Raw genomic sequence first — 53,825 nt, 5'->3', positions numbered from 1 at the left:
GACGACCTTTCCCGCGCGCATCCTGCACGTCGGCATCGACCGCGAGTGGCGGGCGGTGGCGGACTTCGTGATGGACCCCGCCAACATGCCCAGGTGGGCGGCGGGTCTTGGATCCGGCCTGACGCGCGACGGCGACGACTGGATCGCCGACGGCGGGCCGATCGGACAGGTCCGCGTGCGCTTCACGCCGCCGAACGATCTGGGCGTGGCGGATCACGTGGTGACGATGGAGAGCGGGCTGATCGTCCACAACGCGCTCCGCGTCACGCCCAACGGCGACGGCGCCGAGGTGGCCTTCGTCCTGCTGCACCGCCCCGACATGGACGCCGCCGCCTTCGAGGCCGACGCGGCGCACGTGGAGAGCGATCTGGCGACCCTGAAGGCGGTATTGGAGGGCGGCCTCTAGGAGCGCGTGCGAGCTCGTGGCAGGTTTCCGGAGTTGGAGGGAACCTATGAAGATTGTTCTGGCCGCTACTTTGGCTTGGGCCTTGGCCGCAGCCGCACAAGCGCAGGAGTGGGTCTTAGGAGGAATAACTGCTGAAAGCGCTCAAGCAGTCGACCTCGCATCAGTGCGAGCGTCAGGCGATCTTCGTTCCGGGTGGGTTCTGCTTGTTTTCGCTGAGACTGACCTGAGCGGCGCCGAGCCTGTCGACTACATGATGATGAGGACGACGTTCGATTGCTTCAACAGCCGGCTCAGAATGGTGTCGATGTCCCTCTATCGCATGGGTTCTGACGAGCCGTCCGACTCGTTCGAGGCCGAAGGGGAGTGGGTGTATCTGGAGCCGGGAGCCTCTGGCGAAGACACATGGAACGTCGTCTGCACCAATGACCGAACAAACGCATTCAACATCAAGTCCGCGGCCGATCTGGCACCGGTGATGCGTGCGGCGTTGATTGAAGTCTACGGCAACTAGTGCCGAACCGCGCTCCTGCCGGTCGCGGGTTGCAGCGGGGTTGACTGACTCCTCCCCCGGTTCGACAAGACCGCATCGAGACTGAAGGCGGTCCCGGCGCAGGCGCGTTCGGGGCCGCGTCGCTTTTCCGGGAGGATACCGCCGTGTCGACCGAGCACCTGATGGGCGTCTACAACCGCGCGCCGCTGGAGGTCGATCGCGGTCAGGGCGCGCGCCTGTGGTCCACGGACGGCACGGAATACCTGGACTGCGTCATGGGCATTTCGACCAATGCGCTCGGCCACGCCAACAGGGTGCTGGTCGAGGCGGTGAAGGCCCAGGCCGAGAAGCTGTGGCACGTCTCCAACATCTTCCGCATTCCCGATCAGGAGGCGCTGGCCGACGACCTGTGCGGCAAGTCGTTCGCCGACGTCGTCTTCTTCACCAACTCGGGCACCGAGGCCGTCGAGTGCGCGCTGAAGACCGCGCGCAAGTTCCACGTGGCGAACGGCCAGCCGGAGCGGATCGACGTCTACGGCTTCGACGGCAGCTTCCACGGCCGGACCTACGGGGCGATCAACGCGGCGGCCAACCCCAGCTACACCGAGGGCTTCGGTCCGAAAATGGAAGGCTTCCACCAGCTGAAGTGGGGCGACCACGACGCCATCAAGGCGGCGGTCGCGTCGCCGACCTGCGCGGCGATCATCGTCGAACCGGTGCAGGGCGAGGGCGGCTGTCGCGCCATGCCGGAGCAATGCCTGCGCGGCCTGCGCGAGCTGTGCGACCAGCACGGCGTGCTGATCATCTTCGATGAGGTCCAGTGCGGCATGGGCCGGACCGGCAAGCTGTGGGCGCATGAGTGGGCCGGCATGACGCCGGACGTCATGGCCGTGGCCAAGGCGCTGGGCGGCGGCTTCCCCGTCGGCGCCTGTCTGGCGACCGAGCGGGCGGCCAAGGGCATGACCGTGGGCGTCCACGGCTCCACCTTCGGCGGCAACCCTCTGGCCATGGCGGTCGGCCGCGCCGCCTTCGGCGAGATCTCGAAGCCGGAAACCCTCGCGCACGTGAACGAGGTCGCCGGCTATCTGAAGCAGCAGCTGGTCGGTCTTAAGGACCGCTATCCCGACGTCATCGTCGACGTGCGCGGCAAGGGTCTGCTGATCGGGGTCAAGCTGGTCCCCAACAACCGCGAGTTCATGGGGTGGGCCCGCGACGGCCAGCGCCTGCTGGTCGCCGGCGGGGGCGACAACTGCGTGCGCATCCTGCCGCCGCTGAACCTGACGCTGGAAGAGGCGCGGGAGGCGGTGGCCCGTTTCGAGGCCACCTGCGAGGCGGCCCGCGGAAAGATAGCGGCGTGACCCGCCACTTCCTCGACATCCACCGGCTGGACGCGACGACGCTTCGCGCCATCCTGGACGACGCCCACGCCCGCAAGGCGGCGCGCAAGGGCAAGCCGCGGGGCTGGGTCGACGCCGACGCGCCGGCGAAGGACCGGGTGCTGGCCATGGTGTTCGAGAAGAACTCGACCCGCACCCGCTTCAGCTTCGACGCGGCGATGCGCCAGCTCGGCGGGGCGTCGATCATCGTCAACGCCGGCGACATGCAGCTGGGCCGCGGCGAGCCGGTGGAGGACACCGCGCGCGTGCTGTCGCGCATGGTCGACGCGGTGATGATCCGCGCCGACCGGCATGAGGACGTCGAGAACTTCGCCCGCGTCGCGACGGTGCCCGTGGTCAACGGCCTGACCGACCGCAGCCACCCGTGCCAGATCCTGGCCGACCTGATGACGATCGAGGAGCACCGTGGTCCCGTCGCCGGGAAGACCATCGCCTGGGTGGGCGACGGCAACAACGTCTGCCACAGCTTCATGCACGCCGCGCCGCTGTTCGGCTTCCGGTTCCGCGTGGCGTGCCCGGCCGAATATCACCCGGACCTGCACGACCTGGCCAAGGGCGGGGACCACGTCTTCCTGACCAGCGACCCGGCAGAAGCGGTGCAGGGCGCCGACGTGGTCGTCACCGACACCTGGGTGTCGATGGGCGACCAGGATTACGAGGAACGGCTTGAGGCCTTCGAGGGCTACGGCGTCGACGACGCCCTGATGGACGCCGCCGCGCCGGACGCGGTGTTCCTGCACTGCCTGCCCGCGCACAGGGGCGAAGAGGTCACCGACGCCGTCATCGACGGCCCCCGCTCGCTGGTCTGGGACGAGGCCGAGAACCGCATCCACGCCCAGAAGGCGGTTCTCGCCTGGTGCTTCGGCGGCTGATCAGTTCAGACGCACGTCCGCCACGCCGCCGGCGTCCGGGAGGGTCTTCGTGACGTTCGCCTTGGCGATCTCGTAGGCGAATTTGAAGAAGCCGCCCTCGTTGACCCAGACGCGGCCGTCCCCGGCGTCGAAGCGCAGGATGGTGAGGTGCGGGTCGTCCTTGCCTTCCGGGTACCAGGCGGCCAGCACCGGGTTCCAGTAGCGGTCGACGATCTCGGGATCCCGTCCCTGCGCCGAGAGCGTGCCGGCGATGCAGGCCCAGACGTTCTGGTCTTTCGAGCCGTAGTGGAACATCGCGTCCTGCGCGCCCGAGGCGACCTCCGTGGCCATGTCGGTGTCGTCGCGGGTGAAGAACCAGATCGTGCCGGTCTCCTCCTCGCGGAAGGCCGTCATGGGCTGGGCGTGGGCGCCGGGCCGATCCAGACCCAGCATCCCGGTATTGGATTTCTTCAGCGAGTCCCAGAAGGCGTCTTCGGCTTTCTGCGGCGTCAGGTCGTCGGACATGGGGGAGGCTCCTGTTAAATCCCCCGCTCAATGCGCCGCCGCCCCGTGCCGTTCCGCTTCAGCCGGCGCCTGCGGCGACTCGCGCCAGGTGGATCAGCAGCATGAACGACAGGGCCGCGCCCACCAGCATGACGAACCGCCACGGCACCATGCGCGGGCCCTTGACCACGTTCGGCGCCTGCGCGCCCCGCCATCCGGCGAACGCGGTCAGCGGCACGGCGACGGCCAGAAGGATCAGGGTCAGGGTCAGGCTCATGGTCGGGCGCAGATGGCGGACCGCCGCGCCGGGCGCAAGCGCGGGGTAAGGCAAAGCTTACGGACTCCTTAATCTTAAGGCCGCGTTAACCGGCGCGCGGCGAGATGGCGACGGGCCCGGAAGGCCATCCACAGGAACCTCCCGGCGCCCCCACATCTTGGGGTTAACGCCGCGTTTACACCCCTGATCTGGACAAGTAGCGTCTGCGTATGGGTCGGGAGGCGAATCAGGTGAGCGCAGCCGCGCCGTGGAGCGTCAAAGGGATCGATCCGAAGGCGCGCGAGATCGCCAAGGATCTGGCCCGTCGGTCCGGAATGACCCTCGGGGAATGGCTCAACTCCATGATCATGGAGGACGAGGACGACGGCGTCGTGCCGCTGGGCCGCCGTCCGCATGCCGCCGACAGCTTCGAGCGCCGCGGCCGCAGCCGCCGTCTGGACGACGCCTATCAGATGGAGGAGCGCGGCTGGGACCGCATCGGCGCCTCCGTCGACGCGATCGCCGCGCGTCTGGAGGCGGCCGAGCGCCGCTCGACCACAGCCATCCAGGGCGTCGATCAGGCCGTGACCGGCCTGCTGCGCCGGCTTGAGGAGCAGGACAAGACCGCCGCGGCGCTCAATCGCCGCGTGGACGACGTCGCGGAGGAACTGCGCGAGGGTCATCGCCGCCTGCGCCGCTTCGAGCAGGAGACCGGACCGTCGACGCAGGAGGCGTTCGGCAAGGTCGAGAAAGGCCTGCAGGCCATCACGGGACGACTGCTGGAGGTCGAGGATCGTCAGGGTCGGACCGCCGAGGACCTGCGCCGCCGCATCGAGGCGGTGGAGAAGACCGCGCCGGGCGCCGGGGCCGAGGTGCTGGGCGAAGTCGGCCGTCGTCTGGACGCGGCCCAGAACCAGACCGCGGACGCCCTGCGCCGGCTGGAAGCCAGCTTCGCCCAGCTGGACCGCCGTCTGCACGCCACGGAGAGCCGCGTCGAGCCGGAGGGCGCGCGCGAGGCCGCCCGCTTCGAGAAGCTGGCCGAGACCCTCAGCCGTCAGGTCGAGGCGAACCGCGCCGAGATGATGCGCCGCATGGACGCCGCCGAGGCCGAAGGGCGCATGGACCGCATCGAGCGCGCCGTGCTGGCCATCGGCGATCAGGTGAAGTCGTCCGAGCAGAAGTCCGCCCAGGGCATCGAGGCCATGGGCCGCGAGGTGCTGCGCATCGGCCAGAACCTGCACGGCCGCATGCAAGTCGTCGAGCAGCAGGGCGCCCGTCAGGCCCAGGCGCTGGAGCAGCGTCAGGCCGCCGCCGAGGACCGCCACGCCCTGGCGCTGGAGAAGCTGGGCGTCGAGATCACCCGCATCTCGGACCGCCTGACCGATCGCATCGCCCAGTCGGAACGCAAGTCGGCGCAGGCCATCGAGGAGATCGGCAAGAGGCTGGCCGAGGGCGCGGGCCGCATCGAGCAGCGCACCGACCGCGCCTCCGGCGAGCTGGCCGAGCGCCTGCGTCAGTCCGAGGAACGTACCGCCCGGCTCTTGGCCGAGGCGCGCGAGGCGATGGAGGTGCGCACCGCCGCGGCGCCCGCGTCGAAGCCCGCGCCCGTCGCCGAGCCGGCCGCCCGGCCCGAGGCCGTGTTCGCCCCCATCCCCGAGGCGCCGCTCGAGGCCCCGCCGGTGCAGGCCGACTGGCGGGCCGCCGCCTTCCCGGACGTCGACCTGGGGCTGGACGATCCCTTCACCGCACCGGGAGAGCCGGCGTTCGAGCCCGCGCCGGAAGCGGCCGCCCGGCCGTTCGCCGCGCCGCTGGAGCCGGTGGCCGCCGCGTCGTTCGCGGCGCCTGAGCCGCCCTTCGCTCCGGTCGACGTGCCGTCGGCGCCCGACCTTGCCCCCGGACCGTTCGGCCGCGCCTCTTCGGCCGGCTTCGGCGGCGCCGACGTCGCGGACGCCCTCGCCGCGACGGCGCCGGATCTGGGTCATGACGAGTTCGCCGCGGAGACCGACTTCGTCGATCCGCGCGCCCTGCGCGCCGCCGCGCAGGCCGGCCGCGCCTCGTCCACGCGCGCCGCCATCGATCAGGCGCGGGCCGCCATGGCCGCGCCGGCCGTGGAGGAAGCTCCTGCGCGCGGCGCCTTCGGTCTGAAGAAGGGCGGCAAGTCGCGGCTGCAGGAGCGGCTGGATCGGCAGGCGCAGGGTTCGACCGTGCGCAAGGCGCTGGGCGCCTCGGCCATCGCCGTGGCCCTGACCGGCGGTCTCTACGGCTTCGCCCGGGTGCAGGGCGTCGACGCCCCATGGGCCGCGCTGACCGGCGCGGGCGGGCCTTCCGCCGCCCCCACCACCCTCGCGCTCGCCGCCACCGACGCGGTCCCGGCCGCCACCCCGGAGCAGCTGGCCGAGGGCGCGCGCCTGTTCGACGAGGCGGTGACCGCGCTGGACGCCGACGACCTCAGGGGCGTCGACACCCTGCGCCGCGCCGCGGAGCTGGGTCATGCGCCGGCTCAGCTGATGATGGCGGGCCTCTACGAGACGGGCGACGCCGGCCTCGCCTCCGACATGACGCAGGCGCGCCGCTGGATCCGCCGCGCGGCCGAGGCCGGCGACGCCCGCGGCATGTTCGGTTACGGCATGTATCTGTTCGAAGGTCAGGGCGGGCCGCAGGATCGCGCCGCCGGCTTCGACTGGATCCTGAAGGCGGCGGAGGCCGGTCTGGTCGACGCCCAGTTCAACGCGGGCCTGATTTTGAAAACCGGCGAGGCGGCCACCGAGGCCGATCCGGCCGAGGCCTACCGCTGGCTGCTGATCGCCGCGCGCGGCGGCGACGTTCAGGCGCGGGAGGAGGCGCAGGCCCTCGCCCCGACCCTGACCGAGGCGCAGCGCGCCCAGGCCCGGCAGGCGGCGGCCGACTTCCAGACCGGCGAATGATCGCGCGCGGCGTGCCGCCGGTGGCGCAGGCATTCCGATCGTCCTAGACCGGGTCGTCGCCCCGGCGACTCCCCTCCACCCCGCACCGAAGGCGCGCCCTTTGGATCTGTACCTGCCGATCGCCGAGGTTTCGGTGAACTGGCCCCTGATGCTGATGCTGGGGGCCGTGGTCGGCTTCGTGTCCGGTCTGTTCGGCATCGGCGGCGGCTTCCTGATGGCGCCGGTGCTGGTCTTCCTCGGCATCCCGCCGACGGTGGCGGTGGCCAGTCAGGCCAGCCACGTCGTCGCCTCCTCGACGTCGGGCGTCATCGCCTATTCCGGCGCGGGCCAGGTCGATTTCCGCATGGGGGGGATCATGGCGGCGGGCGGCGTGCTGGGCGCCTTCGTCGGCGTCGAGGTGTTCCGCTGGTTGCGCCTGCTGGGCCAGGCCGATCTGGTGGTGGCGCTGTCGTACCTGATCTTCCTCGGCGTCATCGGCAGCCTGATGCTGAAGGAAAGCCTCGAGCAGATCGTGCGCCGCAAGCGCGGCCTGCCGGCGCCGCGCAAGGATCGGCGCCGGCCGCTGTGGCTGTATGGCCTGCCGTGGAAGGTGAAGTTCCCGAAATCGGGCCTCTACATCTCCGCCGTGCCGCCGCTGGCACTGGGCGGGTTCGTCGGCGTGCTGTCGGCGATCATGGGCGTGGGCGGCGGCTTCATCCTGGTGCCGGTCATGCTCTACGTCCTGCGGATGAAGGCGTCGGTCGTGGTCGGCACCAGCCTGTTCCAGATCATCATCACCACGGCGGTGACCACGGTGCTGCAGGCCGGCCGTAACCAGACGGTGGACATCGTCCTGGCCTCGCTGCTGCTGTTCGGCGGCGTGGTGGGCGCCCAGATCGGGGCGCGCTGGTCGGGCCGGTTCCGCGCCGACGTCCTGCGCGCCGCCCTGGGGCTGATCGTGCTTCTCGTCGGCATCCAGATGGGCATGGAGCTGATCGTGCGCCCCTCCGACCTGTTCGAGATCGCACCGGGCGTGCCGGGTGAAGGGTCGCCGCAATGATCCAGGACGTTCCGCCCCCCGTCGTTCCGGCCCCCCTCGATCCGGCGGTGGTCATCGAGCGGTCGATCACCACGCTGAACGCCGCCGAGCCGGTGCGCGTCTCCGCCGCCCTGACGGATGCGGAGGTCAAGGTCGATTCCGGATTCCAGGGCGCGTCGATCGTCCTCTACGGCGCGGTGTTCAACCCGACCGACGCGCCGGTGGACGTGGTCGTGGTGGTGCGCGGGCCGGACGCCCCCCTGCGTCTGGTACGCAAGGTGCAGGCGGGGCCCTTCTGGGTGAACAGCCGCCCCGTGGTGTTTCAGGGCGCGCCCGGCTTCTACATGACGGCCTCGACGCGGCCGCTGTCGGACATCGCCAACTTCGGCCAGCTGCGCCGGCTGGGCGTGGGGGTCGACCACCTGCGCATCGCCGCGCCCGAGGAGCGCCGGGTCGAGACCCGCTACGGCGTGCGCGACGTCGTCGTCAGCCGGCTGGGCGACGACTACCTGGACTGGCGCCGCGCCGTGATCCGGCTGCGGGAGGAGGGCGGGCTGTACGACACCCGCCCCGACGGCGTGACCTTCGTCGACCGCGGCCTGTTCCGCGCCCAGCTGGACTTGCCGACCACCGCCCCGACCGGCGCCTATTTCGCCGAGGTCTGGCTGTTCCAGGACGGTCAGCCGGTGGCCTCGTCCAACCTCACCCTGACGGTGCAGAAGGTCGGCGTCGAACGCGACGTCTATGAGTTCGCCCACCGCCGGCCGTGGCTGTACGGCGTGCTGTGCGTCCTTCTGGCGGCGTTCACGGGCTGGGCGGCGAGCCGCGTGTTCCGGAGGGGGTGACGCCGTATCCTGCCATCGGCGCAGTCAGGGGAAGTCTCACCGCGCCGCGAACTCGCTCATGGCGTCGATGACGGCGCGGTTCTGATCGTCCGTGCCGACGGTGATGCGCAGGCATTCGGGCAGGCCATAGCCGCCGACGGGGCGGACGATGATGCCCTTCCGGTTCAGCCAGTCGTTGGCCGCCTGACACGTCTCCACGTCCCTGAACCGCACCAGCACGAAGTTGCCGGCGGACGGCAGGACGTCGAAGCCGAAGCCGCGCAGGGCCTGCGTCAGGCGCGGGCGCCAGGTCTGGATCAGCTCGCGAGACGCCTTCTGGTGCGCCACGTCGCCCAGCGCCGCCACCGCCGCCTCGATGCCCGGCACGGAGACGTTGAAGGGCAGGCGGATGCGGTCCACCGCCTCGGCCACCTTCAGGGGCGCATAGCCGAAGCCGATGCGCAGGCCGCCCAGGCCGTGGATCTTGGAGAAGGTGCGGGTGACCACGACGTTGTCGCTGGTGCGGGCCAGCTCGAAGCTGGTCTCCCAGTCCGGCTCGGTGACGTATTCGGCATAGGCCTCGTCGATCACCAGCAGCACGTCCGGGCGCAGGCCCTCATGCAACCGACGGATCTCGTCGGCGGTGTTGTAGCTGCCGGTCGGGTTCGACGGGCTGGAGACGTAGACGATCTTCGTCCGGTCGGTGACCTGTTCCAGCAGGGCCTCGGGCGTCGCCTTGAACTGCGGTTCGGGCGCCAGGCGCACGTCGGCCTGATTGGCCTTCGCCGAGATGCGGTAGGCCAGGAAGCCGTACTGACCGGTGACGATGTCGTCGCCCGGCGTCAGATAGGTCTGGTTCAGCAGGGCGAAGACCTCGTCCGAGCCGTTGCCGAAGATCAGCCGCTCGGCCTCCAGCCCGTGATGCTCGGCCACCGCGGCGCGCAGCTTCGTGGCGCGGCCGTCGGGATAGATGTGGATGTTGCGGATCGCCGCCTCATAGGCCGCGCGCGCCTTTTCGCCGGCGCCGAGCATGTTCTCGTTGGACGACAGCTTCATCGGCTCGGCCACGCCGTCGATCTTCGACTTTCCGCCCACGTAGGGAGCGATGTCGAGGATGCCGGGCTTGGGCGTCGGGAGGTCGGTCATGGAGCGCTTTCAGAACACGGGGGCGGCGCCGACGACGCCGGACAAGGTTCCCGGCAGCCCGGTCAGGCGCGGGTCTTCGGCCTGCACATAGCCCGCCAGCATGAACAGCTTCAACCCGCCCGCCTGATGCAGCGGCGTCCCGGCCAGCCCGTTCCCGCTCAGGGCGGCGAGGATGGCGGCGTCGCCCTGACCTGCGTCGGTGACCCAGAAGGTGCGGTCGTCGCCGGTCGGTCCGGGCGCAGCCGTGGACACGCGCAGGGCGCGCGGTGCCCGGTTCACGTCGTCCGGCAGGGCGCCGACGACGCGCAGGTTCGGCCGCGCCAGCAGTCGTCCCCACCACGCCGTCGCGCCGGACAGGCCGATCAGGGCCGAACCCCCGCTCTCGGCCGCGGCCATCGCCTTGTCCGCCGTGTCGTGCATCGCGAAGCCCAGCCCGTGACGGTCCGCGGCCAGCAGGGCGGCTTCCGCGCCGTGGACGTGCAGCGGCCCTCGCTCCAGTCGGCCCCACAGCGCCTTGATCGCCGCCGCCCGCTCCGGCGCCCGGGCCAGCAGTCGGCGCAGCGCCAGCGCCTCGACGTCGGGCGTGGCGGCGCCCAGCGTCAGCCGCGCGTCCAGCGCCGCCAGCAGGGCGTCGTCCGCCGCGTCGCGCGCCGCATCCGCCTCGGGCTCGGTCAGCATCAGAACAGGCGCGGGGCCGGCGCGACCGCGAAGGGCCCCAACCATGCGCGGCCGTCGCGAAAATCCAGAACCAGAGCCACGTCGGCGCCCGCTGCCCCGGCCATGCGCGCCGCGCCGCCGCCCCGTCCGGCGATGCCGGCGACCACGGCCGCGGGTCGGGCCGCGCTCATCGAGATGCGCCCTTCCAGCCGCCCGTCGTCGCGCGCCGACAGGCTTTCGCTCTCGATCCGCGCCCGGTTGTCCCCGCTTTCGAGCAGGCCGCGCACATGGGTGAACCGCCCGCCGCCCCGGCTCCAGCCGGCCATCAGCCCGTCGTCCGAGGGCGTGCGCAGACCGGCGGCGTTCTCCATCCTCAGCTCGACCCGCGCGCTGAGAAGTCCGCTCTCCGTGACCCCGTCCACCGGACCCCCCGCCCGGCCGCGCGCGTCGACCATCTGGAACAGGACGTCGATCGCCTGATCCTGCGGCCCCGGCTTCGCCTCCAGCGAGACGTGCTCGGCGCGCGAGATCGGGAAGGCCTCGGCCGATCCCACGGGCGTGAACGTGGGCCGGATCAGCTCCATGGCGAAGCGCGGCCACGTCCTGTCGATGCCGGTCAGGCTCATGCGCGCGCCGCCGCCTTGGATGCGGATGCGTCCCTTGTCCGGCCGGGTCAGGGTCAGGTCATCCGGCGCGATGGCGACCCAGGTGAGCGGGTTCCAGGCGTTGGCCTCGGCGATCAGCCGGGGGGCCTCCAGCCCGTGGCCGGACGGGGCGACGACCCGCGCCTGCCCCAGATCCAGCCGCACGCGGAACGGCCAGCCGTCGACCGACAGCGGCGCGGTCTCGATGGTCCAGCCGGCCTCGCGCAGGCCTTCCAACTGCGCCGTCGCGCGCGTCTCCACCTGTCGCGCCAGCACGAACCACCAGACGGTCCAAGCTGCGAGGATCAGCCCCGCGATCGCGAAGGGCACGATCAGGCCGCGGCGGGAATGGCGGACAGGGGCGTCGGTCATGGACGGTTCGTGACAGATCGGCGGAAGCGGTCAAGCCGGGCGGGAACGCCGCGCCGCTCCGCCCCGTTCATCGCCAAAGCCGGAGACCGGACACATGGAAACGCAGAAACTGCATCGCGGCCGCCTGATCGATCATCTGCAGCTGGTGGTGCGAGACGTCGACGCCAGCCGCAGCTTCTACATGGCCCTGTTCGACGTGCTGGGCGTGCCTCTGGGCGGCGAGGGGCCCGACTTCTTCTGGGTCGACGAGCTGTTCGTGTCCTCGGCCGACAGCCAGGCCGCGGCGGGCAGGCTGACGGGCCGACATCATCTCGCCTTTCAGGCCCGCGACCGCGTCATGGTCGAGGCGTGGCACGCGGCGGGGCTCAAGGCCGGCGGCACGGACAACGGCGCGCCGGGCGAGCGGCCCTATCATCCCGGCTACTACGCCGCCTTCCTGCTGGACCCCGACGGCAACAACGTCGAGGCCGTCTTCCACGGCGAGGCCACGAAGAGCGCCGACAGCGTCGAGATCACGTTCGCGGGCTGAGGAAGCCGCCCACGGTCTCCACCGCCTCGGCCAGCCCCATGCGCTGGACCTCCGTCCCCGGCGGCAGGCCGGCGAACAGGCGGGTGGGGCAGGCGGCGTCCAGCATGACGAAGACGCCCCTGTCGTCCGCCCGGCGGATCAGGCGCCCGAACGCCTGCGCCATCCGGGCCCGGGCCAGGGCGTCGTCGTAGCCCTTGCCGCCGAACCGCTCCCGCCGCGCCTTGTGCAACAGGTCCGGGCGCGGCCAGGGCACGCGGTCGAAGGCGAGGATGCGCAGGGACCTCCCCGGCACGTCGACCCCGTCGCGCACGGCGTCGGTCCCCAGCAGGCAGCTGTCCTCCTCGGCCCGGAAAACGTCGACCAGCGCGCCGACCTCCAGCGGATCGACGTGCTGGGCGTGCAGGGGTATGCCCGCCTTCGCCAGATCGGGACCCAGCCGCTCATAGACCGCCTTCAGCCGGCGGATGGCGGTGAACAGGCCCAGCCCGCCGCCGCCGGCCGCCAGGAACAGCTCGCGCATCGCCGCGGCGGTCTGGCGCGGGTCGTCCTTCATCAGGTCGGTGACGACGATGACCCGGCTGTTCGCCGCATAGTCGAACGGGCTCTCGACCTTCAGCGTCCGCGCCGGCTCGACAAGCCGCGCCGCCCCGGTCCGCAGCCGCGCCAGCTCGAACGGATCCTCCGCCAGCGGATCGCTGAGCGTGGCCGAGGTCACCAGCACGCCGTGCGACGGCATGACCACCGCCGCCTCCAGCGGCACCGTCGGATCGATCCAGTGGCGACGCAGGGCCACGTCGTGGATGCGCCCGAAGGCGGCCTCGGCCGACAGCCAGTCGACGAAGTCGGGGTCCGGCTCGCCGACGTCGCTCTCCAGCGCCTGCAGCATGGCGCGCCAGCCCGGCAGGGTCATGCGCGCCCGCCGGTCCAGTCCACGCAGGGCGCCTTCGATCCAGGCCCGCGACGACGGCTCCAGATCGGCCGCCTCGTCGTCGAGGATGTCTTCCAGATGTCGCGACAGGGCCAGCAGGGGGGCCTCGACCGCCGCCAGCGCCTGCGCCGCCGCACGCGCCGTCTCCAGCACCGGGTCCGTGACCGGGAACAGGGCGCACTCCATGCCGAACTCGCCCCCGCCCGGGGTCGCGGCCTCGCTGGTGCGGGCGCGCAGCTGTTCCAGCGCAGCCACCAGAAACCGCTCGATCGGCCCGACCGGATTGATCTCGCCCGATGGCGGGGCGATGCGGCTCGACACGCCCTCGCCCGGCAGCTGGGCCGCCGCCCTGATCGCGTCGTTCAGCGCCTGGGTCGCGGCCTCGGAGTCGGCGCACAGTTCGCCGATCCTCTGCTCCAGCCCGCGCCCGCGCCGCCCGCGCCCCTCGGGCCCCCGGATCCAGCGGCGCAGCTCGGCCGCCTCCTGCCCTGACAGGGCGGCGGAAAAGGCGCCGTCGGCGGCGTCGAACAGGTGGTGGCCCTCGTCGAAGACGATGCGCTTCAGCGCCGCCGTCTCGCCGTCCTGCTTCAGGCCGCGTGCCGTGCGGGCGCCGTCGAAGGCGGCCTGCGTCATGACCAGCGCGTGGTTGGCGATGACCAGATCGGCGCGGCGGCTGGCGCGGATCGTCTTCTCGACGAAACAGGTCCGATAGTGGGGGCAGGCGGCGTGCACGCACTCGCCGCGCCGGTCCACCAGATTGGCCGCGCTGGCCTGATTGCCCGGCGACACGGCGAACAGCCCCGGCAGCCAGCCGGGCCAGTCGCCGCCGGTCATGTCGCCGTCGCGCGTGTGCATCGCCCAGCGGCTGGCCAGCGCCGCGCCGATCAGGTCGCCGTTCCCCAGCTGCGCCGCCTGCACCGTCTCCTGCAGGTTCAGCAGACACAGGTAGTTCTCGCGTCCCTTGCGCACCACGGCCTTCTTCTTCCGCTCGGCCGGATCGGGCCACAGGGATGCGCTCTCGCGGTCGATCTGCCGCTGCAGGGCGCGCGTGTAGGTCGACACCCAGGCGGCGCCCGCGTTCCGCTCGGCCCACAGGCTGGCCGGCGCCAGGTATCCCAGCGTCTTGCCCGTGCCGGTGCCCGCCTCGGCCAGCAGCATGCGCGGCCGGCCCTCCTCGTCGCGGGGGGAAAAGGCGAAGGCGGCCTCGGCCGCATAGTCGCTCTGCGTCGGCCGCGCCTCGTCCAGGCCCGAGGCCTGAAGCAGCTTCTCCAGCCGGATGCGCGCGCTTTCGCTGTCGACCGGGGCCGAGCCGGCCTCGCCCCGCGGGGCCTCGTCCTCCCACTCCGGCAGACGCGACCAGGAGTCGAGGCCCGATCCCCGTTGCCGTCGCTCGCGCACCGGCTGGGCGTGCAGGGCCTCCAGCACGCGGTCGCCCCAAGCCCATCCCGCGCGATCCAGCGTCTCGGCCAAGGTGACGGCCTCCTCGCGGCCGGGCCAAGCGGCTTCGGTCATCTCTTCCAGCAGCAGCCGCGCCGCCTCGCGCAGGGCCAGCGCCTGCGCCTCGGCCCCTTTCGGCTCCGCCTGACCGGTGGCCAGCGCCAGCCCGGTCGGCGAGGGCGCGCAGAACCGCGCCGGCCGCACGAAGGCGAACAGCTCCAGCACGTCCAGCAGATCACGCGACCGCGGCGGCGGCGCGATCCCCAGCCGCCGCGCCGTCAGGCTGGCATGGCACACCAGCACGGGGCCGCCCGTGAACAGCCCCTCGGCCGCGCCGCGGCCGATCTTCCGCGCGCCGTCCGGATCCGCCACGGCGCCGCTGCCCGGCGGCACCGCCAGGGCGGGAGGCAGGGCGGTCAGGGCCGCCGCCGCGCGCAGGGTGGGAAGGGAGTCGATCGACACGTCGGAAAGATAGCGACGAAACGGATGAAACGGAACGGGAACATCTGCTAAGACGCGGATCAATCCCGATCTCCGCCGCTTTTGTGCGGAGCATGCCGGAGCCGACGCTGACGACGCTTCCCCCCCTCTTCGCCGACTGGTTCGCCTCGCGCGGCTGGGCGCCGCGGCGGCATCAGCTGGAGATGGTCGCGGCGGCGCAGGCCGGGGCGCACGCCCTGCTGGTCGCGCCGACCGGTGGCGGCAAGACGCTGGCGGGCTTCCTGCCGTCGCTGATCGAACTGGCCGAGCGGGGACCGAAGCCGGAGCACGGGCCGGGCAGCGGGGTCCACACCCTCTACCTCTCGCCGCTCAAGGCCCTGACCACCGACGTCGAGCGCAACCTGATGACGCCGATCCGCGAGATCGGCCTGAACATTCACGTGGAGAGCCGCACCGGCGACACCAAACAGTCCAAGCGGGCGCGGCAGCGGGAGTTTCCGCCGGACGTCCTGCTGACGACGCCGGAGCAGCTTGCGCTGTTCTGCGCATGGGAAGGCGCGCGGGCGTATTTCGCCGACCTGAAATGCGTGGTGCTGGACGAAGTCCATGCGATCTGGAGCGGCAAGCGCGGCGATCTGCTGTCGCTGGGGCTGGGACGGCTTCAGCAGTTCGCACCGGGGATGCGGCGCGTCGCCCTGTCCGCCACCGTCGACGATCCGGAAATGATCGCCGACTGGCTGAGACCGTCCGTCGAGGCGCCGGTCACGATCGTGAAGGGCGACCCCGGCGCGCCGCCCGTCGTCGACGTGCTGATCTCGGAAGGCAAGGTGCCCTGGGCGGGTCACACCGGGGTGCACGCCATCCCGGAGGTCTATGAGGCCATCAAGCGCTCGGGCATGACCCTGATCTTCGTCAACACGCGCTGGCAGTCGGAGTTCGTGTTCCAGCGCCTCTGGGAGATCAACGACGAGAACCTGCCCATCGCCCTTCACCACGGCTCCCTCGCCGCCGAGCAGCGGCGCAAGGTCGAGGCGGCTATGGCGCGGGGCGACCTGCGGGCCGTGGTCTGCACCTCGACGCTCGATCTCGGCATCGACTGGGGCGACGTCGATCTGGTCGTCCAGCTGGCGGCCCCGAAGGGCGCGTCGCGTCTGGTCCAGCGCATCGGTCGGGCCAACCACCGGCTGGACGAGCCCAGCCGCGCCCTGATGGTGCCCGCCAGCCGGTTCGAGATGCTGGAATGTCAGGCCGCGCGCGAGGCGGTGGCCGAGAACGCCTTCGACTGGGAGCCGATCCACGTCGGCACACTGGACACTCTGGCGCAGCACGTCATGGGCTGCGCGTGTTCCGAGCCGTTCACGCTGGACGACCTGTATGCCGAGGTGACGGCCTGCGGGCCGTATCGGGGGCTGGCGTACGAGACGTTCGAGGAGGTCGTGGATCTGGTCGCCACCGGCGGCTACGCCCTGCGCACCTACGAACGCTTCGCCCGCATCGTCCGCACCCGGGACGGACGCTGGAAGGTGCGCAACCAGATGGTGGCCCAGCGTCACCGCATGAACGTCGGGGCCATCGTCTCGGCCGGCACGCTGAACATCAAGGTCGCCCACCGGCGGGGCGGCGGGACCGGGGCGGCGCGCTGGACGGCCGGCCGCAAGGTCGGTGAGGCCGAGGAGTGGTATTTCGAACAGCTGACGCCGGGCGACACCTTCGTCTTCGCCGGTCAGGTCTGGGCCTATCAGGGCATCGCCGGCACGGACGCCCTGGTCACCCACGCCCGGGACGTCGATCCGAAGATCCCCTCGTGGGGCGGGTCCAAGTTTCCGCTCGGCACGTCGCTGGCCGAGCGGGTGCGCGACATGATCCAGGACCGCGATCACTGGCGCGTGCTCCCCCCCGACGTGCAGGAATGGCTGGAGCTGCAGGAGGACCGCTCGATCATCCCGAAAGCGGGCGACATGCTGGTCGAGACGTTTCCGCGGGGGTCACGGCACTTCCTCGTCGCCTATCCCTTCGAGGGGCGGCTGGCGCATTCGACCCTGTGCATGCTGCTGACCCGTCGGCTGGACCGACTGGGGGTGGGGCCGCTGGGCTTCGTCGTGACGGACTATTCGCTGGCCATCTGGTCGATCCGGCCGATGGACGGGCTGAACCTCGACGCCCTGTTCGAGCCCGACATGCTGGGGGACGATCTGGAGACCTGGCTGGAAGAGAGCTTCATGATGAAGCGCACCTTCCGCAATTGCGCCCTTGTTTCCGGCTTGATCGAGCGTCGCCAGCCGGGCGCCGAGAAGACGGGCCGGCAGGTGACCTTCTCGACCGACCTGATCTACGACGTGCTGCGCCGCCACCAGCCCGACCACCTGCTGCTTCGCACCGCCCGCGCCGACGCGGCGGCCGGCCTGCTGGACGTGGCGCGTCTGGGCGCGCTCCTGACCCGCATCCAGGGCCGGATCACGCATCAGCCGCTGGAGCGACCTTCGCCCTTCTGTGTGCCGGTGCTGGTGCAGATCGGGCGCGAACGCGTCGGCGGCGGGGCGGCGGAGATGATCCTCGATGAGACCGCCATGGAGTTCTCGGAAGAAGCGCTGATCGCCGAGGTGATGGCGTGAACGCCGCCCTGCGCGAGACCCTGTCCCCGTTCCGCCATGGCTGCGGCGGGTTGAAGGTCCGGGTGAATGGGGAGGCCTGCGTGCTGCGCTGTTCCGGCGCGCTTTGGGCGCCCGATCACCGGACGCTGATCGCGTCGGACCTGCACCTCGAGAAAGGCTCGGCCTTCGCCGCGCGGGGTCAGATGCTGCCGCCCTACGACAGCCCGGCCACGATCGCCAAGCTGGAAGCGGAGATCGAGGCGCTGGACCCGACGATGGTCGTCCTGCTGGGCGACAGCTTCCACGACTCGCGCGCGATCGATCGTCTCGCCTCCGCCGACCGTCTGCGGCTGGAAGGGCTGGCGCACGGGCGACGCTGGGTCTGGCTGGAAGGCAACCACGACCTCAAGGCCCTGGCCGGGGCGCTGGACCGTCTGAGCGGGGAGGTGGTCACCACCCTGCGGGTGGGCGCCCTGACCCTGATCCACGAACCCGGGGCCGCGCCGGAGCCGGGCGAGGTCGCGGGCCACCTGCACCCCTGCGCCACGGTGGTCGCCTATGCGCGCGGCGTGCGGCGGCCGGCGTTCCTCACGGACGGGAAGCGCGTGATCCTGCCGGCCTTCGGCGCCTTCACGGGCGGGCTGGACGTCCGCCACGGCGCCTTCGCCGACCTGTTCGAGACGCGGCCGCTGGTGGCCGTGCTGGGGCGGGACAAGGTGCACGCCATCGGCTGGGACCGGCTGGCCTAGTTCATCAGGTCGGCGCGACGCGCCTTTTCGGCCGTCGCCTCTTCGGCCTGGGCGGCCTGCGCGGCGACGGCCTGCGATTCCAGCAGCACCGTGCGCGCCTCGCGTTCGCGTGCGTCGCCGGGAGGCAGGGCGCGCAGGAAGAGCAGCGCCGCGACCCCGGCGGCCCCAAGGATCAGCAGTGCCCAGAACAGGCGGGGATCGTCGCGCCACCGGCGGACGAGGAGTCGGTCGAACATGCGGGTCTCCTGAATGCGAAAACCCCCGGTCGGCGGGCCGACCGGGGGTTCGTGGCGTTCGGACGGCGGCGACCGCCCGGAGCGGATCAGCCGGCCTTCAGTTGGCCCGCCGATTCCTTGCCCGAGCGACGGTCCTGCTCGATCTCGTACGAGACCGTCTGACCTTCGTTCAGCGAGCCCAGGCCCGCGGCCTCGACCGCCGTGGCGTGGACGAACACGTCCTTGCCGCCGTCAGTCGGCTCGATGAAGCCGTAGCCCTTCGTCGAATTGTACCATTTCACTTTGCCGGTCGCCATTTTCTGGACCTCCGTTTGCGTGACCGACGCGCAGGATCGCGCGGCGGCGAGGTCGGTCTGTTTTGGGAGCGGCTGAAGTCTCTGGCGAAGCGCGGGAGAACGAGAGCGTTACGCAGAAGAGATCGACCCCTTCATCGTGCGCCGCCGACGCGGCGAAAGCAAGGCGGCGATTTCAGGCGTCGCTGCGCTTCTCGGCCGCGGCGGCGCAGCGGTCGCGCAGGGCGTTGGTCACCGTGCGGCCGTACAGCTGGTCGGCGATGCGGTCGTAGCCCTCGGCCTGCAGCCGCTTCTTCACCTCGCCGACGGTGCGGCATTCCCCGGAGTCGGCCAACTGATAGGCCCGCTCCAGCGTCGTGGGTCGAAAGTTCATGCCGTTCATATGGGCATGGTCACGCTGGATTGCGAGGAAAGCCCGGGCACGTCGGCGCGGCGAACGCCGAGCAGCGCCGTCGACGCGCCCTCCAGCTCCGTCTCCAGCCGCGCCATGAACTCGGCGCGCTTCAGGCCGGGAGGTATGGTGGGCAGGAATTCGAAGACGACGAGGCCGGGCGTGCGGCGAAAGCCGTGGGCGGGCCAGTGCTCGCCCGAGTTCGTGGCCATGGGCACGCAGGGAACCTCCAGATCGCGGTACAGGGCGGCGATGCCGGGCTTGTAGTCGGGCGCCGCGCCGATCGGCTGGCGCGTGCCCTCCGGGAAGATCAGGATCTGGCGGTCCTCGGCCAGCCGCGCGCGGGCGTGGCGCACCATGTCCTTCAGCGCCTTCGATCCCGCCGATCGGTCCACCGGGATCATCTTCGTCTTCCACGCGAACCAGCCGAAGAAGGGCAGGGGCATCAGCTCCTTCTTCATCACGAAGCAGTTGTCCGGCAGCACGGCGAAGGGGGCGATGACGTCCAGCATCGACTGGTGCTTGCCCGCGACCAGCGCCGGACCCGTCGGCCGGTGCTCCAGCCCGCGGAACTCCACCCGCACCCCGGCGATCCAGCGCAGGCCGAACAGGACGAAGCGCGCCCAGTTGCGGATCACCCACATGGCCCCGGCGTGCGGACCGAGCAGCAACGGCGACATGCCGACGGCGAAGATGGCCATGGACAGGTAAAGCCAGGCCACGAAGAACAGGGAGCGGACGGTAGTCATGGGCGGGTTCTGCCGCAGGACGCGCCCCGCGTCACGCCGCCTTGCGCGCGTCTTCCGCCGCCTCGGCCGCCTCCTGCACCGCCTGGGCCGGCTCGTCCCCCGAGACGCGGCGCACCAGCTCGCGGAACAGCACGGCCAGATACTTCATGTACTCCAGCGTCATGCGACGCGCCGTGACGGTGGCCCGCCACCAGCGGGAGTCGTCCAGCGAGGGCGTCGAGACGGCGTGGGGAACCAGCTTCAGTCCGGGAGCCGCGGTCCGGATTTCCACCAGGCTGCGCGGCATGTGGTAGTCGGACGTGACCACGATCAGGCTGTCGTAGCCCCGCGCCCGGGCCCAGGCCGCGATCTCCTCGGCGTTGCCGCGGGTGTCCTCGGCCTCGAAGCCCAGATCCACGCAGCAGTTGAACAGGCGACGCGAGCCCGGCGTCACCTCGCGCAGTTCCTGGCGGCGCACCTGCCGGTTGACGCCGGAGATCAGCAGGCGGTCGCCCTTGCCCTGTTCCAGCAGGCGCACGGCGGCGTTGACCCGCTCCGGCGAAGGCCCGGTCAGCGCGACGATGCCGTCGGCGCGCGCCGGCTCGTCCGCCGGCGTCAGGCCGCGCACGCGCTCGGCGAAGGCGAACAGCCCCACCAGCCAGACGAGGGCCACGATGGCCAGGGCCGCGATCAGCTTCATGATGAACGAAGCCTAGCCGTGGGCGGACGGTCCGCCAAGGACTTCGCGCAGCACGCGAGCGCTGGACAGGGCGGCGGCCAGCACCGCGACGGCGACCGTGGCGGGCGCCAGCAGCAGATCGCCCCACGCCAGCGGCAGGGTCGACGCCGCCTGCCCCCCGCCGGCGAGCAGCTTCCACGCCGCACCGAGGACCACGCCGCCCGCCGCGCCCGCCGCGGCCGCGGCGGCGACGAACGGCAGGACCGCCGCCAGCGTCAGGCCGCGCAGCCGTCCGGGACCGGCCCCGAGCCCCTGCAGCACCGCCACCTCGGCGGACATGCCGACCACGGCGGACGCCGCGCGGGCCCATGCCAGCGCGCCCAGCGCCCCCAGCGCCGCCAATGACAGGGCGAGCGCCAGCGCCCGCACGCCCGCGGCGGCACGCGCCGCTTCCGCCCGCCACGGACCTGCGTCGTCGACTTCCGCGTCCAGTCCGGCCTCGGCCAGCGCCCGGTTCACCGTCAGCGCCCCGGCCGGCGTCTCGGGGTCCAGCTTCGCCACGACCAGCATCGGCAGGGGCAGGTCTGCGAGGTCCCCCTCGCGCACCCACGGCCGCAGCAGGTCCTCGGCCTGCGCCCTGTCCAAGGCGCGGACCTCGGTCACGCCGTCGACGCCGGCCGCCGCTTCGGCCGCGCGGGCCGCGGCGGTCGGGCCCGTTTCGTCGACCCGCGGCCGCACGACGATGGTCAACTCGCGCACCACGCCGGCCGTCCAGCCGCTGGCGCCCCGGTCGGCGGCGACCGCGCCCAGCAGCGCCAGACAGGCCAGCAGCGCCGCCAGACCGATGGCCACGCCCGATGCCAGGCGCACCGGCGCGCGCAGCAGGGCGACGCCCCGAAATTCCCGCCACCCCCTCATGCGGCGCCGTCCAGCGTCAGCACCGTCGCGCCCGCCTTGCGCGCCGCCGACGGGTCGCGCCCCGTCATGACCACGGCCGCCTCTCCCTTGCCTAGGGCCGCGAGCAGACCCAGCACCCGGTCCGCCGCCTCGGGCGTCAGGTCGTCCAGCGGATCGTCGATCAGGATCAGCTCCGGCTGGGCCACCAGCGCCCGCGCCACCCGCAGGGCCCGCCGGCGGGCCCGGTCCAGCGTGCCCGCCGGCCGGTCCGCGACGGGCGCCAACCCCAGCCAGTCCAGCATCTCCCCGACGTGGGCCCGGCCTTCGTCGGCCTCTCCGGCCAGTGCCAGCGGCAGGGCGGCGTTCTGGAAGACGGTCAGCCTGTCGATCAGACCGCCGTCGCGGCCGGCGAAGCCGATGCGTCGGCGCAGGGTGGCCCGGCCAGCCTCGTCCGCCGACCAGGGGTCCGTGCCGAACAGCGCGACGGCGCATCCGTCGTCCGGCCGCCGGGCCAGGGCCAGCGTCTCCAGCGCCCGCGACTTTCCGGCTCCGGACGGCCCGGTAAGGAAGTGGAAAGAGCCGCGCGGCATGGTCAGGTCGAGGATTCCGCGCCGTGCGGGCCCCTTCACGCGCACGCCCGACAGGCGGGCGACGGTCGCGGAAGCGGCCGGAGGGGCGCGGCGGGTGGGCGTCGTCGGCATGGGACCAGGATCGGAACGGGGCGTCGGGCCCCAACGGGAGGCGGCCCTCGGGCCACGCAGTCGGCGATGATACTGACCTGCCCGTCCTGCGCCACCGGCTATTTCGCCCCCGACGACGCCATCGGTCCGCTGGGCCGCACGGTCCGCTGCCAGTCCTGCAAGCATACGTGGAAGGCCCTTCCCGAAGAGCCGCTGGACCTGACGGCCGCCGCCACGCCCGTGGTCGCCGCGCCGCCGGCCGCCGTGGTCGCGCCCGAGGTCGGCCCGGAAACCCTTGCCGAGACGCCGGCGCCGGAACTTCCGAAGGCCTATCGCGCCCGGGCCGAACAGCAGCGGCGTCTGCGCCGTGCGGCGGCCCACGGCGTGGCCTGGGCCGGCACGGCCTGCGTCGCACTCGGCATGCTGGGCGCCGCGTGGCTGTTCCGGGCCGACGTGGTCGACGTCCTGCCGCGCACGGCGTCCGCCTACGCCGCCGTGGGCGTCGACGTGAATCCTGTCGGTCTGGATTTCGAGGCCCTGAACGCCCGCGCCGCCCCGGACGACCCCACCGTCGTCATCGTGTCCGGCGCCGTCCGCAACGTCCGCGACGACGAGCGCGTCGTGCCGACCATCCGGGTCGCCCTTCTGGACCGCGAAGGTCTGGAGGTCGCCCACGACTTCGTCCGCCTCGACGCCCCGCCGGTGCTGCCCGGCAAGGTGCAGGGCTTCGCAGTGCGTCTGTCCGATCCCGGCGGCCGCGCGCAGGAGGTGGCCACCGACTTCGCGCCCGACGCGCCGCCCGCGCCGAAGAAGGCCGCGTCCCCAGCCCCCGTGGCGCGCCCGCTGCCCCGGGCGGACGCCCCGGCGCACGTGCCCGCGACGCCGCTGGCCGCCGCCCGACCGGCCCTCAGGCCGGCCCTGTCTCCGGTCGCCACCGGCGGCGACGCGCCCGTCGACGCCGTGCCTCTGGACGAAGCCCATGCCGAGGCGCCATTGACCTCGGCGCATGGCTGACCCCGCGACCGCGATCCCCACCGTCCTGCTCCCCGCCGATCAGGTGGCCGCGACCGTCGAGGCGCTGGCCGACCGCATCGCGCCGGTCGTCGACGACGAGACCGTGGCCATGGTCCTGCTGACCGGCGGCCTGTGGTTCGGCGCCGACCTGACCCGCGCCCTGGCGCGCCGCGGGCGTCATCTTCGCTTCGACGCCCTGTGGCTGGCGTCCTACGGCGACGGCACCTCGAGCCGGGGCCGCATCGACGTGCACGGCAGGTTCCAGCGCGAGGTCGAGGGGCGGCGCGTGCTGATCCTCGACGACGTCTTCGACACCGGCCTGTCGCTGTCCGAGGCCGTGGCCCTGCTCAACCGGGAAGGGGCGGCCGAGGTGCTGACCTGCGTTTTCGCCCGCAAGCCGTGGCCGGAGCCGCGCGCCCTCACCCCGGACTTCGTGGGCTGGGAGGCGCCGGCCCGTTTCCTCGTCGGCTACGGGCTGGACCACGCGGGCAAGTGGCGCGGCCTGCCCGACGTGTGCGCCCTGGACTAGAGCCAGTCGGCGATCGGCTCGCGCGCCAGCATCTCATCGTAGGTCGGACGTTTTCGCACCACGGCCCAGCGGTCGCCGTCGACCAGAACTTCGGGCACGAGCGGACGCGAGTTGTACTCGCTGGCCATGGTCGCGCCATAGGCGCCGGCGCCGGTGAAGGCCACCAGATCGCCCGCCTCCACAGGCGGCAGGCGCCGATCCCGCGCGAAGGTGTCGCCGGTCTCGCAGACCGGTCCGACCACGTCGTGGGGCAGGGCCTCGCCGTCACGCGGCGCCGCCGCGACCAGATCGTGGAAGGCGTCGTACAGCGCCGGCCGCAGCAGATCGTTCATGGCCGCGTCCAGCACCAGGATGCGCCGTCCGTCGCCGCGCTGCGTGACCTGGATCACGCGCGACAGCAGCACGCCCGCATTGGCCGCGATCAGACGGCCGGGCTCCAGCGTCAGGTCGACGCTCAGGCCGCCGACCGTGTCCGCCGTCATGGCCGCATAGTCCGCCAGGGGCGCGGTCGGATCGTCGCCCGCATAGGCCACGCCCAGCCCGCCGCCCAGATCCAGCCGCGGCACGGGCAGCCCTTCCGCCCGCAAGGTTCGGGTCATCGCCGCCAGCACGCCGAAGGCCGCGCGCAGGGGCGTCAGGTCCGTGATCTGACTGCCGATGTGGCAGGCCAGCCCCACGAGGTTCAGCCGCGGGTCGCGCCCGAAGCGCCGGTACAGGGTCAGCGCCTCCTCGACCGGCACGCCGAACTTGTCGCCCGCGCCGCCGGTGGTGATCTTGGCGTGGCCGCCCGCGCCGATCTTCGGATTGACGCGGATCGCCACGTCGGGGACGCGCCCCGCCCCCCCGGCGATCGCGGCCAGCCGCTCCATCTCGACCGCGCTCTCGACGTTGATCTGGCGCAGACCCAGCGACGTGGCGAGGGCCAGTTCCGCGTCCGACTTGCCGACGCCGGAGAAGACGATCCGTTCCGGCGGCACGCCGGCGGCCAGGGCGCGCCGGATCTCGCCTTCGGACACGGTGTCGGCGCCCAGGCCGCAGCCGGCCAGAACCTTCAGGATCGAGACGTTGGACGCCGCCTTGACCGCGAAGGCGATCACCGGCCGGCCCAGCGTCGCCGCATGCGGCGCGAAGGCGTCCGACAGGGCGCGCGCATGCCGTCTCAGCGTCGCGGCGGAATAGACGTAGGCCGGCGTGCCGACGGCCTCCGCGATCGTCGTCAGCGGCACGTCCTCGGCATGAAGCGCGCCCCCGTCGAGGGCGAAATGATGCAAGCCCTACCGCTCCCGGAACGGCGCGCCGGAGCCGCGGTACGGATTGTTGGGGCCGCCGTCGATCGGGATCTGGTTGGACGACCGGTTCTGGGTGGCGGGCTCGGGCATCGGCTCGGCGTCCCCGCCGCGCGGCGCGCGTTCGGTCTGGGGGGCGCCCGGCGCCTCCAGATCGGCCATGCGGCCGCAGGCGGACAGAAGCAGGGCCGCGCCCAGGGACGCTCCGAGCATCAGGGTCAGTTTGCGGGTCATTTCAGGCGCGCCTTCCACTCTGCGATGCGCGCGCGGACCTGTTCCGGCGCCGTGCCGCCGAAGCTGGTGCGGCTCGCGCACGAAGCCTCAGGCGACAGCACCTTGTAAACCGCCTCGGTGATCCCCGGTTCGATCGCCTGCATTTCCGACAGGGGCAGTTGCGCCAGGTCCACGCCCAGCTGCTCGGCCCGCTTCACCGTCGCGCCGGTGACGTGGTGGGCGCGGCGGAACGGCAGGTCCAGCTCGCGCACCAGCCAGTCGGCCAGGTCGGTGGCCGTGGAAAAGCCCGCGCCGGCCGCGGCCGCCATCCGCTCACGGTTCGGCGTCAGGGCGGCGACCATGGCCGTCATGGCCGACACCGCCAGGCCCAGGGCGTCGAAGGCCTCGAACACCGGCGGCTTGTCCTCCTGCATGTCCTTGGAATAGGCCAGCGGCAGCCCCTTCATCACGGTCAGCAGGGCCACCAGCGATCCGGTGATCCTTCCCGTCTTGGCCCGCACCAGCTCCGCCGCGTCCGGATTGCGCTTCTGCGGCATGATGGAGCTGCCGGTCGTCAGGTCGTCGGGCAGGGAGACGAAGCCGAACTGCGGCGTCATCCACACCACGATCTCCTCGCCCAGCCGCGACAGGTGACCGGCGCAGATGGCCGCCGCCGACAGCGCCTCCAGCGCGAAGTCGCGGTCGGAAACGGCGTCCAGCGAGTTGGCCATGGGTTTGATGAAGCTCAGGCTCTCCGCGGTCATGTGCCGGTCGATCGGGAACGGCGATCCGGCCAACGCCGCGGCCCCTAGCGGGCTTTCGTTCATGCGAGTCCAGGCGTCGCTGAACCGAGAAACGTCGCGGCCGAACATCTCGACATAGGCCATCAGGTGGTGGCCGAACGTCACCGGCTGGGCCGGCTGCAGATGGGTGAAGCCCGGCATGAGGGCGTCGGCGTGCGCCTCGGCCTGGATCAGCAGAACGCGTTGCAGCTCGCGCAGGCCGCCGATGGCCGCAAGGCATCCATCGTCGCGCACCCATAGCCGGAAGTCGGTCGCCACCTGATCGTTGCGGCTGCGCGCCGTGTGCAGCCGGCCGGCAGGCTCGCCGACCAGCTCGGCCAGCCGCGCCTCCACATTCATGTGAACGTCTTCGTACTGCTCCCGGAACGGGAAGGTTCCGGCGACCATCTCCTCGCGGATCGTCTGCAGACCGGCCAGAATGGCGTCCGCGTCTTCCTGACGAATGATCCCCTGCGCGGCCAGCATGCGGCAGTGCGCCTCGGATCCCGCCAGATCCTGCGCCCACAGCCGCCGGTCCACGCCGATCGAGACGTTGATCGCCTGCATGACCTCCGCCGGCTTCTGGCTGAACCGCCCGCCCCACATGTCTTGACCTTCCGGTGACGGAGGGGCTTTGTGATCGGCGTCGGAGGCGGGATTTTCGGTCATGGGGCTGTCCAAAGCGGCGATCGCCGTGATCGCGGGCGTGGTCGTTCTCGGCGCGGCCGGGGGCGCGATGCTCTATGCCAAACCCGACGCCCTGTTCAAAGGCTCCGCTCCCGCGGCGGCGGACGAGAGCGATCTGGCGCGCTTCGCGGTGCGGTCCCTGGCGCGTCTGGAGACTCCGGCCGACACCCCCATGGCCCCGGACTACGTCTTCAAGGCGCGCGACGGGTCCGACGCCCGCTTCGCCGACTTCCGCGGCAAGGTGGTGGTGGTGAACCTGTGGGCCATGTGGTGCGCGCCCTGCCGCACCGAGATGCCGACGCTGCAGGCCCTGGCCACGGCCTATCAGGGCCGGGATCTGGTCGTGCTGCCGATCAACGTCGACGCGACGGACGACGCCGTGGCCGACGCCCTCAGCTTCATCGACGTGCACGAGCCGCTGCCGTTCTACGGCGACCGGGAGTTCAAGCTGCCGTTCGTCCTGCCGGGCGAGGGCAAGATGCCCCAGACGGTGATCCTCGACCGTCAGGGTCGCATGCGCGCCAGCTTCTCGGGCGAGGCGGACTGGGCCGGTCCGGAAGCCAGGGCGCTGGTCGACGCCCTGCTGGCCGAACCGGCCTGATCCGACCGCGTCGCGAGCGTCAGGCCAAGCGCGAAGGCGCCCTCAAGCAGCGAGCGATCGTCGCGGGCGATAGGGCCGCCCTCGAGCAGCGAGCGACCGCGTCACGAGCGGTAGGGCCGCCCTCAAGCAGCGAGCGACCGCGTCGCGAGCGGTAGGGCCAAACAAGACTCAGTTGCCTTGGGCGTCGGTCGCCGTCTCGGCTTCCTGCTCGGCGGCTTCCTTTTGCAGACGGTCGGTGGCCTCGTCGACCTCCTGCGCCGCTTCCTTGGCGCCGGCCTCGATGGCGTCGCCCAGCTGCGAGGCCTCCTCGGCCAGGGCGTCGCCGGCCTTTTCGGTCGCGGCGCCCGCGTCGGCCGCGGCCTCTTCGGTGTTGGCCTCGGCGGCGTCCTGATCGGCTTCCGAGCAGGCGGCGGCGCCCAGCGTCAGGGCGGCGACGGCGGCGAGCGAAAGGGTGCGGATGCGCATGGCGGTCTCCTCGATGTGAACCTTGGCCGTGAACGCGGATGCGCGGGGGAGGTTGCGCGCCTCGCCCGGCGTGCCATTGTCGCCCACGCATCAACGGAGGTTCAGGTATGAGGACGCTTTTCGCCGTCGGCGCTTTCGCCGTCGTCTGCGCCGCCGCGGGCTCCGCCGCCGCCCAGCAACCCATCAACCAGCCGCGGTTCGAGGTCGGCCGGATGACGGCGGCGCAGCAGTCGGCCCGCTTTGAAAACGAGGAACAGCGCCGCAATCGCCTCGGCAGTCCTGAAGAGCTCGAAGGCGAATACGGCGCCGAGAGGATGGATCTGGCGCGTCGCGTGGCGGATCTGGTCGAGCAGGGTCAGTGCCGCGAAGCGCGTGAGCTTGCCAGTGCGGCGGGCGAACGCGCGATGGTCATCCGCATCCGCCAGACCTGCCGCCAGCGGTGAGCGCGGCCCGGTTCGGCCTGGTGGGCGCGGCTGCGCTCGCTTTGGGCATGGGGAGCCCCGAAGCGGCGCATGCCCAGTCGGCGCAACAGGCGCTGCAGCTGACGGAAGGCCAACAGCTTGCCCGGTTCGAGAATGAGGAGCGTCGCCGCCGCCGTCCCTCCTGGCTGGAACTGGTCGAGCAGTACGGCGTCGACCGCGTGGACCGCGCCGTCCGCGTCGATCACCTGATCCATCAGGGACGCTGTCGCGAGGCGCGCGACCTCGCCAACGCCGAAGGCGACCGCAACATGGCTCTTCGCGTGCGCCAGATCTGTCCGGGGAACACCGGCTCCGTCACCCCGCGTGGACGGCGCCTGCGCGGCGGTTGACGCGGTCGGGGATGATGGTGGCTGGGGGCGGGCTCGAACCGCCGACCTGTGGGTTATGAATCCACCGCTCTAACCAGCTGAGCTACCCAGCCATCCGCGCGGCCGTCGACAGGCCGCGTGAGGGAGGCTGGCCTATAACGACCGCGGGCCTCCGGTTCAAGCGGCCTTCCGCGACGTTTCGAAGCCTTGCGGATCGGCGGTCCCCGTCCGACGTTTGAACCTTCGCCTCAACGCCTCCGGAGCCCGCGCCATGATCCGCCTCGCCGCCGTGTCGATCGCCGCCCTTCTCGCCGCCTGCGGCAGCGGGGCCGCCCAGGACCCAGGTCAGGATCCGGCTCCCGGCGCGCCGGTGGAGACGCGCGCCGCCAACGCGCCGGACCAGCGCCCGGCCTTCGAGGGTCAGACGCGCGCGCCGGGCGTGCGGACCGAAGCGGCCCTGACCCACACGGTCGTGGCCGAGGGACTGGTGGAGCCGTGGGGCCTGGCCCTGATGCCGGACGGGAACTGGCTGGTGACCGAACGCCCGGGGCGGCTGCGCATCGTCACGCAGCAGGGGCAGGTGGGCGAGCCGATCTCGGGCCTGCCCGCGGTCGACGCGCGCGGCCAGGGCGGCCTGCTGGACGTGGTCCTGTCGCCGACCTTCGGCCAGGACCGCATGATCTACTGGAGCTATGCCGAACCCCGCGAGGGCGGCAACGCCACCTCGGTCGCACGCGCCCGGCTGTCCGACGACGGCGCGCGCGTGGAGGACGTGCAGGTCATCTTCCGCGCCCTGCCGGCCTACGACGGCGACAAGCACTATGGCTCGTCGCTCGCCTTCGCGCCCGACGGCAAGCTGTTCGTCACCCTGGGCGAGCGGTCCGACACGCCAATGCGGCCGCAGGCGCAGCAGATGAACAGCCACATGGGCAAGCTGATCCGCATCAACGCCGACGGCTCGGCGCCCGACGACAATCCCTTCGCCGACCAGGGCCAGGTCCTGCCGGGCATCTGGTCCAGCGGTCACCGCAACGTGCAGGGCGTCGCCATCGGTCCCGACGGCCATGTCTGGACCATCGAGCACGGGACCCGCGGGGGCGACGAGCTGAATCGTCCCGAGGCCGGAAAGAACTACGGCTGGCCGATCATCGCCTATGGCGTCGAATATCGCGGCGGCCCGATCGGCGAAGGCGTGACGGCCCGCGAAGGGCTGGAGCAACCGGTCTACTACTGGGATCCCGTCATCGCGCCGGGCGGCATGACCTTCTACGACGGAGCGATGTTCCCGCAATGGCGCGGCAATGCCCTGATCGCGGCCCTGGGCGGCAAGCATCTGGCGCGGCTGGTGATCGAGAACGGCCGGGTCGTGGGCGAGGAGCGCCTGCTGACCGAACTCGGGGAACGCGTCCGCGACGTCGCCGTCGGACCGGACGGCGCGGTCTGGGTCATCACGGACGAGACCAACGGCAAGCTGGTGCGCCTGTCGACCGGAGGCTGAGCCATGATCGACCACCTCGGCCTCGACGTCTCGGACCTGGACCGGTCGCGCCGCTTCTATGAGGCGGCGCTGGCCCCGCTGGGGCTCGCCGTGGTGGCCGAGGCGGTCAACGACGCCGGCGGCCGGGTGGTCATGTTCGGCCTCGGCGGCGTGCCGGAGTTCGTCGTCGCCGAGGACGAGGCGCCGGGCGTCGGCGCCCACGTCGCCTTCCGCGCGAGCGGCCGGGATCAGGTCGACGCCTTCCACGCCGCCGCGCTGGCCGCCGGCGGAAGCGACAACGGCCCGCCGGGCCTGCGCCCGAACTATGGGCCCGACTACTACGCCGCCTTCGTGCGCGACCCGGACGGCATGAACGTCGAGGCCGTCTGCCGCGCGCCGGCATGACGATCCGATCTTGACGTTGACGTAAACGTAGCGTCTTTGGCGACCACGTTCGAATCCGACCTCCGCCCTCAAGCAGCGAGCCGCCGCGCGGCGAGCGTTAGGGCAACGAAATGTGAGACGCACTTCCATGACCGACGCCTACATCTACGACGCGGTGCGCACGCCGCGCGGCAAGGGCAAGAAGGACGGCAGCCTGCACGAGATCACGGCGCTGTCGCTGGCCAGTCAGGTGCTCGAGGCGCTGCGCGACCGCAACGGGCTGGACACCTCTAGGGTGGACGACGTCATCCTGGGCTGCGTGTCGCCCGTGGGCGAACAGGGCGCCGACATCGCCCGCACCGCCGTGCTGAACGCCGGCTGGGCCCAGACCACGGCGGGCGTGCAGATCAACCGCTTCTGCGCCTCGGGGCTGGAAGCGGTGAACATGGCCGCGGCCAAGGTGAAGTCCGGCGAGGCCGACTTCGCCGTCGGCGGCGGGGTCGAGGCCATGAGCCGCGTGCCGATGGGCTCCGACGGCGGCGCCTGGCCCGTCGACCCGACCAGCGCGTTTTCGACCTACTTCGTGCCGCAGGGCGTGTCGGCCGACATGATCGCGTCGAAGTGGGGCTTCACCCGCGACGACGTCGACGCCTATTCGGTCGAGAGCCACAGGCGCTCCGCGAAGAGCTGGGCCGAGGGCCGGTTCAAGGGGTCGGTCGTTCCGGTCAAGGATCAGCTGGGCCTGACCATCCTCGACCATGACGAGACCATCCGTCCCAACACCGACATGCAGACGTTGGGCTCGCTGAATCCCTCGTTCCAGATGATGGGCGAGATGGCCTTCGACGCGGTGATCAACCAGCGCTACCCCGAGGTGGAGCGGGTCAACCACGTGCACACGCCGGGCAACTCGTCGGGCATCGTGGACGGCTCGGCCGGCGTGCTGATCGGCACGCTGGAAGCCGGCAAGGCTCTGGGTCTGAAGCCGCGCGCGCGCATCCGCGGCGCCGCCTCGATCGGGTCTGAGCCCTCCATCATGCTGACGGGTCCCGAGTTTGTGGCCAACAAGCTGCTCGGCAAGCTGGGCATGTCGAAGGACGACATCGACCTGTGGGAGCTGAACGAGGCCTTCGCCGCCGTCGTCCTGCGCTTCATGCAGGCGCTCGACATCCCGCACGACCGGATCAACGTCTGCGGCGGCGCCATCGCCATGGGTCACCCGCTGGGCGCCACTGGCGCCATGATCCTCGGCACGGTGCTGGACGAGCTGGAGCGCTCGGACAAGACCACGGCGCTCGCCACCCTGTGCATCGGCGGCGGCATGGGCACCGCCACCGTCATCGAACGCGTCTGATCCGGGAGCCGACAGCCATGGAAAACTTCAAGATCGACGTCGACGCCGATGGCGTCGCTACGATTGTGTTCGACGTCCCCGGACGGTCGATGAACACCCTGACCTCCGGCGTGATGCAGGAAATTCCCCAGTGGGTCGAACGGGTGAAGACCGACGACGCCATCAAGGGCGCCGTGCTAACCTCCGGCAAGGCGTCGGGCTTCTGCGCCGGGGCCGATCTGGGCGACATGGCCGGCGGCATGCTGGCCGGGGGGTCGCTGCAGGACGCTTTCGACGCGGGCTGGCGTCTGAACGGCGCGCTGCGCGCGCTCGAGACCTGCGGCAAGCCGGTCGCCGCGGCCATCAACGGCCTGGCGCTGGGCGGCGGTCTGGAACTGACGCTGGCCTGTCATTACCGCGTGGTCGGCGACAGCCCGAAGATCCAGCTCGGCCTGCCCGAGATTAAGGTCGGCCTGTTCCCCGGCGGCGGCGGCACCCAGCGCCTGACGCGACTGATCGGCGTGCAGGCGGCCATGATGGCCATGACCGAGGGCAAGTCCTTCCGTCCGCAGGAAGCTAGGGGCGCCGGCGTCGTGCATGAGGTCGTGCCGGTCGGCGGCGAGGTCGAGGCGGCCAAGGCCTGGATCACTGGCGGCGGCAAGGCGGTGCAGCCGTGGGACGACAAGTCGTTCAAACTGCCCGGCGGCGGCCCCTACCACCCCGCGGGCATCCAGAATTTCCTCGTCGGCAATGCGATGATCCGCAAGCAGACGTACGGCAACTACCCGGCGGCCGCGAACCTGATGAAGGCCGTCTATGAAGGGGTGCAGCTGCCGATGGACGCCGCCCTGCGGGTCGAGACGCGCTACTTCATCAAGACCCTGATGACGCCGCAGGCGCAGGGTATGATCCGGTCGCTGTTCCTGTCCAAACAGGAGCTGGACAAGGGCGCCGTCCGTCCGGCCGGCGTGCCGAAGTCCGATCCGAAGAAGGTCACCGTCCTGGGCGCCGGCATGATGGGCGCGGGCATCGCCTATGTGCAGGCGCTGGCCGGCATCGAGACCATCCTGATCGACCGCGATCAGGAAAGCGCCGACAAGGGCAAGGCGCACGTCGAAGCCCTGTTGAAGAAGCGCCTGTCGAAAGGCGCGATCGATCAGGCGAAGTACGACGCCCTGCTGGCCTCGGTCACCGCCACCACCGACTACGATCTGATCAAGGGCTCCGATCTCGTCATCGAGGCCGTCTTCGAGAACCGCGAGGTCAAGGCCGACGTGACCAGGCGGGCCGAAGCCCAGCTGGAGCCGGGCGCCGTGTTCGGCTCCAACACCTCGACCCTGCCGATCACCGGCCTGGCCGAGGCCAGCGTGCGGCCCGAGGACTTCATCGGCATCCATTTCTTCTCGCCCGTCGACAAGATGATGCTGGTCGAGATCATTCTGGGCGAGAAGACGGGCGAGGCGGCGATCGCCAGGTCGCTCGACTACGTCATGAAGATCAAGAAGACGCCGATCGTCGTGCAGGACGGCCGCGGCTTCTACACCTCGCGCTGCTTCGGCACCTACGTGGCCGAAGGCCTGGCCATGCTGGAAGAGGGCTACGCGCCCGCCCTGATCGACAACATCGGCCGCGCCACCGGCATGCCGCGCGGTCCGCTGGAGATGCACGACGACGTGGCGCTGGATCTCAGCGTGAAGATCGCCAAGCAGACGAAGGAAGACCTCGGCGACGCCTACCAGCCCCTGCCGGGCTGGAAGATCGTCCAGACCATGGTCGAGGACCTGGGGCGCTATGGCCGCAAGAACGGCATGGGCTTCTACGACTATGCGTCGAAGCCCAAGACCCTCTGGAAGGGCCTGTCCGACCTCGCGCCGGTGACGATCGGCGACTCCACGCCCGAACTGGTCGAGGACCAGAAGCGCCGCCTGCTGTTCCGTCAGGCGGTCGAGGTGGCGCGTTGCTGGGAAGAGGGCGTCATCGACGACCCGCGCGAGGCCGACGTCGGCGCCATCCTGGCCTGGGGTTTCGCGCCCTGGACCGGCGGCCCGATCACCTACATCGAGCAGTACGGCCTGAAGGCCTTCGTCGAACAGGCCGACGTCTATGCGGCGAAGTACGGCGACCGCTTCGCCCCGCCGCAGCTGCTGCGCGACATGGCGGCGAAAGGCGAGACCTTCTACGGGAAGTTCGCCGCCAAACTGGCGGCGTAAAGACGACCCGTAGCGGGGCAGGGCGCTTTGGCACGCGTCCTTCCCGCGCTATTCCGTCCCCATGACCGCGCCCCTGCCCGACGCCGCGCCCACGAACTGGGTCGACCGCCATGCGCCGGAGGGGCTGAAGGACTGGCTGAAGCTGGGCCGGTTCGACCGGCCGATCGGCATCTGGCTCCTGCTGCTGCCCGGCTGGCAGGGTATCACGCTGGCGCTTGCCCGGTACCGGAAGACGCCGGACGCCCATGACGTCTGGCTGTACGCCGGCTTCCTGATCGGCGCCTGCCTGATGCGCGCGGCGGGCTGCGCCTTCAACGACGTGGTCGACAGGAAGATCGACGCCCAGGTGGCCCGCACGGCGTCTCGCCCGGTCGCCTCGGGCCGCATCTCTGTGAACGGGGCCTGGGCCTACGTCGTCGGGTGCAGCCTGATCTCGCTGGGCGTCCTGCTGACGCTTGGCCCCGTCGCCATCGCACTGGGCGTCGCCTCGCTGGCGCTGGTCGCCGCCTACCCCTTCATGAAGCGCATCACCTGGTGGCCGCAGGCCTGGCTGGGCATGACCTTCAACTGGGGGGCGCTGATGGGATTCGCCGCGGCCAGCATCCTCGTCGCCACGTGGCCCGTGCCCATGGCGGCGACGATCCGGGGCGTCGACGTTCACCCGCTGCTGGTCCTGATGCTGCCGGCCATCCTCCTCTGGCTGTCCGGCGTGTTCTGGACCCTCGGCTACGACACCATCTACGCCTTGCAGGACGTCGAGGACGACGCGCTGATCGGCGTGAAGTCCTCGGCCCGGCGGCTGGGGGCGAACGTGCGGGTCGGGGTCGGTGTCTTCTACGCGCTTGCCGTGGTCCTCGCGGCGCTTGCCGGAGCCATGGCCGGCCTCGGGCCATGGTTCTGGCCGGGCCTCGGCCTGTTCGCCCTGCACCTCGCCTTCCAGACCGTCCGCGTCCGGCGCGAGGACGGCGCCTTGGCCCTGCGGCTCTTCAAGTCCAACCGCGACGCCGGCCTGATCCTTCTTTTCGCCATCGGTCTCGGCGCCTTAGGGTGAAGCTCTCGAAGGAGACCGCCATGACCGCCCGCGCCCGCTTCGCCCTGATCGCCGCCGCCGTCCTGACCCTGTCGGCCTGCAACCGCGACCGGGAACCGGCTGCGGACGCCGCCGCCCCCGCCGCGCCGGGCGCCGCCGTCACCCCGGCCGAGGCCGCCGCGCCGCTGATCTTCTCGGAGAAGACCGCCTTCGCGAAGGTCGACCTGAAGCTGCCGGAGGCGATCAAGGCCCAGCCCGACCTGCACGCCAAGGTCTATGCCCAGGAGGTGGCCCACCTGCGCGAATTCGCCGAGGGCGCCCAGGCCGACAACACCGAGGCGGGCGCCCCCAACGTCGCCTATGAACAGTCCGTCGAGCTGGTCGCCGTGCACGAGACCGGCAAGCTGATGAGCCTCAAGCGCACGGCGTTCGAGTTCACCGGCGGGGCCCACCCCAACACGGTCATGACCGGCGTGCTGTGGGACAAGGCGCTGAAGCGCCAGATCGGCTGGGCGGACGTCTTCACCAAGGGCGCCGACTTCGCCGCCCTGGACCGCGCCCTGTGCGCCGCGATCAACGCGGCCAAGCGTGAGCGCGTGCCGGACGCCGAGCCGGTGACGCCGGGCGGCAAGCTGTGGGCCTGCCCCCGCGCCGCGGAGACGCCCTTCGTCCTCGCTCCCGGCACGACGGGCGGAAAGGCGGGCGGCCTGATCTTCCTGATCGGACCCTATCAGGTCGGGCCGTACGCCGAGGGTCCGTACGAGGTGACGGTGCCCCTGTCCGCCTTCCAGTCCCTGCTCGCGCCGGCCTACGCCGACGAGTTCGCCGGCGCTCCGGCGAAGGCTGCGGTCACGCCCACACCCTGAAGTGCTTGCTCAGCTTCAGGCCCTGCCGCTGATAGTGGCTGCCGTCCTGTCCATAGAGGCGTGAGGGTCGTTCGGTGAGCGGCTCATAGACCAGTCGGGCCACCGTCTGCCCGTGCTCCAGCAGGAAGGGCGTGTCGTGGGTGCGCACTTCCAGCACGCCCTTGGATCCGCGCCCCGCCGCCTCGTCGGTGCCGAAGCCGGGGTCGAAGAAGCCCGCGTAGTGAACGCGGAACTCGCCGACCGAGGGGTCGATCGGCGTCATCTCGGCGGCCTGCAGCACCGGGATCTCCACCGCCTCGTTCGAGGCCAGGATGTAGAACTCGCCGGGATCCAGCAGCAGCTCGCCGCGCCGCGCGTACAGCGGCTCCCAGAAGTCGCGCGGATCGTGGCCGTCGATGTGGTCCAGATCGACCACGCCCGCGTGGCGGCGTCCGCGGAAACCGACGATCTCTCCGCCGGATCCGGCCAGATCCACGCCGACCGAGCGCGTTTCCAGCTTCGGCGGCTCGCCCGCCTTCAGCCGCAGCTGGTTCAGACGGGTGCCCGGCCGCACCAGAATGGAGAAGGTCTGCGGCGCGATCTCCAGGTACAGCGGCCCGTCATAGCCCTCGGCCACGTCGTCGAAGGCGTCGCCGCGGTCGGTCAGCAGGCGCACGAAGACGTCGACCCGGCCGGTCGAGCTCTTGGGATTGGCGCGCGCGATCAAACCCTTCGGCAGGGTCAGCCGCTCCTGCAGCTTCGCGATGTAGACGCAGCCCTTTTCCAGAACCACGCCGGGCGTCAGGTCGATCGCATGCATGGCCACGTCGGCGATGCGGTCCTCGACGCGGCGCGCGCCGGGCAGGAAACTGGCCCGCACGCGCCACGCCTGCGCACCCAGCCGCAGGTCCAGACTGGCGGGCTGCACCTGGTCGGCGTCCCACGGCGTGTCGGTGGTCACCGCGCCCGCGGCGATCAGGGCCTCGATGCCCTGGCAGGGCAGGATGCCCGTCTGGTCGGTCAAGCTCATGTGACCGGGTTTGCACCGTTTGCCGCCGCGCGTCACCATGCGGCATGCACGACGGCCCCGCCTATTCCGCCGAAACCCGCGACGTCGTCGTGCGCGTGCGGCCCAGCTACCTGGCCGGCCAGTCGGACCCCGAGGCCGGGCGCTGGGTCTGGGCCTATCAGGTCGAGATCGTGAACCTGCGCCTGCACCCGGTCCAGCTGCTGGCGCGGCACTGGACCATCACCGACGCCCTCGGCCGGGTGGAAGAGGTGAGGGGGCCGGGGGTCGTCGGCGAACAGCCGGTCATCCCGCCCGGCGGCTCGCACAGCTACGCCTCGGGATGTCCTCTCTCGACGCCGTCGGGGGCCATGGTCGGGACCTACACGATGGCGGACGAGACGGGCGCCCGCTTCGAGGTCGCCATCCCCGCCTTCAGCCTCGACGTGCCGGGCGAGGGACGCGTGCTGAACTAGGCGGCCGGCGCATAGATCCGCACCCAGTCGATCAGAAACTCGGCCGGCAGGGCTCCCTCGTCGACGCCGCCCCGCCCCCCGGTCTCGGGCCATGTCCCGCCGACCGCCAGGTTGAGGATCAGGTGGAAACGCTGGTCGAACGGCGGCCCGGCCGGGATGCTGAAGTAGACGTAGCCGTCCAGCAGCCAGGTCAGCCTTTCCGGGGTCCACTCCAGCGCGAAGACGTGAAAGCCGTCGCGCTCGGTGAACGGAACCGATCCGGTCTCGTGCGTCGTTCGGCGCAGTTCCGGTCCGTGGTGCACGGCGGCGTGCAGGCGATCCTCGCAGCCGGGACAGTCCAAGCCCAGATTGACGGCCTCGGCGACGTCGATCTCGCCGGACTGCGGATAGGGACCATAGTTGTCGTGTTCGGGCAGCATCCAGATCGCCGGCCAAAGACCCTGGCCCGCTGGCAGCCGCGCCCGCACCTCGATGCGGCCGTACAGGAACGACGCCTTGCCCGCGGTGTGGACGCGGGCCGAGGTGATCGCACGCGTCGCCGTCTCCCCCGTCGCCGCGAGGGGGTGCCCGGCCGGCCAGCGCGGACCCGTGGCCGTCTCCGACCGCGCGGTGAGGCGCAGAAGGCCGTCGGAGACGGAGATGTTGGCGGGGGAGGCGGTGTAGCACTGCCGTTCCTGATTGCCGCCGCCCCAGCAGTCCTCGGACGCCGTCCAGCGCGCGGGGTCCAGCCGGTCGCCGTCGAACTCGTCCGCCCAGATCAGCTCTCGCCCCGCACCCGGATCGCCCGCCAGCGCGCCCACGGCCGCCAACGCGGCCAGACCGAGGGTCACAACGCGATCTCCGTGCGGCCGCGCGCGGGCAGGCTCAGGACCACGCGCCGGCCGTCGGCGCGGGGCAAGACGACCGTCACGTCCGCCGCCGCCGCCTGGGAGGTGGCCGTCAGGAACCACCCGCCGTCCCGCTCGACCACGTCGACCTCCAGACCGTCACGCGCGGCCCACCACGCGCCGAACGCGCCGACCGTGCCCATCCACGCCCGGTCGCGCCAGTAGTCCGCCACGCCCTCGACGAAACGCAGCTTGTGGTCGGTGACGTTCGGGTGCGTCAGGATCACCACGACTCCCCGGTCCCTCGCGATGCGCTCGATCAGCGCGTTGCCGGCATCCAGCCGATCGCCCATGCGAGGCGGCAGCTCGTCCTCGATGGTGACCGGGAACTCGTATATCGGCTGCAGCGCGCCGTCCGCGCGCCCGTCGGTCAGCTGGAACGGCAGGTGCGTCAGCACGATGTTGGCCGTGATCGAGGACGAGTGGCGATAACCGGTCGCCGTCATCGCCTGCGGCAGGCTGAACGGATAGGACAGGCGTCCCGGGCGGAAGCTGACGACCTCGGCGCCGGTCAGGCGCTCCAGCAGGAATTTCGAGACCCGCAATTCGCCCAGTATCGTCGCGTCCTCGACGGTCGTCTCGGAGGTCACGCGCGGGCGATAGGCGGGATACTGCTCACGACCGTTTCCGAGGGGCATGGCCTCGAACCGGCGTGAATGCGCAACCGTGTGGCTGCCCAGTTCATGGCCCCGCCCGCGCAGGGCGGTCAACTGCGCCGCCGCCGCGTCGTCGAAGAAGATGCTGTCGTTGTAGTCCTTCAGATACTTGGTCTGGATGAAGAAGGTGCCCCGCGCTCCCCGGGCTTCGAGCGCCTCGGCGTAGGCCGCCGAATTGGCCACCGACCGGCCGTAGTCCACGTCGTGGGTGAAGAGGATCGACACCTCCTTGCCGGCCGGCGCGGTGGACAGAAGCCACGGCATGGGCTCGCCGGCGACGTACAGGTCGCGGACCCAGCGGAACAGACTGTCCAGCGACGGCTCGTAGCCGTTGACGTAGCGGCGCGACAGGCTCTCCGCCCGGCCGTTCATCGCCCGCTGGGCCAGCGATCCCAGATCCACGCCCAGCAGGCAGGCCCGGCCGCCGACGGTTCGGCAGGTCGCCGCCGCCGAGCCGTCCTCGAACCGGCCGAGCACCTCCGCGGACGCCGCCTGATAGCCGACGCTGGCCACGCGCGCCTCGCCGTCGCCCGACACGGCGATCTCGTCGGCTTCGGCCTCGCCCGTCGCCCGGGTCCAGCGCAGGCGGGTCCGCGACGTCAGCTCCGGCCCCACGCCGACGCCGAACAGTTCCTCCAGTCCGCCTCCGGCCAGATTGAAGGCCAGCAGGGTGCCGCCGCCGCGAACATGCCCGGCCAGCGCCCGGATCTCGTCTCCGCTCAGGACCTGACCGGAGATGATGGGATAGGCCAGCACCACCTTGTGACGCAGGGCCCGATCGACGTCCTCGGTGACCGTGATCGGCACGCCCAGCGCCTTGAAGCCGCGCACCAGCCCCAGCCAGCCCGACTGCGGATCGGTGACCAGAATGGCCAGGCGGTGCGGCCCGCCCCGCTCGAAGCGGGCGATCGCGTCGGGGCGGGGCTCGACGATGCGGGACGCCTCGCGCGGGCCGCGCACGCCGGCGAAGACGTGCATCTCGCGGGGATCGGGGCGATTGAGACGCTCCCAGCCGTACCAGCCGCCCGTGGCCATCAGAACGAGCAGGACGACGCCGACGATCAGACGATGATTCAAGGGGCCTCCCTGCGTTCTTCGCGTGCCCGTGCCGGGGCAGCGCAGCAGAAGCGGAGCGGTTCCCGCGGTCAACCGCCCGGAATGCCTAATGAAACCTGAAGGCGGGGGAGAGGCGAGACCGGGGCTGCGTCAACCCGGAGAACCGCAGCCCCGTCCCGATCCGGCATCGCGTTGCGGGGCGAGGCCGGGCGGACGGCGGGCCTGTAGAGGCCGTTCATGACGCCGGTGTGGCGGCCTCGCCTTCGAGCGGCGAGGGTCCGCGTTCCGGTGGGTGGGGCGATCTAGATGTAGCGGCGCAGGCTGCGGGCCAGCTCGCCGGCGCCGTTCTTCTTCAGCGCGGGCTGATAGGCGACGCGGGCGTGTTCGACGCAGTAGACGCCTTCCGACGCGCGGCGGCCGCAGAAGCTGAACTCTGCCGACGACGGGTCGCCGATCGGCCATTTGCACATGTGCGCGCCCAGGGTCATGACCGTGGCCGTGCCCGGCAGGTCCGGGATCGGCTCGGGGCGCGGGGCGACCGGCGCGGCCGGACGCGGCTGGGCCGCCTCGATGCGGCGGGGGGCGCTGGGGGCCTGGCTCGGGGCGGCGGCGGCCGGACGCGGGCGCGTGGGGCGGAAGGTGGTGCGGGCCGGCTGCGACGGCGCCGCCCGGCCCGACAGGCCCAGACGATGCACCTTGCCGATCACGGCGTTGCGGGTCACGCCGCCGCCCAGCTGCTTGGCGATCTGGCTGGCCGACTGGCCTTCCAGCCACAGTTTCTTCAGCGCGCCGACGCGGTCTTCGGTCCAGCCCAGGCTCATGTCGCCCTCCACGATTCAACATCTGGCGCCTGAACCGCTTTCCGCGACCGGCGACCTACCACCAATCGTAAACCAGCCCTTAAGAGGCGCAATATGTGGATTTGGGCCCGTCCACAGGAACCAGATGTAGGGGCGTCCTTCGGCGCCATGAAAAACGCCGCCCCGGTTTCCCGAGGCGGCGCTTCATGCTCTTCGGCGAGGCGGATCAGTGAACGGTGGCGCTCTCCACGGACGTCCCGTCCGACACCGGCGTGACCGGCACCGAGACCGAGGGGCCGGAGTTCGGGAAGGCGGCCTCGTCGCGGTTGGGCGGCAGCCCCTTCTCGATCAGGTCGCGGATCTCGTCGCCCGACAGGGTCTCGTACTCCAGCAGGGCCTGGGCCAGCTTCTCGTGGTCGGCCTTCTTGCGCTTCAGGATCTTGCGCGCCTCGTCCCAACCGCTGGTGACCAGCCGTTTGACCTCGCCGTCGATGATGCGGGCGGTCTCCTCCGAGACGTTCTGGCTCCGGGCGACGGAGTGGCCCAGGAACACCTCCTCCTGGTTCTCGCCATAGGCCACGGTGCCCAGCACCTCGGAGAAGCCCCAGCGCGTCACCATGGCCCGCGCGAGCTTGGTCGCCTGCTCGATGTCGGAGCTGGCGCCCGAGGTGATGTTGTCCTTGCCGAAGATCAGCTCTTCCGCCACCCGGCCGCCGGCCATGATGGCGATGCGGTCGATCATCTGCTGGTACTTCATGGAATAGCGGTCGCCTTCCGGCAGCTGCATGACCATGCCCAGCGCGCGGCCGCGCGGCACGATCGTGGCCTTGTGCACCGGGTCAGCCATCTTGACGTTCATGGCGACGATGGCGTGGCCGGCCTCGTGATAGGCGGTCAGACGCTTCTCTTCCTCGTTCATGGCCATCGACTTGCGCTCGGCGCCCATCATGACCTTGTCCTTGGCGTCCTCGAAGTCGCGGTGCGTGACCATCTTGCGGTCCTTGCGCGCGGCCATCAGCGCCGCTTCGTTGACCAGATTGGCCAGGTCCGCGCCCGAGAAGCCGGGCGTGCCGCGGGCGATGGTCTTGACGTTCACGTCGGCGGCCAGCGGCACGTCCTTCATGTGCACGCGCAGGATCTTCTCGCGGCCCGAGACGTCGGGGTTCGGCACCACCACCTGACGGTCGAAACGGCCGGGACGCAGCAGGGCCGGGTCCAGCACGTCCGGGCGGTTGGTCGCGGCGATCAGGATGATGTTCTCCGACGCCTCGAAGCCGTCCATCTCGACCAGCAGCTGGTTCAGGGTCTGCTCGCGCTCGTCGTTGCCGCCGCCCAGGCCGGCGCCGCGATGGCGGCCGACCGCGTCGATCTCGTCGATGAAGATGATGCAGGGCGCGTTCTTCTTGGCCTGTTCGAACATGTCGCGGACCCGCGACGCGCCGACGCCGACGAACATCTCGACGAAGTCGGAACCCGAGATGGAGAAGAAGGGCACGCCCGCCTCGCCCGCCACCGCGCGGGCCAGCAGCGTCTTGCCGGTGCCGGGGGGGCCGACCAGCAGGGCGCCCTTCGGGATCTTGCCGCCCAGACGCTGGAACTTGCCCGGGTCCTTCAGGAAGTCGACGACCTCCTGCAGCTCCTCCTTGGCCTCGTCCACGCCGGCGACGTCCTCGAACATCTTGCGACCCTTGTGCTCGGTCAGCAGCCGCGCCTTGGACTTGCCGAAGCCCATGGCTCCGCGCGCCCCGCCCTGCATCTGGCGGGTGATCAGGAAGAACAGGCCGACCAGCACGAAGATCGGCAGCAGGCCCAGCAGCAGCTGCTGCCACAGCGGCGTGCGCATGGTCTTCACGTCGACCTCGGCGCCCGAGGCCTCGATGTCGTTGACCAGATCCACGTTCGGCACCGGCGTGGTCGCCTTGAACTTCGTGCCGTCCTTCAGCTCGCCGGTCATCAGGTCGCCCTGCACCTGCACGGCCTTGATCCGGCTGTCGTTGGCGGCGGACAGCAGCTGGGAGTAGCTGAGCTCCTGCACCCGGGCGGCCCCGCCCTTGGCGCCCTGGGCGCCGGCGCCGCCCTGACTGAACATGGCGTACCCGGCCAGCAGGGCCATGCCGATCATGGCGACCAGGGCGATGTTGCGAAGATTCATTCGGTCCTCTCGGTCAGGCGGTCGCCGGCAGCGGCCGCCGCGTCGATCTCAAAATAGGCGGTCGGAGGGGCGGGCGCCATCCGGGGACGGATCAGGTCGGCCTCCTGCGACGTCGCGTCCAGCGCCGCCGCCAGGCGCGCCTCGACCAGCGACCGCACCGTGGCCGGACGCCCTGCAAGAACCGGGCGCGGATCGCCGTCCCGGATCAGCACGGGCTCGGCCCCCCGCGCCGCGGCCGGCAGGGCGGCCAGCGCGGCCCGGTCGGCCGGCGACAGCGCGCTCAGTCGGCCCCGGGCCGGCACGACCGTCAGCCCGGCCTCGTGCGCCGTGACCTCGTAGCGGCCGTCCCAGACGACCGCCCGCCCCACCTCGAGACGCAGGGGCGCCAGGCCGCCGCGCATCTGCTCTCCGGCTTCCCGGTGCACGCGGACCCGGCCGCCTCGCGCCGACAGTCGGGCGCCGCACAGCACGGCGTCGAAGTCCTCGCCCGCCGCAAGACGTCGTCTGATCGCGGCCAGCCGGTCGCCGCGCGGCGGCCGCGTCCCGCCGCCCGCGCAGGTCAGGAGAGCGGCCAGGCGGCGGGCCCCGGACACGACCCCCGCGTCCGCCTCTGGACGGGGCATCGGCCCCAGCGCCCGCGCCCGGCTCCGCGCGAACCGCAGGTCCGCATTGGCCGGATCCTCGATCCAGTCCATCCCGCGCGCGCGCAGCAGGTCGCGCAGGGCCTCACGCCGCTCCGCCAGCAGCGGCCGCAGCAGCATCAGGCCGCGCCCCTCCGGCCAGGCCGGGCTGGGCGCCCACTCCCGCAGCCGCCCGATGGGCGTGCCCTCCGCCCGGATCAGGTCGCCCTCGGCCATGTCGTCGGCGGTGTGTCCCAGGAGCACGACCCGCGCGCCGGCCTCACGCGCCGCGTCCGCCAGCAGCGCGTGACGCGCGGCCCGCGCCGCGGCGGGCAGGCCCGTCGCGGGCTTCTCGCCGTTCCAGCGCACCTCGCGCCAGTCGGCGCCCGCTGCCCGCGCGTGCGCCGCGCACCGACGGCTCCAGTCCCGGCTTGCGGGGTTCAGCCCGTGATCGACCGTCAGCGCCAGCACGCGGCGCCCGTTCCCACGGGCCCAGTCCGCGACCAGCGCCAGAAGGGCGACGGAGTCGCCCCCGCCCGACAGCGCCACGGCCAGCGGCGCCGGATCGTCGCGGCACAGGCGGGCGTCCAGCCGCGCCCGGACCCGCGCCGTCAGGGCGTCCGTGTCGCTCAGCGGCACCCGGCCGAGGTGCGCACGGCCTGCGCCCGCGACGTCAGCGCCGCCGGGGCGCCCGTGCCGTAGCGCGTGCGGAACTCGCGCAGGGCGATGCAGGCGTCGGTGCTCTGGTCCTCGGCTTCCAGCGCCTCGGCCAGCTTGATGGTCGTCTCAGGGGCCCAGCCGGCGGTCGGCCAGCCGCGCAGGGCGGCGGCGAAATAGGGCACGGCGCCGGCCGCGTCCTCGTCCTCCAGCCGCAGGTCGCCCAGCCGCACGTTGGCGATGCGCGACTCCTCCTCCTCGGGCCACGTCAGGATCACCGTCTCCAGCGCCCGCTCGCCGCGCGCCGGATTGGCGGAGAGCAGCCTGTTCGCCGCGGCGAGATCGCCAGCGGCCGTGCCGGTCGGGCTGTTGGCGACGACCGGCGCGTTCAGCTCCGCCTCCTCGCGGGCCCGCGTCTCCAGCGTCGTCAGTCGCGCCTCGCTCTCGCCCAGACGGGTGCGCAGCCGACCGTTCTCGGTCTTCATGTTTTCCAGGTCGATGGTCAGGCGCTCGATGTCGCCGTTCATCCGCTGCAGCGTCGCCTCGACGTCGGCCAGACGGCGGTCGACGCCCCCGACGCGGCCCTGCAGCGCCACCACCTCGGGGTCCGGCTCCATCAGGAAGGGCTGGCCGTTGGAGTTCCGCTGGAAGATGGCCCGCTCCAGCTTGCGCACGTTGCGGTCCAGCTGATCCAGCCGCCGCTTGTCCCAGACGATGGGCTCGGTCGGCACGGCCTGAGCGATCACCGTGCCGGCGATCAGCGAGATGCCCAGCGCGGTCATCAGGGCGTTGCGGGACGGTCGGGGCAGCTTGAGCATAAGGTCAGCTTTCACGCGGTTTGCGGCCAAAACGGGTCAGCCGGTCAGGCCCAGCATGATGATCGCAAGCAGGAACAGCGTCGAGGCCAGGAAGCAGAAGAACAGCAGGGCGATGGTCCGCCACAGGGCCGAAAAGGCGGACAGGCCATAGGTCCCCTTCAGCTGGGCGAACATGTGCACCGGCAGGCCGAACGCGAACAGGAAGGCGCCCAGCGCGCCGAAGCCGCTCCACAGCTTGCCCAGCGCCACGGTCAGCAGCAGCAGGATCGACACCGCCGTCAGCGAATAGATGACGAAGACGCCGTGGTCGTACAGCGTGAAGCCGCGCTTCCACAGGAACAGCAGCGCCACGAACGGGATCGACAGCGGGATCAGCAGGAAGCTGAATTTATAGAGGGTCTGCTGGATCTTGTAGATCGCCAGGTCGGGGTTCAGCAGCTTCTTCTTGACCTTGTGGTTCAGGCCCTCGTTTCCGAGGTTCACGGTGATGTTGCCGGCCTCGACCGCGTCGCGGACCTCTGCCTGCCAGCTGCCGGGCTGCAGCCCGTCGCCGCGCTTCGCGTCTCCGACCGTCGTCGGCACGCCCAGACGGCGCTCCAGCATGGACACCGTCGCCTCGGTCGCCCGCACCGTGACGGCCAAGGCGTTGGAGTCCGGGCGTGCGGCCAGCTCGGTCCGGGCTTCGGCCAGCGAGGCGCGCGCCTGCGCCAGATCGTGGGTCGCCTCGGCGCGTTCGGCCGCCGTCATCGTCGTCTTCATCTCCGGCGACCCCGCGCCGGTGAAGCTGAAGACGAAGAACATCAGGAAGACGCTGAACAGGAAGATGGCCAGCGGCGAGACGTAGCGGGTGCGGCGTCCCTCGATCCATTCGCGCGTCAGCCGGCCGGGGTTGATCGCCAGCAGCGGCAGGGTTCGCCAGATGCGGCCGTCGAAATGGACGACGCCGTGCAGCACCTCCTCGACGAGATGCAGCAGGCTGCGGTGCACGTGCGTGGGCTGGCCGCAGTTCGCGCAGAAATTGCCGTCGACCGGCAGGCCGCAGTCGGTGCAGTTCCCGTCGGCGTCGCCGGCATGACCCGTCGGCTTCTCGATGGCCGCGCCGATCAGTCCCGCCGTGGCCGCGCCGCCCGCCGCGTCGATTTCCATGCCCGCCCCCAAGCGTCAGAGATGCGTGACGTTTCGCCCGCGTCGGGCCGGCGGTCAAAGAAAAAGGGCGGCCGCCGAAGCGACCGCCCTGATCGTGGTCGTGCCGTGAGGGTCAGCGCACGGGCGCGCCCGAAACGATCGCGGTGCGGCCGTTGCGGTTGCGGGCGAACGCCTCCTCGGTCGAGCCCTCGGCGATCGGACGCTCCTTGCCGAAGCTGATCACGTCGATGCGGTTGGCCGGGATGCCGCGCTGGATCAGATAGCTGCGCACCGACTCGGCGCGCCGGGCGCCCAGCGCCAGATTGTATTCGCGGGTGCCGCGTTCGTCGGCGTTGCCCTCGATCCGGACCATGACGTTGGGATAGCGGCGCAGCCACTCGGCCTGGGCGTCCAGACGCGGATAGGCGTCGCGGCGGATCTCGTAGCTGTCGAGGTCGAAGTAGACCCGGTCGCCCACGTTGACGGCGAAGTCCTCGACCGAGCCGGCCGCGGCCGGGATGGCGCCGCCGCCGACCGTGCCCGTGCCGGCGCCGGGGCCGCGATCGGGGTTGGTCACGACCGGGCCGCCGCCGGGAATGCCCGGCTCGGGCGGGGCCGGACGCGAGCAGGCGGCCAGGGCCAGAACGGAAGCGCCGACCAGCGCCACGCGGAAGAGAGAGGTGTTCATCGGGTTGGTCTCCTCGATTTTTTGAGGTGAAGCTTCACCGTTGGTGATCGGCTAACGCGCGAAGCCGGGGTGCGCCACCGGGGATGACGCGATTGTGAGCCCTAGGTCGGGCAGCTGTCGGGGCCTTGGTTGAAGCCCAGGTCGGCGGGCGGCTGGTCCAGCAGCGGCGACCAGGCGGGGTCCGAGCCGCGGCCTTCGTATCCCGCCTGCGCCACCACGCGGCCGGACAGGTCCACGGTCCACAGCCGGGTGTCGCCGCCGCGCGTCTGGCGCGCGAACATGACGTAGCGGCCGTTGGGGGCCCACGACGGCCCCTCCTCGAAATAGCTGGACGACAGGATGCGCTCGCCCGACCCGTCGGTTCCCATCACGCCGATGTGGAACTGGCCGCCCTGCTGCTTGGTGAAGGCGATCAGGTCGCCGCGCGGGCTCCAGGACGGGGCGGTGTACAGGCCGCCGCCGCGGCTCACCGGGCGCTGGCCCGTGCCGTCCGCGCGCATGACGTAGATCCGCGCCGAGCCCGAGCGGTCCGAGGTGAAGGTGATCTGGCTGTTGTCGGGCGAGAAGCTGGGTGACGTGTCGATGCCCGGGTCGGTGGTCAGGCGGCGAAGCTCGCGGGTGTTCAGATCGATCGTGTAGACGTCGGTGTTGCCGCCCCGGATGATCGAGAAGGCCAGCATCGACCCGTCGTTGGAATAGCGCGGCGCCAGCACCTGACCGTCGAACTGGCCCAGGCTTTCGCGACGGCCGGTCGACAGGTTGTACAGGTAGATGCGGCTGTAATCCCGGCCCAGCGCCACATAGGTCACCTCGTCCGGATTGGACGTGGAGAAGCGCGGCGACATGATCACTTCGTCGCCCTGGGTCAGGAAGACGGGGTTGTAACCGTCCTGATCCACGATCGCGAGGCGGCTCAGCTTCTCCAGCTGCGTCCCGCTTTCGGCGACGTAGATCACGCGAGTGTCGAAGAAGCCGCTCTCGCCCGTCATGCGCTGATAGACGACGTCGGAAATCTTGTGCGCGATGCGGCGCCACTGCTCGGCCGTGGCGGTGAACTGGTAGCTGACCAGCTGGCACTCGCGGTAGGTGTCGTACAGGCGGAAGCCCACGTCGACGCGGCCGTCCGCACGGGGCGTCACGCCGCCGTAAAGCACCGCCTGCGCGCCGATGCTGGTCCACGCGGGGAAGGTCGGCCGTGCGCCCAGGCCGGGCCGCTCGGTGAAGCCCGCGGGGTTCAGCGGATCGAAGAAGCCGGAACGCCGCAGATTGCCGCGGATGACGTTGGAGATGTCGTCGCCGTACTGGCCGCTGAAACCGACGACGGCGATGGGAAAGGGCCTCAGCTCGGCCTGGTCGATCACCACGATCTGCGGCTCGCCCGTCGTCGGGTCCTGGGCCAGCGCGGCGCCGGGCAGGGCGACGCAGGCGGCGGCGAACGCGGTCAGGACGGTCTTCAGGCGCATTGCAGGCTCCGGCTTGGCTGGTCCGCCGCATACTGAACGCGCGACGTGACGAAAGACCACTCTCGGCCCCAATGCGGCGACTTTCGGGCGAGCTTGGCGGTTAACGACGACCCGTCAGGGCGCGTCAGGCTCAACGGCACTGGCTGGCGCTGCTGAAGCCGAACGTGATGTCCTGCTCTTCGTAGCCGGCGGGCATGTCGAAGGGCGCGGCGGCGCGGATGCCGCGCAGGACCGCGTCGGAAATCGCGCGGTAGGCGGGACTGCCCTGCTGGTTGACCAGTCGGGGATTGCCCACGATCCGGCCGTCTTCCGACAGACGCACGCGCACCTGCACCTGCACCGAGTCCGCGCCCGGCAGGTTGCAGTTGAACGTCGGACGCACCTGCTGGCCCAGGGCGCTGATGTCCGCCCGTCCCAGCGCGCGGGGCGCCTGCCCGCGACCCGCGTCGCCGGTGTTGGGACGGCGGTCGGTGCGCCCTTCGTTGGGCCGTTTGGACAGGCGATCGAGATCCAGCGACGGCTCGTCGCGCTTCGGCTGGGGCGCCGGCGGGCGCGGCTGCGGCGTCGGCGGCCGCGTGACGGGCGGCCGCGGGGTGGGCGTGGGCGCCTTGCGGGGCGTGGGCGTGGGCGTCGGCGGGGGCGGCGTCGGCTCGGGTTCCGGCGTCGGCGGGACTTCCGTCTCCGGCGGCGGCACCGTGGCCCCGTCCTCGGTGATCAGGTCTTCGGAAGGATTGTCCGCCGCGGCGGCCTCGACCTGCACGTCCGAGATGACCGAGACGCGGATGCCCTCCGTGGGCGCGGGCGGCAGCGGCTTGTCCGGCCATGACACGAACAACAGGGCCCCCAGTCCCGCGTGCAGGATCAGGGAGCCGATCGTGCCGGGTCCGGGCGCCTTCATGCCGTCAGCCCTCCGTCGCCGTGACGGGGGCCGCCGCGGGCGCGGCGCGCGGGGCGGTGTCGGTGATCAGGTTCAGCTTGGCGTAGCCGTTGGCCGACAGCCTGGCCATGACCTTGGCCACCTCGGAATAGGGCGCGGCGCCGTCCGCGCGGACCGACACGGCCTTGTCGGGCGATCCGCCCGCCTGCCGCACGCCCTCGATCAGCCCGTCGTAGCCGATCCGCGCCTCGCCCACGAAGACCTCGCCCGCGCGGTCGATGGACACGACCACCGGCTCCTGCTCCGCCTCCACCGCCCCCGCTTCCGTCTTGGGCAGGTCCACCGGCACGGCAACCGTCAGCAGCGGCGCCGAGATCATGAAGATGATCAGCAGCACCAGCATGACGTCCACCAACGGCGTCACGTTGATCTCGCTCAGCGGCTTCTTGCGGGCGCGCCTGCGTCCCCGCTGATGTCCGCCGCCTCCGACGCTCAGGGCCATGGTTCAGAAGCCCCGGCGGTCGGTGTGATCGGAGGACGGCGCCGGCGCCGGCGCGGCCGGTCCGCCCACCCGGCGCGCCACCGCGGCCTGCAGGTCGTCGGCGAAGGCCTCCATCCTCCCGGTGAACTTGCCCGCGTCGATCGAGAACTTGTTGTAGGCGATGTAGGCCGGGATGGCCGCCGCCAGGCCGATGGCCGTGGCGAACAGGGCTTCGGCGATCGCCGGGGCCACGGTGGTCAGGTTGGTGTTGCCGGCCGAGGCGATGGCGCTGAACGCGTTCATGATGCCCCACACCGTGCCGAACAGACCGATGAAGGGCGAGGCGGTGGCCACCACCGACAGCACGCCCAGACCGTTCTCGATGCGCTGGCTCTCACGCGCGATCAGGCTGTCCAGCGCCCGGTCGATGCGGGCCATCAGCAGCTGCCCCTGCACCTCGCCCAGCTGCCCCTTGGCCCGCGCGTCGCGCCAGTCGGTCACCGCCAGCACCAGCATGCGGGGCAGGGGGTCGGCCGGGTTCGGCCCCGCCTGCGCAGCCACGTCCTCCAGCGGCCGGCCGGAATGGATCGCGTCCTCGAACTGATCCGCCCTGCGGTTCATCGAGGCGAAGCGGAAGGCCTTGTCCAGGATCACCGCCCACGACCACAGCGACGCCAGCGCCAGTCCGACCATCACGCCCTTCACCACCCAGTCGGCGGCCATGAACAGCTCGACGGGGTTCAACAGGCTGGCTTCGGCGGGCACGGTCATGCGGTCGTTCCGGTCAAGGTTGCGCCGCCCATCGTGAAGGACGGCAAGGCGATTTCATGGCGGGTCTAGCGGCCCGGGGCCGCTTCGTCACTTATGGTCAGCTCATGCGGGCGCCAGCCACGGGCGCACCTTTTCCACCAGCAGGGGCGTCGGCCGTCGCGGGCGTCCGTCCGGATGGATGCAGACCGCCGTCACCCGCGCCTCGCACAGCGTCTCGTCCCCGCGCGTGATCCTTTGATCGATGATCAGGCGCGGTCCCTGCACGCGCTCGTAAAGCGTCCGCACCGTCAGCGCGTCGTCGATGCGCGCCGGCTTCAGCCAGCGCAGGCTCATGTCCGCCACCACGAAGGCCAACGGCGACGGCCCGTCCATCAGCTCCGCATGCCCCACCCCCGCCGCGCGCAGGAAATCCGAACGCCCGCGCTCGAAGAACCGCACGTAGCTGCCGTGGTACACCAGCCCGGTGAAGTCGGTGTCCTCGTAATAGACGCGCACCGGCAGGCGGTGCTCGCGTCCTTCGAAGGTTCCGGCCGTGGGCGCGCTCATCGCGGCGTCCGCGCGGGCGGCGTCGGCAGGTCGGGGCAGTCGGCGTCGACCATGGCGCGGAATTCCCCCGTCAGCGGGTCGTCGGCGAACAGGATGCGGTTGGGGCGGGACACGAAGGCCACGCTGCCCGTCTCGCCCCTGCGCCCGGCATAGCCGCAGACCACGCGCCCGCGGCCCGGCTCGATCAGCCGCACCTGCCCCGAAGGTCCGAACCGCTCGCGCACCTGATGAAGCGCCCGCCGGTGCGGAGGCGTCTCCCACGGCGCGGCCCCGTCAGTGGCGATCACGCGCCACGCCGCCAGCGCCCCGAGCGCCAGCACGGCCCCGCCCAGGACGGCGATCAGGCGGTCGGTGCGGATCCGGCGGGCGGCCATGCCCGCACCATGCCCAGCTTCGCCGCGACCCGGAACCCCTCTCCCGAAAGTGATGGCGGCCGCCTTGGTGACGCCCCGGGCCGCGCGCATCCTTGCGGCATGGTCCGCATCATCCTTTCCGCCGCCGTCCTGACGCTCGCCGGCGGCGCCGCGTCCGACGCCCGGGCGCAGATCGCGCCCTGGCCCGGCGCCTCGACGTTCGACCAGCACCGTCACGACGCCGACCGAAACCTGCAGGCCATGGAGGCGCGCCGCCGCGACGCCGACTTGCGTCAGGCCGAGGCGGCCCGCACCGGCGCCGACGCGCGCGCGGCCTCGGTCCGCATCGAGGCGGCGCGCCTGCCCGCCCTGCCGTATCCCGGCGCCCGGCAGCCGGCGCCCGCCGCGCCGGTCCGCCCGGGCGGCGGCTTTCCCGCCCCCGCGTCCGGCGGCGACGTGACCCGGATCGACGCCTGGCTGCGCCGGGCCGACTGACCCTGCATCCCTTTCGCCCCGTCTCCGTTGTGCTCTAGCTTCACCGGAGGCTCAGGGAGGGACGGCATGCGTTGGCAGGGCGGACGTCGCGGCGGCGGCATCGAGGATCGGCGCGGCATGGGCGCGGGCGGCATGGTCGGCGGCGGCCTGGGCGTGGGCGTGATCGCGCTTCTGGGATATCTCTTCTTCGGCATCGACCCCTCCACCACGACCCAGGTCGCCAGCCAGTTCGGCGCGGCGACGCAGCAGGAGGGCGAAAAGGGCACGCCCGAGGATCAGGCCGGCCTGTTCGTCGACGTCGTCGGCGCCAACATCAACGACGTCTGGTCGCGCGCCCTGGTCGGCTACCAGCCGCCTCGCGTCGTCCTGTACGAGGGCGGCACGGGCACCCAGTGCGGCTTCGGTCAGGCGGCGATGGGGCCCTTCTACTGCCCCACGGACCGCACCGTGTACCTCGACCTCAGCTTCTGGCGGCAGCTGGAGCAGCTGGGCGGTTCGGGCGCCGAGTTCGCCCGCGCCTACGTCATCGCCCACGAATTCGGCCATCACGTCCAGACCCTGACCGGCGCCTCACAGCAGGTGCAGCAGGCGCAGCAGAACGCCCGCAGCCGGGGAGAGGCCAACAGCTATTCCGTGGCGCTGGAGCTTCAGGCCGACTGCTACGCCGGCGTCTGGGCCGCCAACGCCTCGTCCGTGTCGAACGGCGAGGTGGCGATGACGCCGGGCGACATCGAGGCGGGGCTCCAGACCGCCTCGGCCATCGGCGACGACCGGCTGACCGGCGGCCGCGCCTCGCCGGAAAGCTTCACCCACGGCACGTCACAGGAACGGGCCGCCTGGCTGCGTCGCGGCTACGAAAGCGGCGACCCCGCCGTCTGCGACACCTTCGCGGCCCGCTAGCGCCGCCGCCGCCGACGTCCGACGCGCAGGTCCGGCGTCTCCGCCGTCCACAGTCCCGCCCGGGCCAGATCGACGCGCAGGGCCTGCCCCTCGAAGGCGGCCATGCCCAGCAGGGCCCCAGGAAACCCGGGCGCCGACACGTCGCCGAAGATGGCGACCGGCGCGTCGGCGAAGGTGCGGTCGCCGACGCCCACGGTGCGGGCGCGCGCGACCTGGGCGCCGACCTGCCCGCCCAGCACCAGACTGGACCCGCGCGTCAGGTCCCGGCCGTCGTAAAGCCCCGCGGCCTCCGCCGACCGGCGCGACAGGGCCAGCAGCGACGACGCCCCCGTGTCGACCAGCGCCTCGACCGTCCGACCCTCCAGCGTCACGTCCAGCCTCAGCGATCCCGCTTCCCGGCGCGCCGGCAGGGCCCGGGCGTCGGCGCGCAAGGCCAGCGCTCCGGGCGCCGACAGCCGGCTGCGCCGCGCGCCGGTCTCGATGTCCAGCACCAGCGTCTCCAGCGCGTCCTGCCCCAGGATCAGCTGCGCCCCCAGGCCCCGGTCGCGGTCCGCGATCGGGCCCAGATCCAGTATGGCGGCGCGCAGGCCGGGCAGGGCCAGCCCTTCCATCGCCACGTCGACCACGGCGCCGCGTCCGACCTGGGGTCTCCCGCCGACGCCGTAGGCCAGCAGGGGCAGCGGAAAGCTCAGCCGCTCGCGCCCGTCGGCCGCCAGACGATCGTGAAAGGCCCGGTCCAGCACCGAATACTGCGCGCCCGTGTCGATCAGGGCCACGGTCGGCACGCCGCCCACCGTCACGTCGACCGTGGGCGTGACCGCCGGCGCCCGGTACGACAGCCAGGGCGTGGCGCCGCCGTCGAACACCGGCCGCGGCGTCGGCCACAGGACCTTGTCCTTGAACCACCAGCCGCCGCCCACGGCACCGGCCAGAAGTCCCAGCCGGATCAGCATGCCGCGACGGTTCATCCCTCCGTGATGGCGGCAAGGCGCGACGCCGTCCAGTGCCGCGAGGTCGCGGGCCGAAGTCATCCGTCTTCCGCGAGGGGAGAAGGACGATGCGGCGACGTCCGCCGTCTCGTTGCGACGGGTCGCATCGATTTCCCCAGCCTTCTCAACGCCCGCCCGGAATCTTCACCCTATCCGTCATGACCGGTCCGGCGTCGTGCCAACCTTCGCGTGGTTCCGTCGCAGGGAGGGGCGCAAGGCCTTGCGAGCTTGTCGCGGCGGAAGCGGTTCGAGCGGGGGTCGACGCCGGGGGCTCACATGTCCACGGCCGGCCGGC

Annotated in this window: 57 protein-coding genes and 1 tRNA gene (1 of these 58 running past the window's edge); 24 read left to right on the top strand and 34 right to left on the bottom strand. The window is 71.6% G+C overall.

Annotated features, from left to right (window positions below; translation table 11 throughout):
* The 4 genes from VGR32_RS02250 to argF form a co-directional block, all read left to right on the top strand.
* On the top strand, positions 1 to 406 hold the 3' portion of the coding sequence (locus tag VGR32_RS02250) for an SRPBCC family protein (protein ID WP_327447625.1). Its footprint begins 2 nt before the window's first position; only the last 406 of its 408 coding nucleotides appear in the window; its start codon straddles the left edge of the window (only 1 of its three bases is visible, at position 1); its stop codon occupies positions 404 to 406.
* Positions 407 to 452: 46 nt separating this feature from the next.
* The gene (locus tag VGR32_RS02245; protein WP_327447623.1) at positions 453 to 917 is read left to right on the top strand and encodes a surface-adhesin E family protein; all 465 of its coding nucleotides are present in this window, start codon (positions 453 to 455) and stop codon (positions 915 to 917) included.
* A gap of 143 nt (positions 918 to 1,060) precedes the next feature.
* The gene (locus VGR32_RS02240) at positions 1,061 to 2,254 is read left to right on the top strand and encodes an aspartate aminotransferase family protein (protein WP_327447621.1); all 1,194 of its coding nucleotides are present in this window, start codon (positions 1,061 to 1,063) and stop codon (positions 2,252 to 2,254) included.
* On the top strand, positions 2,251 to 3,165 hold the full coding sequence (gene argF, locus VGR32_RS02235; protein ID WP_327447619.1) for an ornithine carbamoyltransferase: 915 nt from the start codon (positions 2,251 to 2,253) through the stop codon (positions 3,163 to 3,165). Before VGR32_RS02240 ends, argF begins: the two co-directional genes overlap by 4 nt.
* Here argF and VGR32_RS02230 read toward each other — a convergent pair whose 3' ends face one another.
* Positions 3,166 to 3,669, bottom strand: a complete 504-nt coding sequence (locus VGR32_RS02230; protein WP_327447617.1) for a pyridoxamine 5'-phosphate oxidase family protein — start codon at positions 3,667 to 3,669, stop codon at positions 3,166 to 3,168.
* A 58-nt stretch (positions 3,670 to 3,727) separates the two neighbouring features.
* On the bottom strand, positions 3,728 to 3,925 hold the full coding sequence (locus VGR32_RS02225) for a hypothetical protein (protein WP_327447615.1): 198 nt from the start codon (positions 3,923 to 3,925) through the stop codon (positions 3,728 to 3,730).
* 230 nt (positions 3,926 to 4,155) lie between these two features.
* On the opposite strand from VGR32_RS02225, the gene VGR32_RS02220 reads away from it, so the two are divergent.
* The 3 genes from VGR32_RS02220 (at position 4,156) to VGR32_RS02210 (ending at position 8,691) form a co-directional block, all read left to right on the top strand.
* The gene (locus tag VGR32_RS02220) at positions 4,156 to 6,828 is read left to right on the top strand and encodes a hypothetical protein (RefSeq protein ID WP_327447613.1); all 2,673 of its coding nucleotides are present in this window, start codon (positions 4,156 to 4,158) and stop codon (positions 6,826 to 6,828) included.
* A 100-nt stretch (positions 6,829 to 6,928) separates the two neighbouring features.
* On the top strand, positions 6,929 to 7,867 hold the full coding sequence (locus tag VGR32_RS02215) for a sulfite exporter TauE/SafE family protein (protein ID WP_327447612.1): 939 nt from the start codon (positions 6,929 to 6,931) through the stop codon (positions 7,865 to 7,867).
* Entirely contained in the window at positions 7,864 to 8,691 is an 828-nt protein-coding gene (locus VGR32_RS02210) for a TIGR02186 family protein (RefSeq protein ID WP_327447610.1), read from the top strand. Before VGR32_RS02215 ends, VGR32_RS02210 begins: the two co-directional genes overlap by 4 nt.
* Positions 8,692 to 8,727: 36 nt before the next feature.
* On the opposite strand, the gene hisC is transcribed toward VGR32_RS02210, so the two are convergent.
* The 3 genes from hisC to VGR32_RS02195 are packed head-to-tail and all read right to left on the bottom strand — an operon-like array spanning position 8,728 to position 11,489.
* Positions 8,728 to 9,816, bottom strand: a complete 1,089-nt coding sequence (gene hisC, locus VGR32_RS02205) for a histidinol-phosphate transaminase (protein WP_327447608.1) — start codon at positions 9,814 to 9,816, stop codon at positions 8,728 to 8,730.
* A gap of 9 nt (positions 9,817 to 9,825) precedes the next feature.
* Positions 9,826 to 10,494 (bottom strand): hypothetical protein, encoded by a 669-nt coding sequence (locus VGR32_RS02200; RefSeq protein ID WP_327447606.1) that lies wholly within the window; start codon positions 10,492 to 10,494, stop codon positions 9,826 to 9,828.
* Complete coding sequence (locus VGR32_RS02195) at positions 10,494 to 11,489, bottom strand: DUF2125 domain-containing protein (protein ID WP_327447604.1); 996 nt, start codon at positions 11,487 to 11,489, stop codon at positions 10,494 to 10,496. The genes VGR32_RS02200 and VGR32_RS02195 overlap by 1 nt, the downstream gene beginning before the upstream one ends.
* A 94-nt stretch (positions 11,490 to 11,583) precedes the next feature.
* Here VGR32_RS02195 and VGR32_RS02190 point away from each other — a divergent pair, with 94 nt between their 5' ends.
* The gene (locus VGR32_RS02190; protein ID WP_327447602.1) at positions 11,584 to 12,018 is read left to right on the top strand and encodes a VOC family protein; all 435 of its coding nucleotides are present in this window, start codon (positions 11,584 to 11,586) and stop codon (positions 12,016 to 12,018) included.
* Here VGR32_RS02190 and VGR32_RS02185 read toward each other — a convergent pair.
* Positions 12,002 to 14,845: an ATP-dependent DNA helicase gene (locus tag VGR32_RS02185; RefSeq protein ID WP_327447600.1), complete on the bottom strand. Its 2,844-nt coding sequence runs from the start codon at positions 14,843 to 14,845 to the stop codon at positions 12,002 to 12,004. The genes VGR32_RS02190 and VGR32_RS02185 overlap by 17 nt on opposite strands.
* Positions 14,846 to 14,937: 92 nt before the next feature.
* Between VGR32_RS02185 and VGR32_RS02180 the strand changes: the two genes are divergently transcribed.
* Both VGR32_RS02180 and pdeM read left to right on the top strand, forming a co-directional pair.
* Positions 14,938 to 17,436 (top strand): ligase-associated DNA damage response DEXH box helicase, encoded by a 2,499-nt coding sequence (locus VGR32_RS02180; RefSeq protein WP_327447598.1) that lies wholly within the window; start codon positions 14,938 to 14,940, stop codon positions 17,434 to 17,436.
* Positions 17,433 to 18,164 carry a ligase-associated DNA damage response endonuclease PdeM gene (gene pdeM / locus VGR32_RS02175; RefSeq protein ID WP_327447596.1) on the top strand — a complete coding sequence of 244 codons (732 nt, stop codon included), beginning with the start codon at positions 17,433 to 17,435 and terminating at the stop codon, positions 18,162 to 18,164. Before VGR32_RS02180 ends, pdeM begins: the two co-directional genes overlap by 4 nt.
* On the opposite strand, the gene VGR32_RS02170 is transcribed toward pdeM, so the two are convergent.
* From VGR32_RS02170 to VGR32_RS02140, 7 genes are all read right to left on the bottom strand, one after another.
* A complete protein-coding gene (locus VGR32_RS02170; protein WP_327447594.1) occupies positions 18,161 to 18,400 on the bottom strand; it encodes a hypothetical protein in 240 nt (79 codons plus the stop codon). The two genes, pdeM and VGR32_RS02170, sit on opposite strands and share 4 nt — an antisense overlap.
* Positions 18,401 to 18,486: 86 nt before the next feature.
* Positions 18,487 to 18,696 carry a cold-shock protein gene (locus VGR32_RS02165; protein ID WP_327447592.1) on the bottom strand — a complete coding sequence of 70 codons (210 nt, stop codon included), beginning with the start codon at positions 18,694 to 18,696 and terminating at the stop codon, positions 18,487 to 18,489.
* Positions 18,697 to 18,868: 172 nt separating this feature from the next.
* On the bottom strand, positions 18,869 to 19,066 hold the full coding sequence (locus VGR32_RS02160) for a hypothetical protein (RefSeq protein WP_327447590.1): 198 nt from the start codon (positions 19,064 to 19,066) through the stop codon (positions 18,869 to 18,871).
* Positions 19,067 to 19,071: 5 nt separating this feature from the next.
* Entirely contained in the window at positions 19,072 to 19,833 is a 762-nt protein-coding gene (locus VGR32_RS02155; RefSeq protein ID WP_327447588.1) for a lysophospholipid acyltransferase family protein, read from the bottom strand.
* Positions 19,834 to 19,864: 31 nt separating this feature from the next.
* Complete coding sequence (locus VGR32_RS02150; protein WP_327447586.1) at positions 19,865 to 20,512, bottom strand: YdcF family protein; 648 nt, start codon at positions 20,510 to 20,512, stop codon at positions 19,865 to 19,867.
* A gap of 12 nt (positions 20,513 to 20,524) precedes the next feature.
* Entirely contained in the window at positions 20,525 to 21,409 is an 885-nt protein-coding gene (locus VGR32_RS02145) for an ABC transporter permease (protein ID WP_327447584.1), read from the bottom strand.
* Positions 21,406 to 22,089, bottom strand: coding sequence for an ATP-binding cassette domain-containing protein (locus VGR32_RS02140; RefSeq protein ID WP_327447582.1), 684 nt, complete (start codon positions 22,087 to 22,089; stop codon positions 21,406 to 21,408). The genes VGR32_RS02145 and VGR32_RS02140 overlap by 4 nt, the downstream gene beginning before the upstream one ends.
* Before the next feature lie 66 nt (positions 22,090 to 22,155).
* Between VGR32_RS02140 and VGR32_RS02135 the strand changes: the two genes are divergently transcribed.
* Positions 22,156 to 23,082: an MJ0042-type zinc finger domain-containing protein gene (locus VGR32_RS02135; protein ID WP_327447580.1), complete on the top strand. Its 927-nt coding sequence runs from the start codon at positions 22,156 to 22,158 to the stop codon at positions 23,080 to 23,082.
* Positions 23,075 to 23,611, top strand: coding sequence for a phosphoribosyltransferase (locus tag VGR32_RS02130; protein ID WP_327447578.1), 537 nt, complete (start codon positions 23,075 to 23,077; stop codon positions 23,609 to 23,611). Before VGR32_RS02135 ends, VGR32_RS02130 begins: the two co-directional genes overlap by 8 nt.
* Here the strand turns inward: VGR32_RS02130 and lysA are convergent.
* The 3 genes from lysA to argH are packed head-to-tail and all read right to left on the bottom strand — an operon-like array spanning position 23,608 to position 26,498.
* Complete coding sequence (gene lysA / locus VGR32_RS02125; protein WP_327447576.1) at positions 23,608 to 24,882, bottom strand: diaminopimelate decarboxylase; 1,275 nt, start codon at positions 24,880 to 24,882, stop codon at positions 23,608 to 23,610. The two genes, VGR32_RS02130 and lysA, sit on opposite strands and share 4 nt — an antisense overlap.
* Positions 24,883 to 24,885: 3 nt before the next feature.
* Positions 24,886 to 25,131 carry a hypothetical protein gene (locus VGR32_RS02120; protein WP_327447574.1) on the bottom strand — a complete coding sequence of 82 codons (246 nt, stop codon included), beginning with the start codon at positions 25,129 to 25,131 and terminating at the stop codon, positions 24,886 to 24,888.
* A complete protein-coding gene (gene argH / locus VGR32_RS02115; RefSeq protein ID WP_327448001.1) occupies positions 25,128 to 26,498 on the bottom strand; it encodes an argininosuccinate lyase in 1,371 nt (456 codons plus the stop codon). Before argH ends, VGR32_RS02120 begins: the two co-directional genes overlap by 4 nt.
* A gap of 61 nt (positions 26,499 to 26,559) precedes the next feature.
* Between argH and VGR32_RS02110 the strand changes: the two genes are divergently transcribed.
* Positions 26,560 to 27,180: a TlpA family protein disulfide reductase gene (locus tag VGR32_RS02110; RefSeq protein WP_327447572.1), complete on the top strand. Its 621-nt coding sequence runs from the start codon at positions 26,560 to 26,562 to the stop codon at positions 27,178 to 27,180.
* A 168-nt stretch (positions 27,181 to 27,348) separates the two neighbouring features.
* Here VGR32_RS02110 and VGR32_RS02105 read toward each other — a convergent pair whose 3' ends face one another.
* Positions 27,349 to 27,645 (bottom strand): hypothetical protein, encoded by a 297-nt coding sequence (locus VGR32_RS02105; protein WP_327447571.1) that lies wholly within the window; start codon positions 27,643 to 27,645, stop codon positions 27,349 to 27,351.
* A gap of 107 nt (positions 27,646 to 27,752) precedes the next feature.
* On the opposite strand from VGR32_RS02105, the gene VGR32_RS02100 reads away from it, so the two are divergent.
* Both VGR32_RS02100 and VGR32_RS02095 read left to right on the top strand, forming a co-directional pair.
* Positions 27,753 to 28,088 (top strand): hypothetical protein, encoded by a 336-nt coding sequence (locus VGR32_RS02100; RefSeq protein WP_327447569.1) that lies wholly within the window; start codon positions 27,753 to 27,755, stop codon positions 28,086 to 28,088.
* Positions 28,085 to 28,456 (top strand): hypothetical protein, encoded by a 372-nt coding sequence (locus VGR32_RS02095; protein ID WP_327447567.1) that lies wholly within the window; start codon positions 28,085 to 28,087, stop codon positions 28,454 to 28,456. The genes VGR32_RS02100 and VGR32_RS02095 overlap by 4 nt, the downstream gene beginning before the upstream one ends.
* Before the next feature lie 15 nt (positions 28,457 to 28,471).
* Here the strand turns inward: VGR32_RS02095 and VGR32_RS02090 are convergent.
* Positions 28,472 to 28,548: transfer RNA gene (locus tag VGR32_RS02090), tRNA-Met, on the bottom strand.
* Positions 28,549 to 28,706: 158 nt separating this feature from the next.
* On the opposite strand from VGR32_RS02090, the gene VGR32_RS02085 reads away from it, so the two are divergent.
* The 6 genes from VGR32_RS02085 to VGR32_RS02060 all read left to right on the top strand — a co-directional run bounded on the left by VGR32_RS02085 (position 28,707) and on the right by VGR32_RS02060 (position 35,735).
* Positions 28,707 to 29,933 (top strand): PQQ-dependent sugar dehydrogenase, encoded by a 1,227-nt coding sequence (locus VGR32_RS02085; protein ID WP_327447565.1) that lies wholly within the window; start codon positions 28,707 to 28,709, stop codon positions 29,931 to 29,933.
* Between the two features lie 3 nt (positions 29,934 to 29,936).
* A complete protein-coding gene (locus VGR32_RS02080; RefSeq protein ID WP_327447564.1) occupies positions 29,937 to 30,317 on the top strand; it encodes a VOC family protein in 381 nt (126 codons plus the stop codon).
* Positions 30,318 to 30,444: 127 nt separating this feature from the next.
* Entirely contained in the window at positions 30,445 to 31,650 is a 1,206-nt protein-coding gene (locus VGR32_RS02075; RefSeq protein WP_327447562.1) for an acetyl-CoA C-acetyltransferase, read from the top strand.
* Between the two features lie 17 nt (positions 31,651 to 31,667).
* Positions 31,668 to 33,839 carry a 3-hydroxyacyl-CoA dehydrogenase NAD-binding domain-containing protein gene (locus VGR32_RS02070; RefSeq protein WP_327447560.1) on the top strand — a complete coding sequence of 724 codons (2,172 nt, stop codon included), beginning with the start codon at positions 31,668 to 31,670 and terminating at the stop codon, positions 33,837 to 33,839.
* A 61-nt stretch (positions 33,840 to 33,900) separates the two neighbouring features.
* Entirely contained in the window at positions 33,901 to 34,890 is a 990-nt protein-coding gene (gene ubiA / locus VGR32_RS02065; RefSeq protein ID WP_327447558.1) for a 4-hydroxybenzoate octaprenyltransferase, read from the top strand.
* 20 nt (positions 34,891 to 34,910) lie between these two features.
* Positions 34,911 to 35,735, top strand: a complete 825-nt coding sequence (locus VGR32_RS02060) for a DUF3298 and DUF4163 domain-containing protein (RefSeq protein ID WP_327447556.1) — start codon at positions 34,911 to 34,913, stop codon at positions 35,733 to 35,735.
* Here the strand turns inward: VGR32_RS02060 and VGR32_RS02055 are convergent.
* A complete protein-coding gene (locus VGR32_RS02055; RefSeq protein ID WP_327447554.1) occupies positions 35,719 to 36,744 on the bottom strand; it encodes a 2'-deoxycytidine 5'-triphosphate deaminase in 1,026 nt (341 codons plus the stop codon). The two genes, VGR32_RS02060 and VGR32_RS02055, sit on opposite strands and share 17 nt — an antisense overlap.
* A gap of 44 nt (positions 36,745 to 36,788) precedes the next feature.
* On the opposite strand from VGR32_RS02055, the gene apaG reads away from it, so the two are divergent.
* Positions 36,789 to 37,196 carry a Co2+/Mg2+ efflux protein ApaG gene (gene apaG / locus VGR32_RS02050; RefSeq protein WP_327447552.1) on the top strand — a complete coding sequence of 136 codons (408 nt, stop codon included), beginning with the start codon at positions 36,789 to 36,791 and terminating at the stop codon, positions 37,194 to 37,196.
* On the opposite strand, the gene VGR32_RS02045 is transcribed toward apaG, so the two are convergent.
* The 14 genes from VGR32_RS02045 to VGR32_RS01980 all read right to left on the bottom strand — a co-directional run bounded on the left by VGR32_RS02045 (position 37,193) and on the right by VGR32_RS01980 (position 51,167).
* Positions 37,193 to 38,026: a glycoside hydrolase family 16 protein gene (locus VGR32_RS02045; RefSeq protein WP_327447550.1), complete on the bottom strand. Its 834-nt coding sequence runs from the start codon at positions 38,024 to 38,026 to the stop codon at positions 37,193 to 37,195. The two genes, apaG and VGR32_RS02045, sit on opposite strands and share 4 nt — an antisense overlap.
* Positions 38,023 to 39,816 (bottom strand): polysaccharide deacetylase family protein, encoded by a 1,794-nt coding sequence (locus VGR32_RS02040; RefSeq protein ID WP_327447548.1) that lies wholly within the window; start codon positions 39,814 to 39,816, stop codon positions 38,023 to 38,025. Before VGR32_RS02040 ends, VGR32_RS02045 begins: the two co-directional genes overlap by 4 nt.
* A 281-nt stretch (positions 39,817 to 40,097) precedes the next feature.
* Complete coding sequence (locus VGR32_RS02035; RefSeq protein ID WP_327447999.1) at positions 40,098 to 40,610, bottom strand: GcrA family cell cycle regulator; 513 nt, start codon at positions 40,608 to 40,610, stop codon at positions 40,098 to 40,100.
* Positions 40,611 to 40,821: 211 nt separating this feature from the next.
* Entirely contained in the window at positions 40,822 to 42,747 is a 1,926-nt protein-coding gene (gene ftsH, locus VGR32_RS02030) for an ATP-dependent zinc metalloprotease FtsH (protein ID WP_327447546.1), read from the bottom strand.
* Positions 42,744 to 44,000 carry a tRNA lysidine(34) synthetase TilS gene (gene tilS / locus VGR32_RS02025; protein WP_414642886.1) on the bottom strand — a complete coding sequence of 419 codons (1,257 nt, stop codon included), beginning with the start codon at positions 43,998 to 44,000 and terminating at the stop codon, positions 42,744 to 42,746. The genes ftsH and tilS overlap by 4 nt, the downstream gene beginning before the upstream one ends.
* On the bottom strand, positions 43,997 to 44,842 hold the full coding sequence (locus tag VGR32_RS02020; protein WP_327447544.1) for a tol-pal system protein: 846 nt from the start codon (positions 44,840 to 44,842) through the stop codon (positions 43,997 to 43,999). The genes tilS and VGR32_RS02020 overlap by 4 nt, the downstream gene beginning before the upstream one ends.
* A gap of 36 nt (positions 44,843 to 44,878) precedes the next feature.
* Positions 44,879 to 45,988, bottom strand: a complete 1,110-nt coding sequence (locus tag VGR32_RS02015; protein ID WP_327447542.1) for a DUF3667 domain-containing protein — start codon at positions 45,986 to 45,988, stop codon at positions 44,879 to 44,881.
* Between the two features lie 112 nt (positions 45,989 to 46,100).
* Complete coding sequence (pal, locus tag VGR32_RS02010) at positions 46,101 to 46,655, bottom strand: peptidoglycan-associated lipoprotein Pal (protein WP_327447539.1); 555 nt, start codon at positions 46,653 to 46,655, stop codon at positions 46,101 to 46,103.
* Positions 46,656 to 46,756: 101 nt separating this feature from the next.
* A complete protein-coding gene (gene tolB, locus VGR32_RS02005; RefSeq protein ID WP_327447538.1) occupies positions 46,757 to 48,118 on the bottom strand; it encodes a Tol-Pal system beta propeller repeat protein TolB in 1,362 nt (453 codons plus the stop codon).
* A gap of 130 nt (positions 48,119 to 48,248) precedes the next feature.
* Entirely contained in the window at positions 48,249 to 49,016 is a 768-nt protein-coding gene (locus tag VGR32_RS02000) for a hypothetical protein (RefSeq protein WP_327447536.1), read from the bottom strand.
* Between the two features lie 4 nt (positions 49,017 to 49,020).
* Positions 49,021 to 49,497 carry a biopolymer transporter ExbD gene (locus VGR32_RS01995; RefSeq protein ID WP_327447534.1) on the bottom strand — a complete coding sequence of 159 codons (477 nt, stop codon included), beginning with the start codon at positions 49,495 to 49,497 and terminating at the stop codon, positions 49,021 to 49,023.
* A gap of 3 nt (positions 49,498 to 49,500) precedes the next feature.
* Positions 49,501 to 50,247, bottom strand: a complete 747-nt coding sequence (gene tolQ, locus VGR32_RS01990) for a protein TolQ (protein ID WP_327447532.1) — start codon at positions 50,245 to 50,247, stop codon at positions 49,501 to 49,503.
* Positions 50,248 to 50,349: 102 nt separating this feature from the next.
* Positions 50,350 to 50,793 carry a YbgC/FadM family acyl-CoA thioesterase gene (locus VGR32_RS01985; RefSeq protein WP_327447530.1) on the bottom strand — a complete coding sequence of 148 codons (444 nt, stop codon included), beginning with the start codon at positions 50,791 to 50,793 and terminating at the stop codon, positions 50,350 to 50,352.
* Positions 50,790 to 51,167 (bottom strand): hypothetical protein, encoded by a 378-nt coding sequence (locus VGR32_RS01980; protein WP_327447528.1) that lies wholly within the window; start codon positions 51,165 to 51,167, stop codon positions 50,790 to 50,792. Before VGR32_RS01980 ends, VGR32_RS01985 begins: the two co-directional genes overlap by 4 nt.
* A gap of 99 nt (positions 51,168 to 51,266) precedes the next feature.
* Between VGR32_RS01980 and VGR32_RS01975 the strand changes: the two genes are divergently transcribed.
* Positions 51,267 to 51,641, top strand: coding sequence for a hypothetical protein (locus tag VGR32_RS01975; protein WP_327447526.1), 375 nt, complete (start codon positions 51,267 to 51,269; stop codon positions 51,639 to 51,641).
* Positions 51,642 to 51,707: 66 nt separating this feature from the next.
* Complete coding sequence (ypfJ, locus tag VGR32_RS01970; protein WP_327447524.1) at positions 51,708 to 52,541, top strand: KPN_02809 family neutral zinc metallopeptidase; 834 nt, start codon at positions 51,708 to 51,710, stop codon at positions 52,539 to 52,541.
* On the opposite strand, the gene VGR32_RS01965 is transcribed toward ypfJ, so the two are convergent.
* Positions 52,538 to 53,509 (bottom strand): retropepsin-like aspartic protease, encoded by a 972-nt coding sequence (locus VGR32_RS01965; RefSeq protein ID WP_327447522.1) that lies wholly within the window; start codon positions 53,507 to 53,509, stop codon positions 52,538 to 52,540. The genes ypfJ and VGR32_RS01965 overlap by 4 nt on opposite strands.
* Positions 53,510 to 53,825: the final 316 nt, after the last annotated feature.

It is taken from the genome of Brevundimonas sp. (assembly GCF_035935935.1).
Lineage (GTDB): Bacteria > Pseudomonadota > Alphaproteobacteria > Caulobacterales > Caulobacteraceae > Brevundimonas.
Note: the sequence above shows the minus strand (reverse complement) of the source record. Positions and strands in the feature narration are given on the sequence as shown.

What these genes read in the sequence shown, in the direction of transcription:
- apaG (WP_327447552.1), top strand. Translation starts at nt 36,789, where the DNA reads ATGCACGACGGCCCCGCCTATTCCGCCGAAACCCGCGACGTCGTCGTG.
- VGR32_RS01995 (WP_327447534.1), bottom strand. Translation starts at nt 49,497, where the DNA reads ATGGCCCTGAGCGTCGGAGGCGGCGGACATCAGCGGGGACGCAGGCGC.
- VGR32_RS02130 (WP_327447578.1), top strand. Translation starts at nt 23,075, where the DNA reads ATGGCTGACCCCGCGACCGCGATCCCCACCGTCCTGCTCCCCGCCGAT.
- hisC (WP_327447608.1), bottom strand. Translation starts at nt 9,816, where the DNA reads ATGACCGACCTCCCGACGCCCAAGCCCGGCATCCTCGACATCGCTCCC.
- VGR32_RS02135 (WP_327447580.1), top strand. Translation starts at nt 22,156, where the DNA reads ATGATACTGACCTGCCCGTCCTGCGCCACCGGCTATTTCGCCCCCGAC.
- VGR32_RS02085 (WP_327447565.1), top strand. Translation starts at nt 28,707, where the DNA reads ATGATCCGCCTCGCCGCCGTGTCGATCGCCGCCCTTCTCGCCGCCTGC.
- VGR32_RS02245 (WP_327447623.1), top strand. Translation starts at nt 453, where the DNA reads ATGAAGATTGTTCTGGCCGCTACTTTGGCTTGGGCCTTGGCCGCAGCC.
- VGR32_RS02140 (WP_327447582.1), bottom strand. Translation starts at nt 22,089, where the DNA reads ATGCCGACGACGCCCACCCGCCGCGCCCCTCCGGCCGCTTCCGCGACC.
- VGR32_RS02100 (WP_327447569.1), top strand. Translation starts at nt 27,753, where the DNA reads ATGAGGACGCTTTTCGCCGTCGGCGCTTTCGCCGTCGTCTGCGCCGCC.
- ftsH (WP_327447546.1), bottom strand. Translation starts at nt 42,747, where the DNA reads ATGAATCTTCGCAACATCGCCCTGGTCGCCATGATCGGCATGGCCCTG.
- VGR32_RS02145 (WP_327447584.1), bottom strand. Translation starts at nt 21,409, where the DNA reads ATGAGGGGGTGGCGGGAATTTCGGGGCGTCGCCCTGCTGCGCGCGCCG.
- VGR32_RS02060 (WP_327447556.1), top strand. Translation starts at nt 34,911, where the DNA reads ATGACCGCCCGCGCCCGCTTCGCCCTGATCGCCGCCGCCGTCCTGACC.
- VGR32_RS02070 (WP_327447560.1), top strand. Translation starts at nt 31,668, where the DNA reads ATGGAAAACTTCAAGATCGACGTCGACGCCGATGGCGTCGCTACGATT.
- VGR32_RS01975 (WP_327447526.1), top strand. Translation starts at nt 51,267, where the DNA reads ATGGTCCGCATCATCCTTTCCGCCGCCGTCCTGACGCTCGCCGGCGGC.
- pal (WP_327447539.1), bottom strand. Translation starts at nt 46,655, where the DNA reads ATGAACACCTCTCTCTTCCGCGTGGCGCTGGTCGGCGCTTCCGTTCTG.
- VGR32_RS02105 (WP_327447571.1), bottom strand. Translation starts at nt 27,645, where the DNA reads ATGCGCATCCGCACCCTTTCGCTCGCCGCCGTCGCCGCCCTGACGCTG.
- VGR32_RS02190 (WP_327447602.1), top strand. Translation starts at nt 11,584, where the DNA reads ATGGAAACGCAGAAACTGCATCGCGGCCGCCTGATCGATCATCTGCAG.
- VGR32_RS02080 (WP_327447564.1), top strand. Translation starts at nt 29,937, where the DNA reads ATGATCGACCACCTCGGCCTCGACGTCTCGGACCTGGACCGGTCGCGC.
- ubiA (WP_327447558.1), top strand. Translation starts at nt 33,901, where the DNA reads ATGACCGCGCCCCTGCCCGACGCCGCGCCCACGAACTGGGTCGACCGC.
- VGR32_RS02230 (WP_327447617.1), bottom strand. Translation starts at nt 3,669, where the DNA reads ATGTCCGACGACCTGACGCCGCAGAAAGCCGAAGACGCCTTCTGGGAC.
- VGR32_RS02210 (WP_327447610.1), top strand. Translation starts at nt 7,864, where the DNA reads ATGATCCAGGACGTTCCGCCCCCCGTCGTTCCGGCCCCCCTCGATCCG.
- VGR32_RS02165 (WP_327447592.1), bottom strand. Translation starts at nt 18,696, where the DNA reads ATGGCGACCGGCAAAGTGAAATGGTACAATTCGACGAAGGGCTACGGC.
- VGR32_RS02170 (WP_327447594.1), bottom strand. Translation starts at nt 18,400, where the DNA reads ATGTTCGACCGACTCCTCGTCCGCCGGTGGCGCGACGATCCCCGCCTG.
- VGR32_RS02015 (WP_327447542.1), bottom strand. Translation starts at nt 45,988, where the DNA reads ATGGAAATCGACGCGGCGGGCGGCGCGGCCACGGCGGGACTGATCGGC.
- VGR32_RS02000 (WP_327447536.1), bottom strand. Translation starts at nt 49,016, where the DNA reads ATGAAGGCGCCCGGACCCGGCACGATCGGCTCCCTGATCCTGCACGCG.
- VGR32_RS02200 (WP_327447606.1), bottom strand. Translation starts at nt 10,494, where the DNA reads ATGCTGACCGAGCCCGAGGCGGATGCGGCGCGCGACGCGGCGGACGAC.
- VGR32_RS02150 (WP_327447586.1), bottom strand. Translation starts at nt 20,512, where the DNA reads ATGAAGCTGATCGCGGCCCTGGCCATCGTGGCCCTCGTCTGGCTGGTG.
- argH (WP_327448001.1), bottom strand. Translation starts at nt 26,498, where the DNA reads ATGTGGGGCGGGCGGTTCAGCCAGAAGCCGGCGGAGGTCATGCAGGCG.
- VGR32_RS02120 (WP_327447574.1), bottom strand. Translation starts at nt 25,131, where the DNA reads ATGACCCGCAAACTGACCCTGATGCTCGGAGCGTCCCTGGGCGCGGCC.
- VGR32_RS02180 (WP_327447598.1), top strand. Translation starts at nt 14,938, where the DNA reads ATGCCGGAGCCGACGCTGACGACGCTTCCCCCCCTCTTCGCCGACTGG.
- tolB (WP_327447538.1), bottom strand. Translation starts at nt 48,118, where the DNA reads ATGCGCCTGAAGACCGTCCTGACCGCGTTCGCCGCCGCCTGCGTCGCC.
- ypfJ (WP_327447524.1), top strand. Translation starts at nt 51,708, where the DNA reads ATGCGTTGGCAGGGCGGACGTCGCGGCGGCGGCATCGAGGATCGGCGC.
- VGR32_RS02020 (WP_327447544.1), bottom strand. Translation starts at nt 44,842, where the DNA reads ATGCTCAAGCTGCCCCGACCGTCCCGCAACGCCCTGATGACCGCGCTG.
- VGR32_RS02155 (WP_327447588.1), bottom strand. Translation starts at nt 19,833, where the DNA reads ATGACTACCGTCCGCTCCCTGTTCTTCGTGGCCTGGCTTTACCTGTCC.
- VGR32_RS02055 (WP_327447554.1), bottom strand. Translation starts at nt 36,744, where the DNA reads ATGAGCTTGACCGACCAGACGGGCATCCTGCCCTGCCAGGGCATCGAG.
- VGR32_RS02225 (WP_327447615.1), bottom strand. Translation starts at nt 3,925, where the DNA reads ATGAGCCTGACCCTGACCCTGATCCTTCTGGCCGTCGCCGTGCCGCTG.
- VGR32_RS02160 (WP_327447590.1), bottom strand. Translation starts at nt 19,066, where the DNA reads ATGAACTTTCGACCCACGACGCTGGAGCGGGCCTATCAGTTGGCCGAC.
- VGR32_RS01980 (WP_327447528.1), bottom strand. Translation starts at nt 51,167, where the DNA reads ATGGCCGCCCGCCGGATCCGCACCGACCGCCTGATCGCCGTCCTGGGC.
- VGR32_RS02110 (WP_327447572.1), top strand. Translation starts at nt 26,560, where the DNA reads ATGGGGCTGTCCAAAGCGGCGATCGCCGTGATCGCGGGCGTGGTCGTT.
- VGR32_RS02075 (WP_327447562.1), top strand. Translation starts at nt 30,445, where the DNA reads ATGACCGACGCCTACATCTACGACGCGGTGCGCACGCCGCGCGGCAAG.
- VGR32_RS02195 (WP_327447604.1), bottom strand. Translation starts at nt 11,489, where the DNA reads ATGACCGACGCCCCTGTCCGCCATTCCCGCCGCGGCCTGATCGTGCCC.
- VGR32_RS01965 (WP_327447522.1), bottom strand. Translation starts at nt 53,509, where the DNA reads ATGAACCGTCGCGGCATGCTGATCCGGCTGGGACTTCTGGCCGGTGCC.
- VGR32_RS01985 (WP_327447530.1), bottom strand. Translation starts at nt 50,793, where the DNA reads ATGAGCGCGCCCACGGCCGGAACCTTCGAAGGACGCGAGCACCGCCTG.
- tolQ (WP_327447532.1), bottom strand. Translation starts at nt 50,247, where the DNA reads ATGACCGTGCCCGCCGAAGCCAGCCTGTTGAACCCCGTCGAGCTGTTC.